This window comes from Aequoribacter fuscus (assembly GCF_009910365.1).
Taxonomy (GTDB): Bacteria; Pseudomonadota; Gammaproteobacteria; order Pseudomonadales; family Halieaceae; genus Aequoribacter; species Aequoribacter fuscus.
Genome location: NZ_CP036423.1, coordinates 3,050,349 through 3,095,392 on the forward strand (window position 1 = coordinate 3,050,349; position 45,044 = coordinate 3,095,392).

At 50.2% G+C, this 45,044-nt stretch carries 43 protein-coding genes (1 of these 43 only partly in view); 11 read left to right on the forward strand and 32 right to left on the reverse strand.

What is annotated here, in order from left to right; translation table 11 throughout:
- Window positions 1–981, forward strand: the end of a protein-coding gene (locus tag EYZ66_RS13975) for a RelA/SpoT family protein (protein WP_009577093.1). 1,128 nt of this gene lie to the left of the window's left edge; only the last 981 of its 2,109 coding nucleotides appear in the window; its start codon lies beyond the left edge, outside the window; its stop codon occupies window positions 979–981.
- A gap of 11 nt (window positions 982–992) precedes the next feature.
- Window positions 993–1,376, forward strand: coding sequence for a RidA family protein (locus EYZ66_RS13980; RefSeq protein WP_009577092.1), 384 nt, complete (start codon window positions 993–995; stop codon window positions 1,374–1,376).
- 52 nt (window positions 1,377–1,428) lie between these two features.
- Here EYZ66_RS13980 and EYZ66_RS13985 read toward each other — a convergent pair whose 3' ends face one another.
- Window positions 1,429–2,268: an NAD(P)H-binding protein gene (locus tag EYZ66_RS13985; protein ID WP_040817751.1), complete on the reverse strand. Its 840-nt coding sequence runs from the start codon at window positions 2,266–2,268 to the stop codon at window positions 1,429–1,431.
- Window positions 2,269–2,312: 44 nt separating this feature from the next.
- Between EYZ66_RS13985 and recG the strand changes: the two genes are divergently transcribed.
- The gene (recG, locus tag EYZ66_RS13990) at window positions 2,313–4,397 is read left to right on the forward strand and encodes an ATP-dependent DNA helicase RecG (RefSeq protein WP_009577090.1); all 2,085 of its coding nucleotides are present in this window, start codon (window positions 2,313–2,315) and stop codon (window positions 4,395–4,397) included.
- On the opposite strand, the gene EYZ66_RS13995 is transcribed toward recG, so the two are convergent.
- Window positions 4,394–6,016, reverse strand: coding sequence for an FAD-dependent oxidoreductase (locus tag EYZ66_RS13995; protein WP_160195710.1), 1,623 nt, complete (start codon window positions 6,014–6,016; stop codon window positions 4,394–4,396). The genes recG and EYZ66_RS13995 overlap by 4 nt on opposite strands.
- Before the next feature lie 131 nt (window positions 6,017–6,147).
- Here EYZ66_RS13995 and EYZ66_RS14000 point away from each other — a divergent pair, with 131 nt between their 5' ends.
- The 3 genes from EYZ66_RS14000 to EYZ66_RS14010 are packed head-to-tail and all read left to right on the forward strand — an operon-like array spanning window position 6,148 to window position 8,771.
- Window positions 6,148–6,699 carry a chorismate--pyruvate lyase family protein gene (locus EYZ66_RS14000; protein WP_009577088.1) on the forward strand — a complete coding sequence of 184 codons (552 nt, stop codon included), beginning with the start codon at window positions 6,148–6,150 and terminating at the stop codon, window positions 6,697–6,699.
- A gap of 58 nt (window positions 6,700–6,757) precedes the next feature.
- Window positions 6,758–7,627: a 4-hydroxybenzoate octaprenyltransferase gene (gene ubiA / locus EYZ66_RS14005; protein WP_009577087.1), complete on the forward strand. Its 870-nt coding sequence runs from the start codon at window positions 6,758–6,760 to the stop codon at window positions 7,625–7,627.
- Window positions 7,628–7,631: 4 nt separating this feature from the next.
- Window positions 7,632–8,771: a GNAT family N-acetyltransferase gene (locus EYZ66_RS14010; RefSeq protein WP_009577086.1), complete on the forward strand. Its 1,140-nt coding sequence runs from the start codon at window positions 7,632–7,634 to the stop codon at window positions 8,769–8,771.
- On the opposite strand, the gene EYZ66_RS14015 is transcribed toward EYZ66_RS14010, so the two are convergent.
- Together EYZ66_RS14015 and yaaA are read right to left on the reverse strand one after the other, a co-directional pair.
- Window positions 8,768–10,225 (reverse strand): flavin-containing monooxygenase, encoded by a 1,458-nt coding sequence (locus EYZ66_RS14015; protein WP_009577085.1) that lies wholly within the window; start codon window positions 10,223–10,225, stop codon window positions 8,768–8,770. The genes EYZ66_RS14010 and EYZ66_RS14015 overlap by 4 nt on opposite strands.
- Window positions 10,226–10,248: 23 nt before the next feature.
- Entirely contained in the window at window positions 10,249–11,028 is a 780-nt protein-coding gene (gene yaaA, locus EYZ66_RS14020) for a peroxide stress protein YaaA (protein WP_160195711.1), read from the reverse strand.
- 104 nt (window positions 11,029–11,132) lie between these two features.
- Between yaaA and EYZ66_RS14025 the strand changes: the two genes are divergently transcribed.
- Genes EYZ66_RS14025 through EYZ66_RS14035 form a run of 3 tightly spaced genes read left to right on the forward strand, consistent with a single transcriptional unit; the run spans window position 11,133 to window position 13,419 of the window.
- Window positions 11,133–11,645: a TRAP transporter small permease subunit gene (locus tag EYZ66_RS14025; RefSeq protein WP_009575291.1), complete on the forward strand. Its 513-nt coding sequence runs from the start codon at window positions 11,133–11,135 to the stop codon at window positions 11,643–11,645.
- The gene (locus EYZ66_RS14030; RefSeq protein WP_009575292.1) at window positions 11,635–12,999 is read left to right on the forward strand and encodes a TRAP transporter large permease; all 1,365 of its coding nucleotides are present in this window, start codon (window positions 11,635–11,637) and stop codon (window positions 12,997–12,999) included. The genes EYZ66_RS14025 and EYZ66_RS14030 overlap by 11 nt, the downstream gene beginning before the upstream one ends.
- Window positions 13,000–13,020: 21 nt before the next feature.
- Window positions 13,021–13,419, forward strand: a complete 399-nt coding sequence (locus EYZ66_RS14035) for an acyl-CoA thioesterase (protein ID WP_040816350.1) — start codon at window positions 13,021–13,023, stop codon at window positions 13,417–13,419.
- Here EYZ66_RS14035 and EYZ66_RS14040 read toward each other — a convergent pair.
- Entirely contained in the window at window positions 13,407–14,585 is a 1,179-nt protein-coding gene (locus EYZ66_RS14040; RefSeq protein ID WP_009575294.1) for a TRAP transporter substrate-binding protein, read from the reverse strand. The genes EYZ66_RS14035 and EYZ66_RS14040 overlap by 13 nt on opposite strands.
- Before the next feature lie 18 nt (window positions 14,586–14,603).
- Window positions 14,604–16,751, reverse strand: a complete 2,148-nt coding sequence (gene uvrD / locus EYZ66_RS14045) for a DNA helicase II (protein WP_009575295.1) — start codon at window positions 16,749–16,751, stop codon at window positions 14,604–14,606.
- Between the two features lie 117 nt (window positions 16,752–16,868).
- Here uvrD and EYZ66_RS14050 point away from each other — a divergent pair, with 117 nt between their 5' ends.
- Complete coding sequence (locus EYZ66_RS14050) at window positions 16,869–17,237, forward strand: hypothetical protein (protein ID WP_009575296.1); 369 nt, start codon at window positions 16,869–16,871, stop codon at window positions 17,235–17,237.
- A 1-nt stretch (window position 17,238) separates the two neighbouring features.
- Here EYZ66_RS14050 and EYZ66_RS14055 read toward each other — a convergent pair whose 3' ends face one another.
- The 5 genes from EYZ66_RS14055 to EYZ66_RS14075 form a co-directional block, all read right to left on the reverse strand.
- Complete coding sequence (locus EYZ66_RS14055) at window positions 17,239–18,294, reverse strand: CNNM domain-containing protein (protein ID WP_009575297.1); 1,056 nt, start codon at window positions 18,292–18,294, stop codon at window positions 17,239–17,241.
- 21 nt (window positions 18,295–18,315) lie between these two features.
- Complete coding sequence (locus tag EYZ66_RS14060; RefSeq protein WP_009575298.1) at window positions 18,316–19,770, reverse strand: carboxylesterase/lipase family protein; 1,455 nt, start codon at window positions 19,768–19,770, stop codon at window positions 18,316–18,318.
- A 61-nt stretch (window positions 19,771–19,831) separates the two neighbouring features.
- Window positions 19,832–20,776, reverse strand: coding sequence for a D-2-hydroxyacid dehydrogenase (locus EYZ66_RS14065; protein ID WP_009575299.1), 945 nt, complete (start codon window positions 20,774–20,776; stop codon window positions 19,832–19,834).
- 197 nt (window positions 20,777–20,973) lie between these two features.
- The gene (locus tag EYZ66_RS14070) at window positions 20,974–21,330 is read right to left on the reverse strand and encodes a GFA family protein (protein WP_009575304.1); all 357 of its coding nucleotides are present in this window, start codon (window positions 21,328–21,330) and stop codon (window positions 20,974–20,976) included.
- 64 nt (window positions 21,331–21,394) lie between these two features.
- Window positions 21,395–21,592: a hypothetical protein gene (locus EYZ66_RS14075; protein ID WP_009575307.1), complete on the reverse strand. Its 198-nt coding sequence runs from the start codon at window positions 21,590–21,592 to the stop codon at window positions 21,395–21,397.
- A gap of 156 nt (window positions 21,593–21,748) precedes the next feature.
- On the opposite strand from EYZ66_RS14075, the gene EYZ66_RS14080 reads away from it, so the two are divergent.
- Window positions 21,749–23,347 (forward strand): tetratricopeptide repeat-containing sulfotransferase family protein, encoded by a 1,599-nt coding sequence (locus EYZ66_RS14080; protein ID WP_009575309.1) that lies wholly within the window; start codon window positions 21,749–21,751, stop codon window positions 23,345–23,347.
- 46 nt (window positions 23,348–23,393) lie between these two features.
- Here EYZ66_RS14080 and EYZ66_RS14085 read toward each other — a convergent pair whose 3' ends face one another.
- From EYZ66_RS14085 to rpmH, 21 genes are all read right to left on the reverse strand, one after another.
- Window positions 23,394–25,835 (reverse strand): TonB-dependent receptor, encoded by a 2,442-nt coding sequence (locus EYZ66_RS14085; RefSeq protein ID WP_009575310.1) that lies wholly within the window; start codon window positions 25,833–25,835, stop codon window positions 23,394–23,396.
- A 311-nt stretch (window positions 25,836–26,146) separates the two neighbouring features.
- Window positions 26,147–27,973: a glutamine--fructose-6-phosphate transaminase (isomerizing) gene (gene glmS, locus EYZ66_RS14090; RefSeq protein ID WP_009575311.1), complete on the reverse strand. Its 1,827-nt coding sequence runs from the start codon at window positions 27,971–27,973 to the stop codon at window positions 26,147–26,149.
- 8 nt (window positions 27,974–27,981) lie between these two features.
- Window positions 27,982–29,343, reverse strand: a complete 1,362-nt coding sequence (glmU, locus tag EYZ66_RS14095; protein WP_009575312.1) for a bifunctional UDP-N-acetylglucosamine diphosphorylase/glucosamine-1-phosphate N-acetyltransferase GlmU — start codon at window positions 29,341–29,343, stop codon at window positions 27,982–27,984.
- A gap of 117 nt (window positions 29,344–29,460) precedes the next feature.
- Window positions 29,461–29,883, reverse strand: coding sequence for a F0F1 ATP synthase subunit epsilon (locus EYZ66_RS14100; RefSeq protein ID WP_009575313.1), 423 nt, complete (start codon window positions 29,881–29,883; stop codon window positions 29,461–29,463).
- A 27-nt stretch (window positions 29,884–29,910) separates the two neighbouring features.
- Window positions 29,911–31,308, reverse strand: coding sequence for a F0F1 ATP synthase subunit beta (atpD, locus tag EYZ66_RS14105; protein ID WP_009575314.1), 1,398 nt, complete (start codon window positions 31,306–31,308; stop codon window positions 29,911–29,913).
- Between the two features lie 60 nt (window positions 31,309–31,368).
- Window positions 31,369–32,232 carry a F0F1 ATP synthase subunit gamma gene (atpG, locus tag EYZ66_RS14110; protein WP_040816332.1) on the reverse strand — a complete coding sequence of 288 codons (864 nt, stop codon included), beginning with the start codon at window positions 32,230–32,232 and terminating at the stop codon, window positions 31,369–31,371.
- A gap of 17 nt (window positions 32,233–32,249) precedes the next feature.
- Window positions 32,250–33,794 carry a F0F1 ATP synthase subunit alpha gene (atpA, locus tag EYZ66_RS14115; RefSeq protein WP_009575316.1) on the reverse strand — a complete coding sequence of 515 codons (1,545 nt, stop codon included), beginning with the start codon at window positions 33,792–33,794 and terminating at the stop codon, window positions 32,250–32,252.
- A gap of 16 nt (window positions 33,795–33,810) precedes the next feature.
- On the reverse strand, window positions 33,811–34,347 hold the full coding sequence (locus tag EYZ66_RS14120) for a F0F1 ATP synthase subunit delta (RefSeq protein WP_160195712.1): 537 nt from the start codon (window positions 34,345–34,347) through the stop codon (window positions 33,811–33,813).
- Between the two features lie 2 nt (window positions 34,348–34,349).
- Window positions 34,350–34,823, reverse strand: coding sequence for a F0F1 ATP synthase subunit B (locus tag EYZ66_RS14125; protein WP_009575318.1), 474 nt, complete (start codon window positions 34,821–34,823; stop codon window positions 34,350–34,352).
- A 65-nt stretch (window positions 34,824–34,888) separates the two neighbouring features.
- Entirely contained in the window at window positions 34,889–35,116 is a 228-nt protein-coding gene (atpE, locus tag EYZ66_RS14130; RefSeq protein ID WP_009575319.1) for a F0F1 ATP synthase subunit C, read from the reverse strand.
- Window positions 35,117–35,150: 34 nt separating this feature from the next.
- Window positions 35,151–36,029: a F0F1 ATP synthase subunit A gene (atpB, locus tag EYZ66_RS14135; RefSeq protein WP_009575320.1), complete on the reverse strand. Its 879-nt coding sequence runs from the start codon at window positions 36,027–36,029 to the stop codon at window positions 35,151–35,153.
- Between the two features lie 17 nt (window positions 36,030–36,046).
- Window positions 36,047–36,415, reverse strand: coding sequence for an ATP synthase subunit I (locus EYZ66_RS14140; RefSeq protein WP_158026998.1), 369 nt, complete (start codon window positions 36,413–36,415; stop codon window positions 36,047–36,049).
- 130 nt (window positions 36,416–36,545) lie between these two features.
- A complete protein-coding gene (locus EYZ66_RS14145; RefSeq protein ID WP_009575322.1) occupies window positions 36,546–37,433 on the reverse strand; it encodes a ParB/RepB/Spo0J family partition protein in 888 nt (295 codons plus the stop codon).
- A gap of 5 nt (window positions 37,434–37,438) precedes the next feature.
- Entirely contained in the window at window positions 37,439–38,215 is a 777-nt protein-coding gene (locus EYZ66_RS14150; RefSeq protein ID WP_009575323.1) for a ParA family protein, read from the reverse strand.
- The gene (rsmG, locus tag EYZ66_RS14155) at window positions 38,216–38,872 is read right to left on the reverse strand and encodes a 16S rRNA (guanine(527)-N(7))-methyltransferase RsmG (RefSeq protein ID WP_009575324.1); all 657 of its coding nucleotides are present in this window, start codon (window positions 38,870–38,872) and stop codon (window positions 38,216–38,218) included.
- Complete coding sequence (gene mnmG / locus EYZ66_RS14160) at window positions 38,865–40,757, reverse strand: tRNA uridine-5-carboxymethylaminomethyl(34) synthesis enzyme MnmG (protein ID WP_009575325.1); 1,893 nt, start codon at window positions 40,755–40,757, stop codon at window positions 38,865–38,867. The genes rsmG and mnmG overlap by 8 nt, the downstream gene beginning before the upstream one ends.
- A gap of 405 nt (window positions 40,758–41,162) precedes the next feature.
- Window positions 41,163–42,545: a tRNA uridine-5-carboxymethylaminomethyl(34) synthesis GTPase MnmE gene (gene mnmE / locus EYZ66_RS14165; RefSeq protein ID WP_160195713.1), complete on the reverse strand. Its 1,383-nt coding sequence runs from the start codon at window positions 42,543–42,545 to the stop codon at window positions 41,163–41,165.
- The gene (gene yidC, locus EYZ66_RS14170) at window positions 42,545–44,209 is read right to left on the reverse strand and encodes a membrane protein insertase YidC (protein ID WP_009575327.1); all 1,665 of its coding nucleotides are present in this window, start codon (window positions 44,207–44,209) and stop codon (window positions 42,545–42,547) included. Before yidC ends, mnmE begins: the two co-directional genes overlap by 1 nt.
- 5 nt (window positions 44,210–44,214) lie before the next feature.
- Window positions 44,215–44,448, reverse strand: coding sequence for a membrane protein insertion efficiency factor YidD (gene yidD, locus EYZ66_RS14175; RefSeq protein ID WP_083814354.1), 234 nt, complete (start codon window positions 44,446–44,448; stop codon window positions 44,215–44,217).
- Window positions 44,429–44,842 carry a ribonuclease P protein component gene (gene rnpA / locus EYZ66_RS14425; RefSeq protein WP_009575329.1) on the reverse strand — a complete coding sequence of 138 codons (414 nt, stop codon included), beginning with the start codon at window positions 44,840–44,842 and terminating at the stop codon, window positions 44,429–44,431. Before rnpA ends, yidD begins: the two co-directional genes overlap by 20 nt.
- Before the next feature lie 24 nt (window positions 44,843–44,866).
- Complete coding sequence (gene rpmH / locus EYZ66_RS14185) at window positions 44,867–45,001, reverse strand: 50S ribosomal protein L34 (RefSeq protein WP_009575330.1); 135 nt, start codon at window positions 44,999–45,001, stop codon at window positions 44,867–44,869.
- Window positions 45,002–45,044: the final 43 nt, after the last annotated feature.

The following is a 45,044-nucleotide window of genomic DNA, read 5'->3' on the forward strand; positions in this document are numbered from 1 at the left end:
GAGAGCGTTAAAATCGACCTGTTCCCAGACGAAATCTACATCTTTACCCCCAAGGGTAAAATCTTAGAGCTGCCTCGTGGCGCCACGCCGGTCGATTTCGCCTATGCGGTGCACACAGGGGTCGGCAATCGCTGTGTGGCTTGCCGAATTAACAACCGGTTAGCGCCGCTATCGGAACCCTTACAAAGCGGGCAAACCGTCGAGATCATTACCGCTGCTGGTGCGCGTCCGAATCCGGCATGGTTCAACTATGCCATTACCGCCAAAGCACGAACCAATATTCGGCACTTTTTAAAGCAGCAGAAGCGCGAAGATTCCGTCGCTCTGGGCGAACGTCTCCTCGACCGAGTACTCACCACGCACGACAGCTCGATCGCCAAACTCAAAGGGCCGACGCTCGATGCGTTTTTGACAGAGCATCACTACCAAACCCTTGAGGATTTGCTGGTAGATGTCGCGCAAGGCGAGCGCCTGCCGAGCATTACCGCCCAACAATTACTGGGCAAAACCCAAGACGAAAACAGCACCGAATCGAAAGAGGCCATCGCTATTCGCGGCACCGAAGGCTTCATGGTGACCTACGCAAAATGCTGTCACCCCTTACCCGGAGACCCAATCGCAGGGTACTTAAGCTCTGAAAAGGGCATGGTAGTGCACCGCGAAAACTGCAAGAATCTTGGCGAGTTTCGCGAGACACCCGAGCGCTTGGTCGCGCTGCGGTGGCACAACGAGATCGAGGGCGATTACATCGCCGCGCTGAAAATCGAGGTTGAAAACCGACGCGGTGTCATTGCTGTCATTGCCACCCGCATTAACAGCATGGACATCAACATCGAAAAAATCGCAACCGGGGACAAAGATCATTTATTCGCCCTCGTAGACCTAGAGCTACAAGTGCAATCGAGAGTGCACTTAGCCCGAGTCATGAAACGATTACGCAATATTGACGGCGTGCGCAAAGTCACGCGCGTCAAAAACTAATAGAGGCCACAATGAACAACAAAGCCATTATCGCCACCGAAGCTGCACCCGCCGCCATCGGACCCTATTCACAAGCCGTTAAAGTCGGTAATACGGTTTGGATTTCGGGACAAATACCGCTCGATCCCGAAACAATGACGGTTGTCGAAGGCGATATCAGCGCCCAAGCCGAACAAGTATTCAAGAACTTAAGCGCGATTGCTGAAGCAGCCGGCGGCAGCTTAAATCACTCAGTTAAAATTAATATTTCTCTCACCGATCTGGGTGACTTTGATGCGGTGAACACCGTCATGAAATCGTTCTTTGCCGAACCTTATCCTGCTCGAGCATGCGTGCAGGTCGCAGCGCTCCCCAAAGGGGTGGCGATTGAAGTCGAAGCGATTTTAGCGGTTTAGACAAGTAGCATCCTCCGACTCGTTTATAAGAGCATTCTACGACGCAGCCGGTTTACTGATACCCATCTCGATAACTTGCGAATTTGAGCTGGTAACCACTGGCGATAAGTCGGCTGTTATCGATGCGTTTGTGCTCTTGAAACTCACCGTCCACCGATACCTTTTCTGGCGGGTACAAGCCGGCACGAGCCGCTAAATAGCGTTCGATTTCATAGCGCGTGGCAGGAGCTCCATCGCTGCCATTATACATCGAGGCTAGAGGCTCACCTGCTTGAGAGAGGCTAATCAGGTGTGCCAAGAAGCCGCTGCAATCATCACGATGTATTCGATTAGTGTAGACCTCAGGCTTGGGCGCAGACCACAGCCCCTGCCGCATGCGATTTAAATAGAACTGCGCGCGACCATCGTAGATACCGGCAAAGCGCACAATAGTTAAGGGAAACCCTGCCTGCATCATCGTGTGCTCGGCGGCAACTAAGCTCAGTGCCGCGTAGCCCTGCGGCGCGAGAGGCGACTCTTCTGTGACCCACTCGCCACCGCTTTCTGCATAAACCCGAGTACTACTGACATAAAAAATGCGCTGCGGCGAAAGACCATCAAGCGCAGCGGCAATATTACGCGCGCCTTGTTCATATCCCTCCTGATAACCAGACTCTGTGTACGCCGTGGGCTTTAAGGTAATGACAACATAGTCAGGTCTATACTCTCTGAGTACGCCCAGCGTCTCGGGTTTTAGATAATCAGCTTGAACCCAGTCAATCGCCGCATCATCGACTTGAGGAAGGCTTCTCCGTAAGCCTAAAAAACTGTAACGTCCACCTGGCAGCTCATGGGTCAATCGCAAGCCAATATCGCCGCAACCAATAAGTGCTACCCGAAGCTTGTTATCCATTGATGCCACGCTACACTGTCCCTATTCCAATATCGTAATACTGCATGTCAAAGCCAAACGCCAACAGAAGGGTAGCATTAAATGCCACGAGTCCGATATCACAGCTATCGGGGGTAGGACCCAAGCTTGCGGAAAAGCTGGCTACTCTCGGCTTACATCAAGTCAAAGATCTGTGGTTTTATTTACCGCTGCGCTATCAAGATCGCACCCGACTTACGCCAATTGGAGCCTTACAAGATGGCAGCGATGTTGTTATCGAAGGTGAAGTTCGTCTTGCAACTGTGACACTTGGCCGCCGACGTAGCCTCGTAGTCAAACTGCAAGACGGGACGGGCACGCTGGTATTACGATTTTTTCATTTCTCGCGGGCCCAGCAGCAACAGCTCAAACAAGGGCTAACTTTGCGTTGCTTTGGGCAGGTCCGACGCGGCGCAAATGGTTTTGAAATGGTGCATCCAGAGTACCGCCGAGTAGAGGAAGGCGCAGCGATGGAAGAGGCACTGACAGCGATATACCCGACAATTACTGGAATAGGACAAACCACTTGGCGCAAGATTTGTGTGGCATCGCTCCAAGTGTTAACCGTGAACCCGCCCGATGAGCTCTTGCCGCATGAACAGACCCTTGGCATCGGGCTGGTTCAAGCCATAAAGATATTGCACCAGCCACCGCCAGATGTGTCGCTATCTGCTTTGGCGAACAAACAACATCCAGCCCAATTGCGACTTGCGCTCGAAGAACTGGTCGCCCACCGTATCAGTCTAGGCGAACTTCGCACGCTTCAGACTCAACACCAAGCACCTCAGATCCCTTATCGAGAAGAACTCACGGCGGCTTTTTTAAAGGCACAGCCTTTTCAGGCCACCGGAGCACAACAACGCGTCATTGCCGAGATTGGCCACGATCTCACTCGGCCCACCCCCATGTTGCGACTGTTACAGGGTGATGTGGGTGCAGGCAAAACCCTCGTGGCAGCCGCAGCCGCTTTGCAAGCAGCCCAGGCTGGCTACCAGGTTGCCGTAATGGCCCCAACAGAATTGCTGGCAGAACAACACTGGCGCAATTTCGAGCGCTGGTTTGGAGACAGCAAGTTCAAACTGGCGTGGCTCAGCGGCAAAACTAAAGGCAAGAAACGTGAAGCGACTCTAGCGATGATAGCGACACAAGAAGTCAATATGGTGATTGGCACTCATGCCTTGTTTCAAGCGGATGTCGAATTTAAACACTTGGGCCTCGTCATTATCGACGAGCAACATCGCTTCGGAGTCGAGCAGAGATTGACCCTGGCGCGCAAGGGCAAAGCACTTCGACCTCACCAGCTGGTCATGACCGCTACGCCCATTCCCAGAAGTTTGTCGATGGTGGCCTATGCCGACTTAGATTGCTCGATTATCGATGAGTTACCACCAGGTCGTCAGGCTATTTCAACGGTGCTAATCGATTCCAGCCGAAGAGCTTCGGTCATTGAGCGTGTAGCCCACGCTTGTCGGGAGGGGCGCCAAGCTTACTGGGTGTGCACGCTCATCGAAGAGAACGAACAACTGGCGGCTCAGGCAGCTGAAGCAGTCAGCGAGTCTTTACAAACCCAACTTGCCGATTTGCGTATCGGATTAATACACGGCCGTCTGAAGAGCACGGAAAAAGAAAGCATCATGGCAAGCTTTGCCGCGGGCCACTTAGACCTGCTGGTCGCTACAACCGTCATTGAAGTCGGTGTCGATGTACCTAATGCCAGTTTAATGATCATCGAAAACCCCGAGCGCTTGGGCCTTGCACAATTACATCAGTTAAGAGGTCGGGTCGGGCGCGGCACAATTGCCAGCCACTGTGTCTTGATGTATCAATCGCCGTTATCGCAAACAGGCAAAGCACGCTTAAGGGTCTTAAAAGATAGCCAAGACGGCTTCTACATCGCCGAACAGGATTTGCTGTTACGTGGACCCGGCGAACTCCTCGGCACTCGGCAAACGGGTTTGATGGCCTTTCGAGTTGCCGAACTACCCTTGCACGAAGACCTGCTAGACAGCGCTGCCGCCATCGCGGATGACCTTATGCAGCAGCGCCCCGCTGTAGCGAGGCGTTTAGCGCGACGCTGGACCGGTGAGCGCGCCGCGTATGCTGGCGCCTAGTCCAGAATCGGTGGCAGTAATTTCTGCAGCGCCATTTTCTCCTTGATCGCGGCGCCCGTTAAGGCAAAGCCCAACAAATCACCATTGGGCGCACGGAATTCCGCTTGGATATTGGGCGCCTCGCCCAACTCTAGCCACTGGCCCTCAACCCCGCGAGCAGGCGGCGCGACAATACACGGGCACGCAGGTGTTTTAATGGCCACAGGCATGGCGGGGTAGACAACTTCGGTAGGCTCGCCCGTCAGGGTTTTTGCCAAGGCTTTGCCAGCGGCCACGAGTGGCGCCACGTAAACCAAGACATGCCCAGCCACCTCGGCGCAATCGCCCAAGGCGTACACATCTTTGGCACTCGTTGCCAAGTAACGATCGGTGATAATACCTCGACCGGTCGCCAAACCACTGTCAGCCGCCAACTGAATGCGTGGCCGCACACCTACAGCAGAGACGACAATATCGGCTTCGATCATGGTGCCGTCATCAAGTTCAGCAACGACGCCAGAATCACGCTTGTGCACGGCTTTGACCAAGCGGCCAAAATGGAAGGTCGCGCCCAGTGACTCTAAGGCATTTTGCACAGAGTGACCGGCTCTTTCTGGAAGCAAGGTTGGCAGGCAGTAACCGAGTGGATCGACTGCTTCGACCTCGAATCCGCCATTTAATAAGTCGTTGGTAAACTCACAGCCAATGAGACCACCACCGATAATGCAAAACTTTTTCGCTTGATGCTGCTCTACCGCCTCGCGAAACGCCGCATAATCCTGTAAGTCGTTAACAGAGTACACCCTATCTAAACCATCACCCTGTAATGGCGGGCGAATCACTTCTGAGCCTGCGGCCATGACCAATTGATCGTAGGCAAGCGTTGAGCCATCTTGGAAGCTTAAGACTTTGGCGTCAGTATCAACGGCCGTCACCATAGCGTGTGTTAATACACGTGCATTCAGGGTTCTCGCCATGTCCTCGGCAGACTGCATAGCCAACTTATCGGCACTTAAATTCTTGGTAAACCCGGTCGACAACAATGGCTTGGAGTAGTTGCTACCATCATCAAAGGTAACGAAGGTCACTTTGCGCTCGGCGTCATATTTACGAAATTCGCGCACTAGCCCATAAGCGGCCATGCCGGTGCCGATAATCACCAAACCTGCTTCATCACTCGCGGGAGCCGCTGCGCTTACAGGCGCTGAACCCTCAAGCAGCTCAAAGTCATCCTTACCTACGCCACAATCCGGACACAACCAGTCTTCTGGTACATCTGTCCAACGAGTCCCGGGAGGAATACCGTCATCGGGCCAACCCAGTTCTTCATCATAAATCAGGCCGCAAACAATGCATTCCCATTTGGCCCAAGGCTCATCACCCCCGGCGGGCGCTATAGACGCTTCTTGAGGTTCAACCGTCGGGGCTTTAACGTCGGCAACGTCGGGCGTGACGTCGCCGGCGACCGGTATGGGGCTGGCATCGACACACTCAAAATCCGCTTTGCCGACACCACAGTCAGGGCATAGCCAATCCTCGGGAACATCCGCCCATAAAGTGCCTGCTGGAATGCCATCATCCGGCCAGCCTTCAGCCTCGTCGTAGACCAAACCACAAACAATACATTCCCAACGTGCCACGGGGTGCTCTCCACAAGTTGATTCGTTGGGCCACTATATAAGCCTCAAGTTTTTGTGCAACCCACATATTGCTTAAATGGCAAAGCATACGATTCAGTGCTAGGCTTCGGCCCAAATTGTCGGGGGTTAAAATGGTCGTGTCACCGCGCATGGTTTGGCGCTCAGAGCATCAACGCATAGGCTTTGGTGACCGTCCACCTCGCGCGTTATTTGACCCCGGGTCACTCACGCAAATACTTCGAAGTTTGGGTGATTTACAGGTCAACAAACGCCTGCAAGATTGGTGCGTGCCCTATTTAGATGAACAGCGTCTGCTGGGTAAGCAGGCGAGCCGCAATTTGGCACTCACCCGGGAAGTATCCCTGCATGTAAACAATGAGCCCTTTGTGTTTGCGCGTAGCGTTCTTCCCAACACAACGCTGCAAGGACCCAATCGGTTTTTGCGTCACTGGGGCTCAAGACCTCTGGGGGAATTCCTTTTTAGCCACCCGCTGTGCCACCGAGGCATGTTTCAGTACACGCGTGTGCCTGCGGATAATCTCTTCTTGCCTAAAGACCTACGGTCTTCAACAACTCTGTGGGGGCGCCGCTCGCTGTTTTATTTAAACCAACAACCCCTGATCGTGGCGGAGTTTTACTTGCCCGCCTTCCTCGATCGCCTGGTACAGGGTTGTCATCGCTAGGGCTTTTTTTGACTGAACAAAACACTTAAGCTTGTACAGCACCCAAAAAGGAAACCTCGTGCAGAGCAAACTGTTAGGCTTCGCGCAGCTCATGCGCATCGACAAACCCGTGGGCACATTACTGCTCCTTTGGCCCACCTACTGGGCACTTTGGTTAGCCAGCGGCGGCTTTCCCGAATGGGAATTGTTACTTATTTTCACTGCAGGTGTGTTTTTAATGCGTGCGGCGGGCTGTGTCATTAACGACTTCGCCGACCGTGGCTGGGATGGCGGTGTAAAACGCACGGCTTCACGACCCCTAGTCACCGGCGCGGTGACACCAAAAGAAGCCATCACGTTATTTTTTGCCCTAATTACTCTCTCGTTTTTCTTAGTGCTACTCACCAACCCTTTCACAATACTGCTATCACTGGCCGCTGCAGGCATTGCGGCCATCTACCCATTTGTGAAGCGTGTGAGTCATCTACCACAGATCGTCTTGGGTGCGGCATTCTCATTTGGCATACCCATGGCCTTTAGCGCCACGCAAAATGCTCTGCCGCCCGCTTTGTGGCTAATATTTTTGGCCAATCTACTCTGGACCATGGCTTACGACACCCTTTACGCCATGGTAGATCGCGACGATGACCTAATCGTTGGGATCAAATCGACAGCCATACTGTTTGGCCAAGCCGATCGTTTAATCGTGGGTATCCTACAAGCCATGACCTTCGCTTTGTGGCTATTAATGGCATGGCAATTTCAACGCCACGAACCCGCCTACATCGGTATTATTGTGGCAAGCTTGGGCTTCATTTGGCAGCAGTGGCGGATCAAAGACCGTGCTCGCATGGCGTGCTTCCGGGCCTTTAAAGACAATATTGTTGTGGGACTCATCGTTTTTGCGGGTTTAGCCGTAGATTTGTATTTATACCCCGCTGCGGTGTAGCACTATGGAATTACGGTTCATCCGCTCGATACGGCATATCGACGCAAACGCCTGGAATGCGTGCGCCAATACCGATTACCCGTTTTTACGCCATGACTTCCTGCTGGGCTTAGAAGACACTGGGTGCACCACGGCTAACGCTGGCTGGCAGCCATACCATTGCCTTCTGCTGGACGACGATCACTTGGTGGGAGCAATACCCGCCTATCTAAAAACCCACAGTTACGGCGAGTATGTATTTGACTGGGCATTGGCAGATGCTTGGCAGCGTTCGGGCCTGGATTATTACCCAAAGTTAGTCTCTGCTATTCCCTTTACGCCATGTACAGGGCCACGCATTTTAATACACCCGCAAGCAGCAGAACCACGAGCCGTCACCGGTGCACTCATCCAAGGATTGCAGAAAGAAGCGGAAGAGATCGCAAGTTCATGGCACGTGTTGTTCCATTCCGATGCAGACCAATGTCACTTTCAAAACACCGGGATGCACGAAAGGCAGACTTGCCAGTTTCATTGGTTTAACCATGATTTTGCTAATTTTGACGATTTTTTAGCGACTTTTAGCAGCAGAAAACGTAAGAACTTAAAAAAAGAGCGCGCCAAAGTCGACCAGCAAAACATCCAGATGACAACCATCGAGGGGGAGGCCATTACCCCCGCGATATGCGAGCAGTTTCACCGCTTTTACCAAATTACATACGCCAAGCGCAGTGGTCACGGCGGTTACTTAACACAGCATTTCTTTACCGAGCTGCTGCCCAACTTACGCGATCAGGTGCTCCTCGTTTTTGCGTATGCCGACAACACCCCTGTAGCTGGCGCCCTGTATTTTAAAGATTCCAATAACCTGTACGGCCGCTATTGGGGCGCACTGGCAGAATTCGACGGCCTACATTTTGAAGCGTGCTATTACCAAGGTATTGAGTATTGCATTCGTAATGGCCTTCAACATTTTGATCCTGGCGCGCAAGGCGAACACAAAATCCAACGCGGTTTTGAACCCATAAGAACGCGCTCGCACCATTACATCTGCGACAAACGCTTTGACGCGGCTGTCGGGCGTTTCTGTCAAGAAGAGGTCGATCACGTGCGCGACTATCAGGCTGCTGCACGCGACTTATTGCCCTTTAAACGAGAGGGTTAACCGTCAACGAGATCAAAATCACTCATTTCAGGCTCGCGCATGTGAAAGTAGTAATTTGTCGCGCTATTCGGCCAGTTGTTGACCACTTTGCCCGCGGCGTTTTTGTACCAGCTTTGGCAAGACGCCACCCAAACGGTTTTGGTCATATCGCCCTGCATTTTCTCGTTGTAGGCACGCAAGACCTGCTTGTTCACTTCCATACTCTTCAGCTGATGCGTCAACAACTTGGTAATACACTTCACTATGTAATTCACCTGTTGCTCAACCATGAAAATGATCGAGTTGCTGCCCAAGTTAGTGTTCGGACCATACAACATAAAGAGGTTAGGAAATTCAGAGGTACACACGCCGCGATACGCCTCTGCACCTTCGGCCCACGCGTCTTTTAAGGACAGGCCGTCGCGTCCATAAAAGTCGACCGGAGCCATCAAATCTGTGGTTTGAAAGCCCGTACCATAAATTAAGACGTCCGCTTCCAGAACTTCGCCATCTTCGGTTTGCACACCCGCAGGCGTAATGCTTTGGATAGGCTTAGTCACCAAGTTCAGATTGGGGCGCGCCATGGCTTGATAGTAATTATCCGACACCAGAATCCGCTTACATCCTATGGCATAGTCGGGCGTGAGTTTTCGGCGTAGCTCTGGATCGGTAATGTGCTCTTCTAAATACTTTTTGGCGTCTTTGGCCAGCAACCACTGAAAAAATTTCTTGTTCGCGATGGCGCCATACATGATCTCACCACGCAGAAATACGCCCAAACGATGCAGGCGCTGCAGCCAAGGAAACCGTGCAAAGCGCTGTTTTTCAGAGTCCGTATAAGCGCGATCGTTACGCGGAACAACATAGTTAGCGCTGCGTTGGTATACGTGCACTTGCTCGGCCGCTTCCGCTACATGCGGAATAAACTGCAACGCACTCGCGGCATTGCCAATAATCGCCACTTTTTTACCCGCAAGGTCGACACCGTGGTTCCAACGCGCCGAATGGAATGAGTCACCAGCAAAGGTATCGGCACCCTCAAAGTCAGGCGTGAACGGCACATTCAATTGACCCAAACCCGAAACAAGAACCCGAGACTCGATGGTCTCGCCACCTTTCGTTGTTACCGTCCATGAGCCGCGCTCTTCGTCGTAATCGGCACGCTCAACCTCGGTATTGAATTGAATATGATCATTCAGGCCAAAGTGCGCGGCACAATCCCGAAAGTACTGCTTAATCTCATCGTGCAGTGAATACACGCGGCTCCAATTCGGATTCAAATAAAACGAGTAGCTATAAAACACCGAGGGCACATCGCAACCGCATCCGGGGTAGGTGTTGTAATTCCAAGTGCCGGCGACATCATCGGAACGCTCAAGGATCACAAAGTCATTGATACCTTGCTGCTTGAGTTGTACCCCCATACATAGCCCCGACATGCCGGCACCAATAATCACCACTTGTTTTGTTGTCACGCAGTTTTCCTTTCATATTGTTATTAGGCAGGATCGTGGTCCCGATAAAACGTCAGTGTTCTCGCGTCTGACTGTTCAGGCACAAAGTAGTAGCCCTCCAAGTCAAAGTGTTGGCAGGCTTCTGCAGAGTCGATTTGATTCTCGAGTACATAACGCGCCATCAACCCACGCGCTTTCTTCGCGTAAAAGCTAATCATTTTATACTGACCATTTTTCAAGTCTTTGAATACGGGCGTCACCACCGTGGCATTCAAAAGCTTGGGTTTAACCGACTTAAAATACTCGTTGGACGCTAAATTTAACAGCGTCTCTGCGCCGGCGGCTCGAAGTTGGGCGTTCAATGCCTGAGTGATACGATCGCCCCAAAACTGATACAAGGTCGCGGCCTCGCCAACACCAAACTTTGTGCCCATCTCCAACCGGTAAGGCTGCATTAAATCCAAGGGTTTGAGCACACCATACAAACCCGACAGCATCACTAAATGCGTTTGTGCGTATTCTAAGGCTGCTGGCGATAACGACTCAGCATCGAGCCCGGTATAGACATCACCTTTGAACGCAAATAGGGCTTGCTTAGCGTTATCCGGTGAAAAAGGCAGTGTGAAGTCCATGAACCGTTTGTGGTTTAACTCGGCAATCGCGGTGCTTACACCCATCAAATTTTGAATATCATCAGGCGCAAGCGCTCGCAGCCCATCGACGAGTGCCTCGCTGTATTCGGTAAAGATTGGCTGAGTATACGTATCGGTAGCCGCGGGTGTTTCAAAATCTAGGGTCTTGGCGGGCGAAATAACCATCAACATGTCTGTGCGTCCTCCTACTAAAACAAGTACGATGGTACTGGGCTTCGGCTTTTTACGCTATGCTTAAGCTCCAGTTTGACGAAGGGATAACGGAGAATAAACCCTTGCAACCTTTTTTGACATTTAATGACCGCCTGCAGTACGCGCTTGGGCTCATTCTTTCTTGGCTGCTTCTGGCCATGGCTATCGTTACCGTCACTGTCGTGCTCCTGCGCTACGGGTTTAATATGGGCACGATAGCGTTGCAAGAGGGTTTGATGTACTTGCACGCCTGTGTGTTTTTAATGGGCGCAGGTGTCGCCTTAGGTCGAGACAGTCACGTCCGTGTGGACATCTTCTACCAGAGAATGTCGGCGCGAAATCGCGATTGGGTCAATGCACTCGGTATTGTGGTGTTTTTACTGCCTGTGAGCGTGATTATCGGATTAAGCAGCTGGAGTTACGTACACGAATCGTGGATCATCCGTGAGGTGTCCCCGGAGCCCGGTGGCATTCCTGCTGTCTTTATCTTAAAAACGCTTATTCCGTTATCGATGCTGACCCTATGCCTACAAGGCCTTAGCTTACTCGTTACCTGTACCCAGCGCTTAGTCGCAGGAGAGCCGCATGGACGGTAGTATCGCGCTACTTTTATTTGGCGCTATCTGCGCACTGCTATTATTCGGATTTCCGGTGGCCCTGACGCTTGGCGGCACCGCCTTGCTGTTTGCCGCCGTGGGTATTATCACACACACCTTCGATGCCAACTTATTGGCGGCCATACCGGCGCGCGTGTTCGGCATTATGACCAACGAAACTCTCATCGCAGTACCCTTGTTTGTGATGATGGGCGTGATACTCGAGAAGTCTAAAATCGCCGAAGACCTATTGGTCACAATGTCTAAAGCCTTCGGGCGCCACCCCGGTGGCCTGGGATTATCGGTGGTATTTGTCGGCATGTTGCTCGCTGCAAGCACTGGGATTGTTGGCGCTACCGTCGTTACCATGGGTCTACTGTCGCTGCCGAGCATGCTCAAAGCAAAATACTCACCCTCGTTGGCGGCGGGCACTATTTGCGCCACCGGCACGCTGGGGCAAATTATTCCGCCTTCCATTGCCCTAGTTCTTTTGGGCGATGTTATGTCTAATGCGTATCAACGAGCGCAACTTAACATGGGCATTTTTAATACCAAGACCGTATCGGTGGGCGATTTGTTTATTGCCGCCATTGGCCCCGGCGTACTCTTGGTTTTCGCTTATGCGGCGTATATTTTTCTTCGAGCGCGCATCAACCCTGAGGTGGCACCCGCAGCAGACATCGAGCCCGCGTCCGTGGCAGAGGTCTTACAAAGTCTACTGCCGCCCCTAGTATTGATCGGTATTGTACTCGGCTCCATCTTAGTTGGCGCGGCCACACCGACAGAAGCCGCTGGCGTCGGTGCAATTGGTGCCTTGATCCTAGCGTTACTCAAGCAGCGCATCGACAAAGCCCTGCTACAAGATACCCTGCACCAAACCTTAAACGTAACGGCCATGGTGTTTCTGATCTTGGTGGGCGCAACGCTATTTTCACTGGTGTTCCGTGGATTTGGTGGTGAAGAGCTGATTCAATCCGCCTTCGAAAGTTTACCGGGCGGCGCCTTCGGGGCGGTATTCGTCGTCATGCTGGTGATATTCCTACTTGGGTTTATCCTTGATTTTATCGAAATCACCTTTGTCGTCGTACCCATCGTGGGTCCAATACTGTTGATGATGGGCATCGACCCTATTTGGCTGGGCATCATGATTGCTATCAATCTTCAGACCTCTTTTCTGACGCCGCCCTTTGGGTTTGCATTGTTTTATCTGCGCGGCGTGGCGCCCAGTTCGCTGGCGACCGGCGCTATCTATCGCGGGGTAATTCCCTTTATAATGATCCAATTAGCTGTACTGGCACTGCTTTGGGCTTGGCCGCCACTGGCAACCTATTTGCCCTCTGTTGTAAGCCCCTAAAACGAGTTTCTCATCATGAGCATGAACGACCTAGATTCTATCCCGTTGCCACAAGGCGATCTCGCCCTTCAGGTTGTGGCTATGCCAAAAGACACCAACGCAGACGGCGACATCTATGGCGGCTGGTTATTGCAACAAATGGATATGGCGGGTGGCGCCATTGCCCGTGAAGTCGCGGGTGGCCGCGTTGCTACCGTAGCGGTGTCGGGTATGTCATTTTTAACCCCCGTACATCTTGGTGCGATTGTATCGTGCTACGCCGACGTGTTAGAGGTAGGCCGCAGCTCAATCCGTATGGTCGTCGAGGTTTGGATTTCGTCCAAGCACGACGGCGAACCCATCAAGGTCACAGAGGGTGTCTTTGTATTTGTCGCGATTGACCAGAACGGCCGAACGCGACAAATCGATCAGGGCGACTGAATCAAAAGTTCGTCGGCGACCACCTCGCGGGCATTAATGTAGGCCCGCTCTGAAATTTGATGATAGTCTCGGACGTTGCCGTAGAAATGCGCGAACGACTCGTAGATCTTAGCCGCCATAGGATCCGACGCTATCAGTTCACCCAAAACCTCATTAGACGCCTTTGCGAGTGCCTGCAATACCGAATCGGGTAAACGGCGCAGTTCCACTCCGTGCACATCGACCAATTCTTTTAAGGCCGTGTTATTGCGTGCAGTGAATTCGTCCAACATGTCTTGGTTAGCTGCCCGAGCCGCTGCGGTGACAATAGCTTGTAGATCGGGCGGTAAGGTTTCTAACGACGTCTTATTGATAATGATTTCGAGCATCGCGCCAGGCTCGTGCCAGCCTGGATAGTAATAGTACTTGGCAACCTGATGTAGGCCCAAGGTCAAATCGTTGAAAGGCCCAACCCACTCTGCGGCGTCAATCACACCCGTTTCCAGCGATGTGTAAAGCTCACCCCCAGCAATCCTGACCGAAGAGCCTCCCGCTCGGGCAAACACTTCGCCTGCCAAACCCGGAATGCGCATTTTTAAACCGACCAAGTCTTCGGGAGAATTCAGCTCTTTATTGAACCATCCCGCCATTTGCACCCCAGTGCTACCGCCGCTAAAGGGTACCAAATTGAAGGGCTCATAAAGCTCTCGCCACAATTCAATGCCGCCTCCGTAATGAAACCAGCCGTTCATTTCTTGAGCCGTCATACCAAAGGGGACTGCGGTAAAAAATACCGAGGCAGGCACCTTACCCTTCCAGTAGTAAGCCGCACCGTGACCAGCGTCGGCGACGCCTTGCGATACCGCATCAAACACCTCGAAGGGCGGGACAAGCTCGCCCGCACCGTACACGTGCACGGTCATGCGCCCATTGCTCATTTCGTCAACTAGACGTGCAAAGGTCTCAGCCGCCGAGCCTAAGCCTGGGAAGTTTTTGGGCCACGTCGTGACCATTTTCCATTTAACTCGCTGAGTTGAGCTTGCCACGGTCGTTTGATCAGCGTTCGGTTGAGCGCTATGGCCCGACATTCTCTCGTAGGTCCACAAGCCCAGCACGAGCAATAAAGCCGCAACCAAGGCCAATATAATTGCAGGGCTCCAGCGTTTTTCTGTATCTGTCACCGACATTTTTTATCCTTATGGTCGTTAAATCGACTGTAGGTTAGCGTAGTGAAGCACCAACCACTTGGTCCCCTCGGTATCGAAGTTTACTTCGACTCGAGCATGGCTGCCACGCCCCTCGAAATTCACCACCATACCCTCACCAAAAATCTGGTGGTATACGCGCTGTCCCAAACTCACGTTGGCGTCGGGTACGGCAACATTTTGCGTCACACGACTCACGGGCTGCGTTACAGTAGACTGCAATCGGACTTCCTGTAGGCATGTGTCAGGTATTTCGCGCACAAACCGAGATATCGCGTTGTAGTTTTCAGAACCATGCATGCGCCTCGTTTCTGCGTAAGTGAGCACCAACTTTTGCATGGCGCGAGTAATACCTACATAGCAAAGACGGCGCTCTTCTTCTAGGCGCGTCGGATCTTGGCTCGACATTTGATGGGGGAACAAACCCTCTTCCATGCCAGCTAAAAACACCAATGGAAATTCTAAACCTTTGGCTGAGTGCAGTGTCATTAGCTGAACGCTGTCCTCAAAATCTTCAGCTTGTCCCTCTCCCGCATCTAAGGCCGCATTATCTAAAAACTGTTGAAGTGGCGTGATACTTTCGTCGTCAGCACGAAACTGACCGGCGGCGACCACCAATTCCTGTAGGTTCTCGACCCGCGCCTGACCACGCTCGCCCTTTTCTTTTTGGTGAAAGGCAATCAAACCCGAACGCTCGACCACATGATCGGTCAACTCACCCAAAGCTAAACCATCCGTTTGCTCATCTAGGGTCTCAATAAGCGACAAAAAACCTTGTAGGGCAGAGCTGGCTCGGGCGGGTAAACCAGAACCACACAACTGAATCGCTGACTGCCATAATGATTGTGAATGATCGCGAGCTACAGCTCTGAGTGTTTCTATGGTTTTCGCACCAATACCGCGAGTGGGCGTGTTAATCACCCGCTCGAACGCAGCGTCATCGTTGCGATTGTGAACCAAACGCATGTAGGACAGTGCATTGCGAATTTCCAGACGCTCGTAAAACCTCTGACCACCGTAAATTCGGTAGGGAATGTCGGCGCGCAAAAACGCTTCTTCCAATACACGCGATTGCGCGTTGGATCGGTACAGCACTGCGACACTAGCACGAGGGTTTCCGTCGCGATGCCAAGCGTCAATTCTGTCGACAATAAAGCGGGCTTCATCGTGCTCGTTAAAGCCCGCGTACAAATCGATTTTTTCGCCTTCGTCGCCCTCGGTCCAAAGGTCTTTACCTAAGCGGCCGAAATTATTGTCGATAACACCATTCGCGGCTTTGAGTATGGTTTGGGTCGAGCGGTAATTCTGCTCTAAGCGAATCGTTTGCGTATCGCTAAAATCTTGGCTGAAACGCTGAATGTTTTCGATTTTGGCGCCGCGCCAACCATAGATCGACTGATCGTCGTCACCCACAGCCATAACGGGAATTTGGGTGCCCGCCAGAACGCGAAGCCAAGCGTACTGAACCGTATTGGTATCTTGAAATTCGTCGACCAGAATATGGCGAAATCGATTTTGATAGTGCTTGAGCAAGGTGGGTTGGTTTAGCCAAAGCTCATGCGCACGCAATAATAATTCGGCAAAATCAACGAGGCTGCTACGCTCACACGCCTCTTCGTAAGCCGTGTAAGCTTTGACCATGGTTTGTAAATAAAAATCACCACCGGCATCGATGTGCTTAGCTCGAAGACCTTCGTCTTTTTGCGCATTAACAAAACCCTGGATTTGTTTGGGTGGCCAGCGTCCATCGTCTAAACCCAGCTCTTTGACAATGCGTTTCACCAAACGCAACTGATCATCGCTATCTAAGATCTGAAAATTTTGCTGTAGACCGGCTTCGCGCCAATGGGCTTTAAGCAAGCGGTGGGCAAGTCCGTGAAAGGTCCCCACCCAAAATCCATGAGTGCTTAAACCCAGCATGGACTCAGTGCGGCCCCGCATTTCTTTCGCGGCTTTATTGGTAAACGTAACCGCCAGAAGCGATTGGGGTGAAAACCCCTCTGCACGAATAAGCCAAGCAATTCGATGCACAAGCACTCGAGTTTTACCGCTACCAGCGCCCGCCAGTACCAAAGCATTGCCAGGCTCCGCGGCAACGGCTTCGCGTTGCGCGGGATTGAGTCCATCTAATAATTCAGTCACGTCCATGCGCTAAGTGTATCGAAAACACGAGCCAGTCTCACCGAGAATACGCATCAAGGATGATAATTTCTTAAACAGGTGTTATTTTAAGATCTTCAACCGGACGATAATAGGAATAGACCCATGAAACTACTTTCTGCCGCATTGCTAGGCTCAGCCTTACTTACCGCCCAGGCGCTGGCCTGTGATATGCCAACCAAGCCCACGTTACCTGATGGCAGCAAGGCGGAAATGGCAGAGATGGTCGCCGGTCAGCAGGCGGTTAAAAGCTACCAGCAAGCACTGGGCACGTACCGTGATTGCATTAATGCGGATATCGACAAGGCTGAGAAGGCAATGAAAGACGCCAAATCAGAAGAGGATAAGGCCGCACGGAAAGCCGAGCATGCCACCGCAGTGGCCAACTTCAATAAAGCCGTAGAAATGGAAGAAAAAGTTGCCGGTGAGTTTAATCTTGCCATCCGCGCGTTTAACGCGAAAAAGAAGAAATAAGCTACGCTTCCGGCTCAAGTTTTAAGCCGGCTGCAACAGCCCGCGCGCGCCAGAGTTCTCGGGCGCGCTCTTGCATATCGATGTGGCCATCGGATTCATCCACAATTTCCATGCCCAGCATCGTCTCGACCAGATCTTCCATGGTGGCAATACCCAAAGGATCACCGTACTCATTAACCACCAAAGCCATGGCAATGCGGGCATCGACCAATTCTTGAATGAGTGTGGGTAGGGCTTTGTTCTCTAACACCGCAAGCAAGTCGCGTTTTAGACTCGCTAAAGTGTCGGTGCCTTTACCCTGAGCAGCGGCAAAATAAAGTTCGTCCTTGCGCACAAAACCTACAATATCGTCTTTGTTCTGGTCATAGATCGGCACTCGAGAAAACCGCAAGGCAGGCTCTAGCGCCAATACCTCAGACACCAGCATGGATGCGGGCAGGGTGTACATCACGGTTCTGGGGGTCATGACGTCTTTAACGACCAGGCCACGGAAGGCCAAGGTGGCGTTAATAGCTCGCATTTCAGCTGTATCAATCACGCCTTCGCTATGACCTAGCTTTGCCAGCACGTGAAAATCGTCGCGCGATAAATTGGGTCCTTCTGGATGAGACGCCAACCAACCGGTCAAACCTTTAGCCGCCAATACCAAGGGGTACATGGACCACTGCACCCACGCAAGAATAGGGCCACAAATAGGCGCTAGCTGCTGCCAATAACGCGCACCCAATGTCTTAGGGATAATTTCGGAGAACACCAAGATCAGTAGCGTCAGTACCGCAGAAATCACACCAAAGTAGATTTCGCCAAACAATGCGGTCGCCTGTGCGCCGGCGCCAGCAGCACCCACTGTGTGAGCAATGGTATTGAGCGATAAAATTGCCGCTAAGGGTTTGTCGACATCGGCTTTAAAGCGCTGCCACAACTTAGCGGTTTTAGGTCTGTTGGCCTCAAGCCCCGCAATATAGGTCGGCGTCATGGAAAGCAGAGTAGCTTCGAGTAGCGAGCACAAAAACGAAACACCCAAAGCTAAACTTACATAAATCAGTAGTAACAGCATAAAACCCTACAAACTCCTGAATTAAGGGGTCGACCACCGCGTGGCGTAAATCGATTCAATAAGATCAACGCGAGATTGAATCTGGGATGCAAAATTACGATTCGGCACCAACAAGTCAGCCCAATAACGTTGACTGGGAACCCAGGTCGGCCAAACACCAGATGCTGGACGCCCCGTTTTAGCAAAGTTCGCCCACATTCGCCGCATGTTCTCACCAGATTCGCCTGTGGTTTTAAAATACATACCCAACATCACGCCAGTTTCACTGCCGTGCGGTGCACCCAGAATGTACTCCTCGTCTTTTGCCAACGGCTGATCATGAATATAGGCGTACGTTGGAATACCCCTATCAGTCATCGCCTTCATGGTGAGCGATGCCGAAGTGAGATAGCGTAAGTCACCAAATAAACGCTGATACGCGATGTCTGGCTTGTAGTTATAGTCACCAGCATACACCGTTTTGGCCTGGTCCAAGTGATTGCTCATCCAGGAGGTAAAGTCGCTTAAGGATATCCCCGTACCGGGCAATACCGAGCCCTCATACGAATTCGCACCCACAATATACGCATCAAGTTTGGGTTGGTAAGTCTCACTCATAAACAAGCGCGCGGGCTCGGCTTTGATGGATGTGCCGTCGACGATGGGGATCTGGAACCCTTGCTGGGCCTTTACCAGCGCTTGTGCATCTAAGCCTTCTAAGCGCTGGCGCGAGGGCTCAGATAAGCCCACAGCTGCAAGCAATTTAGACGCTTCATCCTCTGCTCGCTTGACAGGTGAGCCGTCCCAGTAACGCTGATTTTGGTAGGTATCTTCGGTGTACCACAAGGGCCAAGTAGTGTAACTACTTTGTGCAATAGCCTTGTGAAACAAGCCTTGCGCATCGTCGTTCACCATCAGCAAGTTGACCGCCATTGCGCCGGCAGAGACACCAAAAATGGTGACGTTTTCTGGATCCCCACCCAATGACTCGATGTGCCGATTCACCCAGCGCAGAGCCGAGACCATATCCAAGACACCGTAGTTCGCGACCTTTGAATCAAGAGCCGGGTGCGATATGAAGCCTAAAGCCCCCAACCGGTAGTTAAACGACACCACGACAACGCCCTCTTGGGCAATCAGCTCACCAGGAATGTTGCCACTCCCTGCTCGAAAGCCGCCGCCATGGATCCACACCATAACCGGTAATTTGCCCGCTGTGTCGGGTGTCCACACATTTAAAAACAGACAGTCTTCGCTTTGTTCATCAGAAGCACCCAAGCCGTAGCGGGGCTGAGGGCAACTCGCAGAGAACTCATTACCGTAACTAACACCGTCCCATACAATATCCTCTACAACAGCCCAGCGTTTTTCACCTACCGGGGCTTGCGCGTAAGGGATGGCCTTGTAGACCGCAGACTCAGCGCTGACGAATCCAACATAGCCGGCGACAGCGACTATTAGTCCACGGAATACTATTTTTATTGTGTTTGTTCGCATGGGTTATCTCGTATGATTCAAAGAGGTTGTGGGTTGATCGCAGGTTTGCACGCAACAGATACTAATAGCCCTTGGCAAAATCTACCACATGCAACAGCGGCTGATTTTTTAAAAAGCGCTCGAGGTTCTGAGCAAATACCCTCACGGCTGCCTCAATATTCGTTGGCGCTGACGTATGGCTCGTGACGTACACCTTTGGATGTGACCAAAAGCGGTGGCTTGAAGGCAGTGGCTCTTCGTTAAACACATCTAAAACCGCGGCTCGCAAATGCCCAGAATCAAGAGCCCACAACACGGCATCTTCATCCACACAGTTACCCCGGCCGGTATTCAATAAGATGGCGTTAGGCGCCAAGGCCTGCAAGAGCTCTACCGATACCAATCCGTCCGTCTCTGGTGTGTTCGGCATAATACAAAGTAAGTAATCCAAATCTTGAGCAAAATCTATGCGGTGCTCGTAGGTGTAACAAGACTCAAAAGCCGGTGGACAATGACCGGACCGATTAAATCCGGTAACGCGCAAGCCTAAGGCTTTAGCGGCGAGTGCAACGTCGCAAGCAATATCGCCAGTACCCATAATACCAAGACGCTTTCCCAACACTGTCACGGGTGCTCTTTGGTTCCAGCTTGTGTCCTGAGCATAGGCCAGAATTTCACGCTCAAGAGCGAGTATCCAACCTAATACGTACTCGCTCATGACTTGGCCAAAAACACCCTTCAAGCCCGTCAGTTGATAATCACGCCGTGGGTGATTTATTAAGGGGGTAACACCCGCCCAAGTAGACTGCACCCATTTCAGGGCCGGCGCATCTGATAAATAGCCAACAATCTTGTCAGGAGCACCAATCATGATTGTCGCGGCCGCTAATAAGGATGCATCGGGATCTGACGATGCAGAATAATGAAGGTTCGCTGGCACAATTTGAGCAGAAAACTCCGCAAGCGTCGAATGTTGGTCGTCAAGGATCAACAAAAGATCCTGACTGTCCCATGAAGCAGAGCTCATTAACTCCTTCCTATCAGCTACTTATCGTTGCGAAAGCGGTACGACACAACGCGCCAGAGCAACACACTCAAAACGCCCACGATCATACCCACCACAATTTCTAAACCGTACTGACTTAAGATCTCTTGCATACAATGCGTTCTCTCGTTGAAGATGCTTTGCAATACCGTTCGATATTGCAGTCAATCAGCCAAAATCTAAGCCTCAAAGAAAGAGCCTTTGCCATCAATTTCGACAACTTGCCCAACACGTGGAGGATGAGTCACACACTTTAAATTTACGCTGTAAGCCTCGGGATGCGAGCGCGGCTGGTAAAAACTTTTGATACCGCAGGTCTTACAAAAATAATGCTTCGCAGAGTGCGTGCCGAACGAATAGGTGCTCATATTATCGGCATCGGTGAGGAGCGTGAAATTTTCATGCGGTATAAACAAGTGCTCGTAATCTGTAATTGCGCACACAGAGCAATTACATTTCCAGATCTCAACCGTATCGTCACCTGTAAACGAAAACTGTACTTCGCCGCAGTGGCAGCCGCCCGTGTAACGTGTCATTAGCGTGTCATCGGTCCTTTTATGGCTCAGCGTCGAGTGTAACGTGATTTGGATACGGTCTCTATCACGAAACAAAGTTGGCCACATAATAGGCTTCACGATCGGCTTTATTCATGCCTGCGGTATCCTCGATAAACCGGTTGCGATCTTGCCGGCTATTAAACAGCCAAATGCAGACCGTATCACTCGAGTGATAAATGGCCTTTAGCTCGTCGTCGATGTCGCAGAGCTCTGCTGGAATCTCGGTTTTAATGCAAATCATGATAATAGACCACCCACAACTAATAAATGCCAGAGTAACGCAACTGGAGACTTTGAACCAAACCAAAAGCAACCCTCGGTCCAGAGTCTTCGCTCAACATTAATCCTGTGGTTGAGGCATAATAGCTATTCACTGGGGTCAATCGTTCGGTTACGCATGGTCAGTACTGACAATACCTTTATCCGGCAGGGCTTGCTGGCGATACAAAATAAACAGTATCGTGAACTCTACGACCAAGCCATTGCTCGCATCCGACAAGACGTGGCGGACGCACCCGCCTATTTTGTTCTGGCTAAAATATCGGCCGACCACAATAATCACGCCAAGGCCCTCGAACTGTTTGAAAAAGCGAGCGCACTAGCGCCAGAGAACGCGTACTGCCAAGCGTACTTTGCACAAACACTAACCCTGTCAGGCGACCAGATCAAAGCTAAGCATCAAGCGGACCGTTGTGCAGGGCTGAAAATCGAGGACCACCACATTGCCGACATGCTCGGTGTGATCTATACCCGCACAGGTTTTCACGAACTTGCTGTGCCTTGGTTCAAAAAATCGGTAGCGCTTAATCCCAATATTGCAAACTACCATTACAACCTAGGCGCCTCGCTTCAGTTTATTGGCGACTTTGACGGCGCCAACGCCGCCTATACGGCGTGCTTAGACTTAGATACAACGCACTATCGTGCTCTAGCTTCGTTAGCACAATTAACAAAGCAGGCGCCCAGCTCGCCTTTGTTGACTCGGTTAAAAGCGGCCTTTTCCCGTACAACTGGCGACGCCGATGCCCAACTGCACTTGGGGCATGCCGTCGCTAAGTGCCTGGAAGATGCGGGCGATTATCCGGACAGTTTAAATTGGTTACACAAAGCCAAAGCGAGCAAACACGGTGCAATATCCGCTGTAAATTTCGAGGACATTATCGCGGGCCTCAAGGCCCCCTCCACTGACCCGATAAAGTCAGGCATTCAAGAATCACCGATCTTTGTCGTAGGCCTTCCTCGAACCGGTACGACCTTAGTGGATCGTATTTTGGGGTCTCATTCACAGGTCCACTCCGCGGGCGAACTCAACCTGTTTGGGAATCTAATCAAGCAGGCGGCAAAAACACCATCAAATTTAACTTTAGACTCCGACACCGTAGCGGCCGCGGCAAATTTTAACAGCGAAACCTTTGAACAAATTGGTCGCGAGTACCTCGCACTGACCCAAGAGCTCAGCCGAGGCGCCGCTCGAATTATCGATAAGATGCCGCTGAATTTTTTGTACTGCGGACTGATTCATCAAGCACTGCCCAACGCAAGAATTATTGCCCTACGGCGTAACCCCATGGACAGCTGTTTAAGCAACTACCGACAGTTACTCACAACCCAGCAGGCCTATTACGCGTACACCTATGATTTGTCAGAGACCGCCAAGTTCTACTGTTTATTCGATGAGCTGATGGCACATTGGACTGAGAGCTTACCTGAAGATCGGTTTATACAAGTCCACTACGAAGACATCGTGTTTAAGCAATTAGAACAGACCGAGAGGCTACTCGAATTTTGTAACCTAGGCTGGGAAGACGCCTGCTTAAACTTTCACGAGAACGATGCCCCAGTATCGACCGCCAGCTCAGTTCAAGTGCGACAACCTTTATACTCAGGGTCGATAGGGCGGTGGCGACGCTACGGCGACAAACTTAATGAACTAGAACGTTACCTGAAAGAGCAAGGTATCGAGACCCATCAAGGCTTGCCATCAAAGACTCATTAACAAAAAAGGGGCCGCAGCCCCTTTCAAAGTTACGATCTTTGAATGATTAGAAATCCATGCTAAAACGCAGACCCATAGAGCGGGGCGGTAACACGTTCGATTTAAAATAACGGTTGGTCGCACCGGATACGGTTTGGTTAAACAGTGCGGTTTGCTCAACACCGCTCTCTGCAAACTCGTTAAATACGTTGTCGACAAAGAAGGTAACGTTCCAGTTATCGACTCGGTAGACCGCAGCGGCGTTCGCAATACCGTAGCTATCTAGGGTTAAGCTATCGCCACGTCCACCCGTTCGAGACAGAACATCACCTTGCCATGCATAACCTGCATTTAAGGTTAGGTCATTGCCGTTACTTAGCGTCATATCGTACGACGCAAATAGCGACACCTGGTTCTCAGGGGACCCCGGCAGACGATCACCTTTAATGCCATCTTCAAACGCGGTGGCAAATCCTGGAGTGATAATAGTGCGAATTAACGAGGGTACATCAGACGTTAACTCGGTGCTGGTGTGACTAAATGAACCGCGCACACGCAGTGCATCGGTTGCCAGCCAGTCAATGTTCATTTCAACACCTGTCGACTCGGCGCCACCCGCGTTGATGGTAATTGGAATCGAGGCATTAACCGTAGCTGACGACAACTGAGGATCATCCCACTCAACCAAGTACACCGCGGCATTCAGTGTCATCCGGCCGTCTAACAGTGTGGACTTAACACCCAGCTCGTAGTTTCGCGTGGTGTCAGAGACATACGCGCGCTCGTCGAATTTCGCGAAATCGTCAGGACCAGGACCGAACTGCTGTCCGGGCGCTAGGTTACAGTTACCCTGACCTGCGTTGGGGTCATAAGCGTCACAGGGTGCACCACCGTTGCTGCCTCCGATACGATAACCTTCGCTGATCGTACCGTATACGTTAATCTCATCGCTTAAGGCGTAGGAGGTATTCAACTTGAACAAGGTACCGCTGTCGTCTTGAGCTAAGCTTGGGTCAAAAGCGCGCATCTCAATCTGGTTTAAGCCTTCAGCAACAAAATCGGAGGGGCCAGAAAAGCCATCATATAGAGGGAAATCCACGGTCGACTGCGCTTCCAATTCGTATTCGTAATAACGTGCACCAAAAGTGACTTGCCATGCATCGGTCAGTTCGTAGGTCACTTCACCAAATACCGCTTTTTCGACCAACTTCGACGAACCCGCTTCAAAGTACTCTAAATCGTCTGTGCGACTGGAGCCAAAAAAGTCAGCAAGCTCCGGCGTGTACTCTGCCGACGAACCCACGTACTCTTCTTTGTTGTAGAAAGCGCCGACAATCCAGCTCAGTTCACTGTCACCCTGTGAAACCAGACGCAACTCCTGGCTGAAGGTTTCTAGACGATCATCTTCTCGCGTTAACGCCGTGAAGGTGGGGAAGGTTTCGTATGAGTATTCCAAACTGATTAACAAATCGGTTTGGTCACGCTGACCTTGCTCTTCATATTTCGAGGAGCCCGTTGCTGACGTTAGTTCGGCAAAACCGAGGTCTGCAATGACCTCAAGTGCCAGCAAGCTGGTTTCTTCTTCGTTAGGCTCAGCAACACGCTGCGCGTTTTCCCACTTGCCGGTGGCCAACTCGCCACGCTGAGCCGAGATTGTGCGGCCGCCGTTGTCTTCGGTTTGACTGTAATACGTTAAAGTAGCGTCAAAATTATCTGTGGGCTGCCAACGGATAGCCACTTTAGCCGTCACCGACTCCTGTGAGTTGGTGTCTTTACGAGGTGCTAATTCGTCGCTGCCACGAGGCGAATCTGGCTCGGATACGCCGGGCATCTTCACAATAAAGGGCTGGTCAATAAAGCCTGCGTCATCGTAACGATCCAGCGATGCGCGAACCGCCAAGGTGTCAGAAATAGGCAGGTTTAGGGTAAAGCCTAAATCCGTGCTGAAGTCTTCGCTTTCGCTATTTTTGTACAGCTCACCGCGAACGTTTACATCCGTGCTTTCGAAATTGGGACGATTAGGGATGTAGCGAATGGCGCCGCCCATGGTGCCCGCACCGTACAGGGTGCCCTGGGGCCCAAGCAGTACTTCAACGCGGTCCATATCGACCAGGCGCATATCAACGCCCAAAGGAATCTCGCCAACGTAAGTCGCTACTGTACCGCCAGTACCAATGTTAGAGCCCTGACCAAGAGGGTCAGCGTTTAAACCGCGAACCACCAACTGCTGACCGTTTCGGCCGCCGCGGTCTACCGCGTTAATACCGGGCACATACGCAAGCGCTTCGGCGATATCGCCGAAACCTTGTTCTTTAATGCTGTCGCCGGTAATCGCGGCAATATTGATTGGCAAATCCTGCAACGAGCCAGCGCGGCGTGTTGCAGTCACAATAACTTCCTCGAGAACAGCGGCGCGCTCTTGAGAGATCGCTGGGGTAACGAAGCCTACGCTAAATGACGGCAAAGCGATCGCAGCCGCCAAAGCGGTCTTCTTAAAGTTCTGGTTCATAAACATCCCTTATGCTTGGGGCGCCGAGCAGTGGCGCGAGGGTAAATTCAAAGATTCAAGTAACGCAAATGCTAGCAGGTAGTCAGATTGTGCGCATGGGAAATATTACGCTTTTGTAACATCATGTTTGCCGTAGAGACTAACTTCAAAGTAGGTAGATATTAGTTGCGGCAGAACAGCAACTCGACTGTTTGGCAAAGACTGCGAATATTTGCCAAGCAGAAGAGGGTTTTACTTACAGCAACAACGAACCTCTCGTCACCAGATGCAATAAGAAACCGGGTGAACCATTAATAAAGCACCAAACGAACCTACTCCACAGTCACGGATTTTGCCAAATTCCTGGGCTTATCCACGTCCGTGCCTTTCTGGATAGCCACGTAGTAAGACAGCAACTGCAAGGCAACGGTATACGTAATTGGGCTGGTAATCGCATCACAATGCGGCATGTTAATCACATGCACACGATCACTGCTTTCAAAGCCGGCTTCCTCGGGCGCAAACACGTAAAGCTCGCCGCCACGCGAACGCACTTCTTCGAGGTTGGAACGCAGCTTTTCTAAGAGCTCGTCATTCGGTGCGACCGCAATGACCGGCATGTCTTCATCAACCAACGCGAGCGGGCCATGCTTGAGCTCGCCGGCGGGGTAGGCCTCGGCGTGAATGTACGAAATTTCTTTAAGTTTGAGCGAACCCTCGAGCGCAATAGGGTAATACACGCCTCGACCCAAAAACAGGGCGTGGTGTTTTTGAATAAACCGCTCTGACACCGCCTCAATGCGAGCGCGCTGCGCGAGCACGGCCTCGACATTATCGGGGAGCGAACGCAGCGCCAGCAACAGTTGCTTTTGAACCTCGGCGTCCAACCCTTTGCGACGCCCAAATGCCAACAACAGTACGAGCAAACCCACCAACTGCGTCGTAAACGCTTTAGTCGAAGCGACACCAATTTCAGGACCTGCCTGCGTTAAAAAAACGAGATCACTTTCACGAACCAAAGCACTGTTATCGACATTGGCAATAACAAGAGAGGCTAAAAACTCGCCGGGCGCTGCGTCGCGGAGTGCGGCCAAACTGTCAGCGGTTTCGCCCGACTGTGAAATCGTCAACAAGAGGGTATTGGGGCGTTTAGCGCGGGCGCGATAACGAAACTCCGACGCAACCTCGACGTAACAGGGCATTCCCAAATGCTGTTCAAACCAGTACTTCGCTACCATGCCAGCGTGATACGAGGTACCGCAGGCTACAATTTGGATGGCCTCGACCTGATCAAAAACAGCACTAGCGTTGTCACCAAAAATCGTTTCGTCAACTGTGGGTAGACCCGCGTAGCTAACTGTTTCGGCCAAAACTCGGGGCTGCTCGTAGATCTCTTTTAGCATGAAGTGATCAAACTCACCCTTGCTGGCTTGATCGAGTTTATCTTTAAGTTCGACAATCGGCCGCTCAACGGTTAGTCCATCGCGCGCCCACACGTGATAATGCTTGGGCGTTAAGGAAACTCGATCGCCTTCCTCTAGGTAAATAAACCGATTCGTCACTTGGCGCAAGGCCAGTGGATCCGAGGCCACAAAATATTCGCCAAAACCAATGCCTAAAACCAAAGGGCTACCGTGCCGTGCTGCGGCGATACGTTCTGGGTGGGCAATGTCGATTGCGGCGATTGCATACGCACCCTCTAAACGTTCAACCACATGCTCCAGGGCCTGATCAAGGTCTTCGCCCTTATGAAGCTCTAGGTAGAGTAAGTGAGCAATAACTTCCGAGTCGGTTTGCGAGCTAAACTCGATGCCTTGAGCCTGCAGCTCTTTTCGCAGAGCGTCGTGGTTCTCGATAATCCCGTTGTGCACAATGGCGACGCGATTGTGACTAACATGCGGGTGTGCATTATCGGCTGAGGGGACTCCGTGCGTAGCCCAACGGGTGTGCGCAATACCCACATGGCTGTTAGATGGGTTGGCGTTGATCGCATCTTCTAGGTTGGCTACCTTGCCTTGATGCTTCGAAAGATACAGCTGGCCATCGTCGAGTAGGGCAATACCGGCGCTGTCGTAGCCGCGATATTCTAGACTGTGTAACCCTGAAAGAAGTATCTCAGATACTGGACGTTGCGCTGTCGCGCCCACAATGCCGCACATAGTAATTCCTACTTGTTTTTCTCGGGACGTTTCCAGCCCGAAATATTACGTTGCTTTCCTCGGCCAATGGCGAGTTCACCTTGGCCCACAGTTTTGGTCACGACTGAACCAGCACCCACAAACCCATCGGTTTCAATGGTGACGGGAGCGACAAGCGTGGAGTTGGAGCCAACAAACACATTGTCGCCCATCGTTGTTTGAAATTTATTGGCGCCATCGTAATTACACGTGATGGTGCCGGCCCCCACATTGACCCCTGAGCCCAAGACCGCGTCGCCGATATAAGACAAGTGGTTCACCTTTGAACCTTCACCTAAAATGGCTTTTTTGGTTTCGACAAAATTGCCAATTTTTGTGTTAGCCGCCAGCTCTGTGCCGGGTCGTAAGCGGGCGAAAGGCCCTATGGTGGCCGAAGCACCAACGCTTGCCTGCTCTAAGTGGCTCATGGCGCAGATTCGTGCGCCTGAGCCAATAGTGGAATTACGAATGACACAGTTAGGTTCAATCGTCACGTTGTCGCCGAGCACAACGTCGCCTTCAAAAACTGCGTTCACATCAACGAAGCAATCTTTACCAACGGTTAACGAACCTCGTATATCGACCCGGGCAGGGTCTGCAACACCCAGACCCTGTTCCAGCAGGACCTTGATCTGCCGCTGCTGATAGGCGCGTTCAAGTTGCGCCAGCTGAGCACGTGTATTCACACCTTCGGTTTCTACCGCATTATCAACGGTCACGACTTGAACGGCGAAGCCGTCGGCCACCGCCATTGGCAGTACGTCAGGGAGATAGTATTCACCCTGCGCATTATTGTTCGTCACTAAGGGTAGATATTGATTTAGCATGGAAACAGGCATCGCCATAACGCCCGTATTAATTTCCGTGATCCCAAGCTCGTGCTCATTGGCGTCTTTTTGCTCAACCACACGCGCAAATAACCCCTCCTCATTACGCACGACTCGCCCGTAGCCTTGAGGGTCAGCCAGTACAGCGCTTAACAGAGCCGGTCCTTGTTGTGCACAGGCAATGAGTGGCTGCAGTGTAGACGGTTGAAGTAGGGGAACGTCGCCGTAGAGGATCAATGCCGTCGCTAGGGTATCTAAGTTAGGGAGCGCCTGTAAGACCGCATGACCGGTACCCTGTTGCTTGACTTGCTCTACCCAAGTGAGACTGCGCTCAGTAAATGCTTGCCGAACTTGCTCTCCGCCATGGCCGTAAACGACGACTGTCTGGTCACTTTGAAGCGCCGCTGCGGTATCAAGCACATGTCCAAGCAGCGGCTTTGCAGCAATAGTATGCAGCACTTTTGGTGTGTCGCTTTTCATGCGAGACCCTTGCCCAGCGGCAAGTATTACAATATTCAGTGTCATAGTCTCTCCCCCGCACAATAGTACCGTTACCGCGATAATTTGCTATGACAATTTTGTCATATAGAAGCAAAAAACCCGACATAATGTCGGGTTTGTAAACTATTACCGCCGATCGATTTAGCGGGTTTTTTGTCGAATTTTTTGCAGAGTTCTTAGCTGTGCCGCCGCTTCCGCCAAACGCGCAGACGCTCGACCATAGTCAAAGTCAGAGCTTTGGTTCTCTAGTGCCGCCGCCGCCTCTTGACGCGCTTGCTCGGCTGCCGCTTCATCCATGTCGTCTGCACGCAAGGCTGTATCAGCAAGAATCGATACCACACCGGGCTGAACTTCTAAAAAGCCGCCAGATACATAAAAGATATCTTCTTCACCGCCTTGCTTCACAACACGAACAGGACCAGGAACTAAAGACGTCAGCAAGGGAGCGTGGCCATAACCCACGCCCAGCTCGCCCAAAGTACCTGTAGCAACCAACATTTCAACCAAACCCGAGAAAATCTCTTGTTCGGCGCTGACGATGTCACAATGTATTGTCATGGCCATGCGTGATGTCCCTATCGTCAGTGATTCTTACAGTTTAGCCGCTTTTTCAACAGCTTCTTCGATTGTGCCTACCATATAGAACGCCTGCTCTGGTAGGTGATCGTATTCACCCGCCAAGATTGCGTTAAAGCCGGCAATAGTATCTTTCAAAGACACATATTTACCAGGCGCACCGGTAAATACCTCAGCAACGTGGAAAGGCTGAGACAAGAAGCGCTCGATCTTACGAGCACGATCTACAATCAACTTATCTTCCTCTGACAGTTCGTCCATACCTAAGATGGCGATAATGTCTTTCAACTCTTTATAACGTTGAAGTACCGTCTGTACACCACGAGCTGCATTATAGTGCTCTTGACCAACCAACAAGGGGTCAAGCTGGCGCGACGTTGAATCTAAGGGATCTACCGCTGGGTAAATACCTTTTGCTGCGATATCACGGCTAAGTACAACAGTCGAATCCAAGTGAGCAAAGGTTGTTGCTGGCGATGGGTCAGTCAAGTCATCAGCTGGTACGTATACCGCCTGAATCGAGGTAATCGAACCAACGCGAGTTGAGGTAATACGCTCTTGAAGTACGCCCATTTCTTCAGCCAAGGTTGGCTGATAACCTACCGCAGAAGGCATACGGCCTAACAATGCAGACACCTCGGTTCCAGCCAGAGTGTAACGGTAAATGTTATCAACGAATAACAATACGTCACGACCTTCATCACGGAATTTCTCGGCCATAGTTAAGCCGGTCAAGGCAACACGCAAACGGTTTCCTGGTGGCTCATTCATCTGGCCGTAAACCATTGCTACTTTTGAGTTAGTAAAGTTTTCGACGTCTACAACTTTTGATTCCTGCATCTCGTAGTAGAAGTCGTTACCCTCACGAGTACGCTCACCTACACCGGCAAATACAGATAAACCAGAGTGCTCAGTCGCGATGTTGTTAATTAACTCCATCATGTTTACGGTTTTGCCTACACCCGCACCACCGAACAAACCTACTTTACCGCCCTTTGCAAAGGGACATACCAAGTCGATAACTTTAATTCCGGTCTCTAACAATTCTTCGCTAGCTGCCAACTCTTCGTAGGTCGGCGCTTTGCGGTGAATCGAAGCACGCTCTTCTTCGCCGATAGGGCCTTTTTCGTCGATGGGATTACCCAAAACGTCCATGATACGACCCAAAGTCGCAATGCCTACCGGGACCTGGATTGGTGCTTTCGTGTTAGTTACCGGTAACCCACGGCTAACACCTTCAGAAGAACCCATAGCAATTGCGCGAACCACGCCATCACCCAGCTGCTGCTGAACTTCAAGGGTTAAGCCTTTTTCTTCTACCAATAGCGCGTCGTAGACCTGTGGCACTTCATCCCGCGGAAATTCTACGTCGATAACCGCGCCGATGATTTGAACAATGCGTCCGCTGCTCATGTTCGGATCCTCTATTTACTCTTACTTAGCGCAAAAATGCGCACCAATTTCTTACAACGCTTAGCTAATAGCTGCCGCGCCGCCCACAATTTCTGAAAGCTCTTGCGTAATAGCCGCCTGACGAGCTTTGTTATAAACCAATTGCAACTCGTCGATAATCTCACCAGCATTATCAGACGCGTTTTTCATTGCCAACATACGAGCTGCTTGCTCACACGCCGCATTTTCAACGACCGCTTGATACACCTGTGATTCGATGTAGCGAGCCATCAACGACTCTAACAATTCTTCAGCATCGGGCTCGTACAAGTAATCCCAATGGTGAGCCAGGTCGCTTGATTCTTCAGCAACGATTGGCAAAACCTGCCGTACCGTTGGTGTTTGCGTCATGGTGTTCACAAAGTCGTTAGATACAAGATACAACTTATCAATCGTGCCAGCTTCGAACGCATCCAGCATTGTTTTCACGCTACCGATTAAGTCTGCAAGCGCTGGCGCTTCGCCAATATCTCGGGTCGCCGCAACGACGTTTCCACCGAAGCTATTAAAAAAAGTTGCCGCTTTTGCACCGATCAAGCATAAATCAACGTCGATGTCTTGTTCGGCCCATTTTTTCATAGAGGCAACGGTGGCTTTGAATAAATTGATATTCAAACCGCCACATAATCCGCGATCGGTCGATACAACAATGTAACCAACACGTTTTACTTCGCGCTCTTCCATGAAACGATGGCGATATTCTGGAGTTGCATTGCCCAAATGGCCAATAACAGCGCGGATGCGTGCAGCATAGGGCTTGCCCAGCTGCATGCGATCTTGTGCGCGACGCATTTTACTAGCAGCAACCATTTCCATCGCAGAAGTAATCTTCTGCGTGCTTTGGATGCTGCTAATCTGCGTCCTAATCTCTTTTCCGACAGCCATACGTCAGTCCCCGAACCTTACCAAGCTTGCGATGCTTTAAAGGTTTCAATTGCTGATTTGAAGGTTGCCTCAACGTCACCGTCGTACTTACCAGTAGCGACGATATCTGTCATCAGCGCGCCGTGCTCAGAGTGCATGTACGCTAACAAGGCATCTTCGAAAGGCAGAATCTTCGCAACTTCGATGTCTTTTAAGTAACCTTCGTTCGCTGCGTAAAGCATGATCCCCATCTCAGCGATAGAGCGAGGCGAGTACTGCTTCTGCTTCATGAGCTCAGTAACGCGTTCACCGTGATCAAGCTGTGCTTTTGTTGCTTCGTCAAGATCTGAAGCAAACTGAGAGAACGCCGCCAATTCACGATACTGCGCCAAGGCTGTACGAATACCACCAGACAACTTCTTCATGATTTTAGTCTGAGCCGCACCACCTACACGAGATACCGAAATACCCGCGTTCATCGCTGGACGAACACCCGAGTTAAACATGTCAGTTTCTAGGAAGATCTGACCGTCGGTAATCGAAATTACGTTGGTCGGTACGAAGGCTGATACGTCACCTGCCTGCGTCTCAATCACGGGCAGAGCGGTCAAAGAGCCTGTTTGTCCTTTGACTTCACCGTTAGTGAACTGCTCGACGTAGTCGGCGTTAACACGAGCTGCACGCTCTAACAAACGGGAGTGCAAGTAGAAAACATCACCAGGATAAGCTTCACGACCTGGAGGACGACGCAGCAGCAAAGAGATCTGACGGTAAGCAATTGCCTGCTTGGTCAAGTCATCATAAATGATCAACGCGTCTTGTCCACGATCACGGTAGTATTCGCCCATAGTGCAACCAGCAAAAGGTGCTAAAAACTGCATAGATGCGGGGTCAGACGCCGTAGCGGCAACGACAATGGTATGGTCCATTGCGCCGTGTTCTTCCAACTTACGTACGACGGCAGCAACCGATGACGCTTTTTGGCCAATCGCAACATAGATACATTTAATGCCGGTGTTTTTCTGGTTGATGATTGCGTCAACCGCAATAGCGGTTTTACCAATCTGACGGTCACCAATAATCAACTCACGCTGGCCACGACCAATCGGCACCATGGCATCGATCGCTTTCAAGCCAATTTGTACTGGCTGGTCTACCGACTGACGCGCAATTACGCCGGGCGCAACTTTTTCAATTGCGTCTGTGGCGGTCGCGGCGACAGGGCCTTTACCGTCAATTGGATTACCCAATGCGTCAACAACGCGGCCTTGAAGTTCTGGGCCTACGGGCACTTCCAAAATACGGCCTGTGCAACGACATGTTTGGCCTTCAGCCAACGACTTATAGTCGCCTAAAACCACGGCACCAACAGAATCGCGCTCTAGGTTAAGCGCCATACCGTATACGCCACCTTCAAACTCGATCATCTCACCGTACATCACGTCGGTTAGACCGTGAATACGAATAATACCGTCGGTTACCGATACAATAGTACCCTCATTACGGGCTTCACTTGAGACATCAAGTTGGTCAATACGCTGACGGATGATGTCGCTAATCTCTGATGGATTCAGCTGCTGCATGCTCGGTTCCTCAATCCTACGAATTCATTGCTTCGGCCAGTTTATTTAAACGGCCGCGCACCGACCCGTCGATCACTAGATCGCCGGCTCGAATCACCACACCGCCGATAAGAGAGCTATCGGTTCGAGTGTGAACATTTATGTCTTTCTCTAATTTGCCTTTCAGCACAGCGACCAAACTTTGAGTTTGGTCATCGCTTAAATCAAAAGCGGAAACCACTTCGACATCAACAGATGCTTCTAGATTCGCTTTTAATTGGTTGAACTGTGCTTGAATAGTAGGCAACAGCGCTAAACGACGGTTATCGGCAAGCACCTTAACAAAGTTAGCAAAACCACCATTGGTATCAACGGCTAGGACCTCGATAAGTACCGAGGACAATTGTGCTGGTGTTTTCGCGGGGTCACCAAGTAGTTGCGCTATTTTTGGCTGAGCGACAACCCCAGATGCGGTTTCAAGCTGGTTTGCCCAATCGGCTAATTGCGATTGACCTTGCGCGTAAGCAAAAGCGGCTTTCGCGTAAGGTCTTGCTAGGGTAGTCAACTCTGCCATGATTAGTGCAACTCCGCTGTGAGTTTACTAACCAAATCCGCGTGTGCTGACTGATCGATGGCTGCACCAAGAACTTTCTCTGCGCCCTGGAAGGTCAGGCTTGCCAGTTCTGCGCGAAGCTCAGCTTTTGCGCGGTTCTTTTCTTGCTCGATCTCAGCGAGTGCCGAAGCCTTTACTTTCTCGGCTTCTGCAGATGCTGCATTCTTGGCTTCTTCGATCAAAGCATTGGCGCGCTTATTGGCGGCATCGATGATACCTGCGGCTTCTGCTTTTGCTTCTTTCATTTGCTCAACAGCACGTTTTTGTGCCAACTCCAAATCGAGGCTCGCACGATCTGCAGCTGCCAGGCCATCAGCAATTTTTTCGGCACGCTCTTGCATCGCTGCAACAATTGGAGGCCAAACGTATTTCATGCAAAACGCAACAAACACGATAAAGGCGACCATTTGGCCGATCAGGGTTAGATTAATATTCACGCCTTGCTCCTCATAAATACGGAGCTCACGACGGTGAGCTCCAGCGTTTTAGCGGGGGCTAGAAATTAACCAGCAACAACGAAGATCAAGTACATCGCAATACCCACACCGATAATGGGGATCGCGTCAACAAGACCCGCGCCTAAGAAGAAGGTCACCTGTAATTTAGGTGCCAACTCTGGCTGACGTGCAGAACCTTCGAGCAACTTACCGCCCAAAATACCTACACCAATCGCGGCGCCTAAGCCACCGAGGCCCATCATAATCGCGGCTGCTACGTAAATAAGTTCCATGGTTTTCTCCTAGGGTTGTTTTAAAGTCAAACTCTTAGTGATCTTCGTGCGCCATACTTAGGTACACAATTGTGAGTACCATGAAGATGAACGCCTGAAGGGTAATTACTAGAATATGGAAAATTGCCCAACCTATTTGCAACAAACCTGCTGGTAACATCCAAGCAACGCCTGCGCTAAACAGTGCAGCAATCAAAATAAAGATCATTTCACCCGCATACATGTTACCGAAAAGCCGCAAGCCCAGCGAGAAGGGTTTTGCAAGCAAACCCACAACCTCCATGAACAAGTTTACAGGGATAAATGCGGGGTGATTGAACGGGTTTAAGGTTAATTCTTTGACAAAACCAAAGCCTTTCACTTTGATTGAGTAGTACAGCATAAGTATGAAAATACCTAAAGCCATACCCATGGTAATGTTAGGGTCGGTTGACGGTACGATCTTTTGATACTCAACGCCAGCAAGCATCATTGCGTGAGGAATTAAGTCAACAGGAATGATATCCATGAGGTTCATTAAGAACACCCAACAGAAAATGGTTAAAGCCAAAGGTGCTACCAAGGGGTTTCGACCATGGAAGGTGTCTTTAACAGTACCATCAACAAATTCTACGACCATTTCAGCGAAGTTTACAAAGCCCGAAGGAACACCAGACTGAGCTTGTTTTGCCACACGTCTGAACAACCAACAGAAAATAATTCCCAAACCAACGGACCAAGCTAATGAGTCAACGTGAATCGCATTAAAACCCATAGCAGCGATTTCTTCACCGCCGTGCGCCATCGTCCACTGGCCGCCTTCACCCACAACACTACCATCGTAACGCACTGTTCCTTCTGGCAATTTACCATAGGTTAGGTTCGTTAAATGGTGAACGATGTATTCAGAAATGGTTTGAGACTCACCTGACATATCTGATTCCCGCTGCATCAGCTTTTTTGTGTCGCCATCGCGACCCAACTATTTCCTGCTGTGATCAGTAACATTTGCATGATAAAACCAGAGAACACAGCTCCAGCTGTAACATCGGGCAAAGTAAACACCCACGCAAACCCTAACGCACACAACCCAAATTTTACCCATGCGGCCAACAATGCCGCTTGTGGTACAACCTTTCCGTGTTTTACCCGAAAAGTTTTAGCAACCGCCCACATTTGCGGTAAAGCAGCTATTAATATCCCATACACTAGCGATGCTGTCTGATTTGGCTCGAGCCAAAAAGAAGCGCCTGCTGCTGTCGCTCCAGCTACGAAAAACATGCAAAAAAAAGTTCGCCACATCAGCGAACGATACTGCATGACTTCCGAACTCTTGATGCCCATCAACAAACGGGTCCGCGTACTAGCGGGCGAATTATAGAGATTAAGCTCTTAAGGTTCAACTCAAAGGCTTGTATAAAATGGGGATTATTCACCAGACGAATTGCGTTTACTTAATATGAGCGAGTATTCCGTCTAATTCATCGAGCGAATTGTAGGCTAAAACCAACTTTCCTTTGCCTTTGCGCCCGTGTTGAATTTGGACTTTGGCACCGAGTTTAGACGCCAGCTCTAATTCTAGCGCTCTAATATTAGGGTCTTGTGAAGGCTTTTCGTTGTTTTGAGTCCCACCCTCTAAAAGCCGCGCTACGTAACCCTCTGTTTCGCGAACCGTTAAACCCTTAGCAACGACCCAACGAGCCGCCGCGGCTTGTTGATCTTGCGGCAAACCCAATAGGGTCTTGGCGTGCCCCATTTCTATATCGCCGCGCTCAAGCAAGGTTTGTGTTTCTTTAGGCAGAGACATCAACCGTAGAAAATTAGCAACTGTAGATCGTGATTTGCCCACCGCCGTGGCAACTTCTTGTTGAGTCAATTCAAATTCGGTCTGTAAACGATGTAACGCAATCGCCTCTTCCATCGCGTTGAGATCTTCTCGTTGGATGTTTTCAATAAGCGCCATCGCCAAAGCGGTTTCGTCGCTAAGTTCACGCACTAAAGCAGGAATGGTATCTAAGCCGGCCAGTTGCGTTGCGCGCCAGCGTCGTTCGCCAGCGATAATCTCGTATTTTTGTGGCGCAATTTCCCGAACAACGATTGGCTGCATCACACCCTGTGCTTTGATACTTTCGGCTAATTCTTCTAATGCCTCAGGTTCGATATCACGTCTGGGCTGATACTTTCCTCGCTGGATAAGTTCAACGGGTAATTTTTTTAAGGTGGCATAATCACCTAAGGCCTGGCCTGCTTCATGACTCTCGGAAGGTGAGACTTCGTTATTTGCCTCACGCAACAAAGCATTTAAACCTCTACCTAAACCTCTTTTTTTTGCTGACATACTGATTACCTGTTTGCTGTACTTTGGCGACGCACTAATTCCGCAGCGAGCGCTAAATAGGCTTTTGCTCCCGCGGATTGCTTATCGTAATGCATCGCGGGGAGGCCATGACTGGGTGCCTCAGCCAAACGAACATTTCTAGGCACAACGGTACGAAACACTTTAGGCCCAAAGAACTCATGTAACTGGTTCGATACATCATTGGTCAGACTGGTCCTAGGGTCGAACATCGTGCGCAAAATGCCAACAATATCCAATGTTGGATTCAAATGCTCTTTCACCCCGTCAATGGTTTCCAGTAGATCCGATAGTCCTTCTAACGCGAAATATTCACACTGCATTGCTATGATGATGCCGTTAGCGGCGACCAACCCATTGACCGTCAACATAGTCAGCGTCGGCGGACAATCGATTAAAATGTAATCGTATTGATCTTGTATTTTTTGCAGACTTTTACGCAAACGGGAGTCTCGGCCTATCTCTCCCATCAATTTTACGTCGGCCTCTGTTAAATCGCTGTTTGCAGGTAAGACATCGAACCGAGCGACCTCGGATCTTGCGATAGCTTTTGTAATCTCAACGCGATTTAACAACACATCGCAAACAGTCAGGTCAATTTCGTGTTTATTGACGCCAGATCCCATGGTGGCATTACCTTGTGGATCCAAATCGATCAATAAGACGCGGCGCTTCATAGCCGCTAAAGATGCCGCTAGATTCACGCAAGTCGTCGTTTTACCGACGCCACCTTTCTGGTTTGCAATAGCGATAATCTGTGGCACTTAGTTAACCTTTTGTGTCGACGGCGCAGTAGCAGTAATCAAGTGCCGTTCTTCAGATAGATAGGGCACCGATAATGGAATCACGCTATTAATATCGCACAGCGAGGAAGCTTCGGCTAGTTCTGACTCGGGATACCGCCCTTTCATGGCATAAATCTGACCGCCGGGTACTAATCGAGGTAGTGCCAAAGTAACAAAATCACTAAACGAGGAAAAAGCGCGCGAAATGACGATATCAAAGGTCGTACTCAGATCGGCTGTGTCAGCTCGGGCATGAAGCACATGAAAATTCGTCAAATTTAATTCGTAACCAACCTGCTGCATAAAACGTGTTTTTTTTATATTGCTATCCAAGCCGCTGACCCGCATACCAGGATACACTATGGCAAGAACCACGCTGGGTAAGCCGGCGCCAGCACCAATATCAAGCAAACTGGTCGCTGCCCCACAAAAGGGGGCTACACTTAAAGAATCTAGAATGTGCTTTACCAGCATTTCATCTATGTCGCGTATAGCGGTTAAATTGTACGCTTTATTCCATTTTTGAAGTAACGACAAATAAGTCAGTAGTTGTCCTTGCTGCTGCGCGCTCAAAGCCAGCTGCAATTGATCTAACCCTTGTTGCAGTCGCAGCGCGAGCTCCGATTCACTAGGCACTTTGTTTGACTTCTTTATCGGATCGATGCTTTTTTAGGTAAATGGCCAGCAGGGATAACGCAGCGGGTGTCATACCGGCAATACGACCCGCTTGATCCAGGGTTAATGGGTTAACATCTTCCAATTTAGATCGCAATTCGTTAGACAAACCAGAGACCGACTGATAATCAAAATCGCTTGGAATTTGAGTCTCTGCTTGACCCGCCATGCGCTGAATTTCTTGTTCTTGCCGCGCGATATAGCCGGCATATTTCGATTCTATCTCGACTTGTTGAGCCACGTCTAAACGTTCGCAGGCAGCGCCTTTCAAATCGGCAATATCGTGGTAGTGTAATTCTGGTCGCTTAAGCAAATCCAACAGCGAGTACTCGCGCGTCAAAGGTTTACCGCTAATTTGCTCAACTTTTTCAGCTTGTGGTGTTTTTGCTTGGATGTATGTGCTGGCTAATCGCTCATGTTCAGCGGCTAGCTGCTCCATTTTGGTCGAGTAATCTTGCCAACGTAAATCGTTAACAAGCCCCAATTGTCGACCTATTGCCGTTAATCGTTGATCCGCATTGTCTTCACGCAACATCAATCGATATTCCGCCCGTGAAGTAAACATTCGATAAGGCTCAGCAGTGCCGTGAGTCACTAAATCGTCAATCATCACCCCAATGTAGGCTTCTTTCCTGGTCGGATACCACGCAGGTTTACCTTTAACACGTAAGCCCGCGTTCAAACCGGCAATCAACCCTTGTGCGCCGGCTTCCTCATACCCCGTTGTGCCATTGATTTGTCCTGCAAAAAATAGACCGTCAATAGCTTTCGTTTCTAAGGTGTGCTTCAAGCCTCGAGGGTCAAAAAAATCATACTCAATGGCATAGCCTGGGCGCACAATATGGGCGTTTTCGAAGCCTTTTATGCTTCGAACTACGGCATACTGCACATCAAAAGGTAAGCTTGTTGAAATCCCATTGGGATATAACTCATTGGTGGTTAACCCCTCTGGCTCTACAAAAACTTGATGAGAATCTTTGTCGGCAAAACGGTGAATTTTGTCTTCAATGCTAGGGCAATATCGCGGTCCCGTGCCTTCAATGACACCTGAAAATAAAGGCGACCGATCAAGATTTTGCGAGATAATTTCGTGGGTTTGCGCATTGGTATGCGTTATCCAACAGCACATTTGCTTGGGATGTGTTGCAGCTGAGCCCATCAAAGACATTACCGGCTCGGGGGTATCACCCCACTGTTCTTGCATAACAGAAAAATCAACGGTTCTGGCGTCTATTCTTGGGGGAGTTCCAGTCTTTAAGCGATCAACACGTAAATTGAGATCTCGTAAGCGGGCAGCTAAAGTCATCGCTGCAGGATCACCAGCGCGTCCACCTTGGCTTTGCTCTAAACCAATGTGGATTTTACCGGCTAAAAAAGTACCGGCGGTAAGTACAACGGCGGGCGCTTTAAAGCGCAGCCCCATTTGAGTGATGACACCTTCTACGCGATCGCCCTTGATAATGAGATCGTCGACCGCTTGCTGAAAAATCCAAAGGTTCGATTGCTGCTCTAAACGTTTACGAATTGCTGCTTTGTACAATACCCGGTCGGCTTGTGCACGAGTCGCTCTCACCGCTGGCCCTTTGCGAGAATTGAGTACTCGAAATTGTATTCCCGCCTCGTCAGTCGCTTCAGCCATAGCGCCACCCAAGGCGTCGATTTCCCGCACCAGGTGGCTTTTTCCGATGCCACCTATCGCAGGGTTACACGACATTTGACCCAAAGTATCTACGCTGTGAGTAATCAATAAGGTAGCGCAGCCCATCCTGGCTGAAGCTAAAGCGGCTTCTGTGCCGGCGTGACCGCCACCAATAACGATAACGTCAAAGGTCTGTGGATAGTCCACTGCATAACCCTCTTACTTTGAAAAAGGGGGGCATTATACGAGTAAATTTTCGTTCAAGCCAAAGCTTGTTCTTGGTGTTTTTGAATAAGACACTTTATATAAAACGATGTAAATAAATAGATATATATTAGGTATGTAGTTCTTATTCTAGTAATTATTAGAGCGCCTACTTTCTGTGTAAAACGATAAAATTTTGTTAAAAATTAACTAGTTAAGACGATAAAAAAGGTTGTAAAAAGTGGCCTAAGCTAGGTGGAAATACGACGTAAAATCTGTGTATAACTCGTGGTCAATTAGGCGTTGTTTTTAGTACAGTTTTCCCTAAGGTGTTTTACATCGTTTGTTCACAGGTATTGGCGCGCAGCAACATGGTTGTGGATTCGCTGTGAGTTATTGTGGATAACTCTATTTGCCGATACAAAAACTGCTGAAAATTTCGCCTAATAAGTCGTCGTTTGTAAACTCACCCGTTATGGAATTAATAGCTTGCTGAGCAAGTCGAAGATCCTCTGCTAGTAATTCTGAAGCGGCGTGCTCTTGAAGCTGAACAAAGCCATTTTTAAGAGCCGAGAGAGTTGATTGAAGCGCAGATATGTGACGTTGCCGTGCGGAAAAAAGATGCTCTGATTCAGGGTGGAGGCCAACAGCATCGATAATGGCTTGCTTTAATCCCTCGATATTAAGCCCCATTTTTGCGGCGATACTGACATTCGTGGTGGCTTCTTGTATCTGAGGTATTGGACCGTCGAGTAAATCAATCTTATTACTGACACCAATGAATGGGTGCGCTAAGCAAGCCTCAGCTAGGTTTGACGGGAGTAATGTAAATAAACTTACAGATTGTTCGGATGTTGCGCTCGCGTCCATTAAAAATAGAACCAACTGGGCGCGTTCTAAGGTATTAACGGCGCGTTGAATGCCTGCTTGTTCGATAACATCGTCTGTTAGTCTAAGACCTGCAGTATCGATAAAGGTAACAGGGACGCCTTTAATATTCACAACCGTTTCCAGGGTATCTCGGGTTGTGCCTGGAATGTCGGTCACGATTGCTTTATCGAGTCCGCAGAGTTGATTAAGTAAAGACGACTTTCCTGCATTTGGAGCACCCACCAATGCAACAGTAAGGCCTTCTTGAATGATTTGTCCTTGATTCGCTTGGTTAAGCGTCAACTCGGTCTCGGTTATTATTGTGTTGAGTTGGGTTTGAACATCGAGCTCCGAAATAAAATCGACCTCTTCCTCTGGAAAGTCGATGGCTGCTTCAACTAAAACGCGTAAGCCAATAATTTTTGCGAGTAAGCCGTTAACGTGGCTAGAGAAAGCGCCTTGTAAGGAGTTTTGGGCGTTTTTTGCGGCAGTCTCTGTATTAGCATTGATTAAGTCAGAAATGGCTTCTGCTTGCACGAGATCGAGTTTGTTATTCAAGAAGGCGCGTTTAGAAAATTCGCCAGGCTCTGCAAGACGACCACCCAGGCCGCAAATTTCAGCGAGCAGACGATTCAATACGATAGGGCTACCGTGTGTTTGTAATTCGACGACATCTTCTCCGGTAAATGACCGGGGAGTTGCGAAGAAAAGCAGCAAACCTGTGTCGACTAACTCGCCGTCAGGTGTTTTAAAAGAACTAAAATGAGCAGTTCGCGGCGCAATGTTAGTAATAGAAGAAAGTTGTTTCGCAATGGCTAATGCCCTGGGCCCACTGATTCGAATGACGCCAACACCACCTCGTCCGGGCGGTGTGGCGATAGCACAGATGGTATCTGTGTCGGAAGCGGGGCCTACGTGCATTAGCGTTGAGGTGCTGAGTTCTCTATTTGCTTGGTAATAATGTATTGCTGTGTCATCGACAGCAAGTTATTGACTACCCAATACAGTACGAGGCCTGCAGGGAACCACAAGAAGAAAAACGTAAATACAATGGGTAGCCATTGCATCAATTTTGCTTGCATTGGATCTGGTGGTGGTGGATTCAGTTTCTGCATAAACCACATGCTGGCGCCCATAAGAATTGGAAGCACGAAGTAAGGGTCCATAACAGAAAGGTCGTTAATCCATAAGGCAAATGGTGCATGGCGCAGTTCGACACTTTCCATCAGCGTCCAATAAAGAGCGATAAACACAGGCATTTGCACGAGAATGGGAAGGCATCCGCCCATGGGGTTGATTTTTTCCTTCTTATACAACTCCATCATCGCTTGGCTTTGTTTTTGTTTGTCGTCCGCGTATTGTTCACGTATGTCAGCCATTTTGGGCTGTACGCGGCGCATATTAGCCATTGAGCGGTAGCTCGCTGCTGAAAGTTTGAAAAAAGCACCTTTAATGAGAACCGTTAGCAGAATGATAGCAACGCCCCAATTACCAACTAATCCGTGAATTTTTGTCAGCAGCCAGAAAAGAGGTTGTGCAATCCACCAAAGCCAGCCGTAATCGACGCTTAGCTCTAAGAATGGCGATATTTTCTCGAGGGTGTATTGATCTTTTGGCCCCACGTACAGTTGTGCACTTGTGGTTGCCGTGGCTCCCGGAGCAACGACAGTAGCCGGGCTCAAAAACCCAGCGATATTGAAGCCGTCTTTGGTAACCCGGGTCGTATAGGTGTGTATTTTGTCTGGGTTGGGTATCCAAGCGCTTAAAAAGTAGTGCTGAATCAAGGCGATCCAACTGCCTTGTGTTTGTGCTTTGTAAGGCTCTTCCAGCATATCTTTGAAGTTGAATTTTTTGAATCGGTCATCGGCGTTGCTGGTCGCCGCACCTAAAAATGGCGCTAAGCCCATTCCAGAATTTTCGCTGGAGGGATCAGCTGAGCTATCCCGTTTCAACTGTCCAAATAAGTAGACGGTCTTCGATTTTACATCGCTATTAGAAAGCTGATAGTTGACATCAATTAAGTGGGTACCACGATTGAAGACAAACTCTTTGACTACGGAGAGGCCAGCGTTATCGGTATGATAAAGCTTTACTGAAAGGGTGGCTTGATCGTCCGCCAGTGCATAGTTTGCTTCTTCGCTTCGGTATTGAGCTCGGGCCTTACTGTCGACCCCATCTGGACCGATCAAGCCACTTTGTGCAACGTAAACACGTCGGGCATTTTGTTCCAGTAAAACGAAAGGATTAGAAGGGTCGTCGATCTTAGCCAGGTAGTCGCGCAGGCCCGCGTAGACGATGTCTCCGCCTTGAAGGTCAATGGTAGCTACTAAGGTGTCGGTAGTGACGTTTATGACCCCTTGGTTTGTCGCGTTGGAAAGCCCTAGGGATGACTCATCAGAGGCGTCAATGATACTGGGAATGTCAGAGCTGCTGTCATCTAAACTGACGGATTCGGACGGCGCAAAAGCTGGTGTCATGACAGCTTGCTGTTCAGTCGCCTTATCTTTAAAGATGACCCATTCCGTCAGTAGCATCCATGAAAGAACGGCTATGGCGCCAATGAGTGCGTAGCGTTGAATGTCCATAGTGATCACTTATTTACGGTTTGTTGAGTTTTTGGAACAGGGTCATACCCACCATCATGCCACGGATGGCATTTACCCAATCGTTGGGCAGTCAGTATTGATCCACGTAAAGCGCCGTGCTCGTGCAAGGCTTCGATTGCATATTCAGAGCAGGTTGGATAGAAGCGGCAGTTTCGCCCTAAAAAGGGGCTTAAAAGCAAACGATACAGCTTTATAAAACTAATCAGCAACTGACGCATTGGCTTTACGATGTTCACTAACGTTTCGTGAGGCTTGAGTTTGCACTTTTTCAATCATTTTCGTAATTGCAATTCGTATAAACTTTGTGTCCAAGCTTCCAGCACCTGAGCGCGCCAACAATATCATGTCTAGAGGCAAAGCGCCCTCTTTTTGACACCGAAAAAGTTCGCGAGCTTGTCGTTTCACGCGATTGCGTCCAACAGCAGTTTTGATGTGTTTTTTTGCAATAACAAGGCCCAAACGCGACGTGTCGCCGAGGCTTGGTTTTGCGAGTAGCAGAAAGGATTGAGAGCTGGCTTTGAAGGGCGCGTTATCGAAAACGTGTTGATAATCGCTTTTGGTCAGCAATCGTTTGTGCCGACCAAAAGAGGAATCTTGCTTTGAATCGGTCACAGAACCAAAGAAGGTCCGATACGATTAAGCAGACAGACGCTTACGACCTTTAGCGCGACGACGGTTAATAAGCTGACGGCCTGACTTTGTAGCCATGCGAGCGCGAAAACCGTGAGTACGTTTGCGTTTTAAGACGCTTGGCTGAAAAGTTCTTTTCATGATTTACACCTAAAAAGTATATTGTTTAAGGCCAAAGACCCGT

Coding starts and splice junctions, on each gene's coding strand:
- EYZ66_RS13980 (WP_009577092.1), top strand. CDS start 993: ATGAACAACAAAGCCATTATCGCCACCGAAGCTGCACCCGCCGCCATC.
- EYZ66_RS13985 (WP_040817751.1), bottom strand. CDS start 2,268: ATGGATAACAAGCTTCGGGTAGCACTTATTGGTTGCGGCGATATTGGC.
- recG (WP_009577090.1), top strand. CDS start 2,313: ATGTCAAAGCCAAACGCCAACAGAAGGGTAGCATTAAATGCCACGAGT.
- EYZ66_RS14000 (WP_009577088.1), top strand. CDS start 6,148: ATGGTCGTGTCACCGCGCATGGTTTGGCGCTCAGAGCATCAACGCATA.
- EYZ66_RS14010 (WP_009577086.1), top strand. CDS start 7,632: ATGGAATTACGGTTCATCCGCTCGATACGGCATATCGACGCAAACGCC.
- yaaA (WP_160195711.1), bottom strand. CDS start 11,028: ATGTTGATGGTTATTTCGCCCGCCAAGACCCTAGATTTTGAAACACCC.
- EYZ66_RS14030 (WP_009575292.1), top strand. CDS start 11,635: ATGGACGGTAGTATCGCGCTACTTTTATTTGGCGCTATCTGCGCACTG.
- EYZ66_RS14035 (WP_040816350.1), top strand. CDS start 13,021: ATGAACGACCTAGATTCTATCCCGTTGCCACAAGGCGATCTCGCCCTT.
- EYZ66_RS14040 (WP_009575294.1), bottom strand. CDS start 14,585: ATGTCGGTGACAGATACAGAAAAACGCTGGAGCCCTGCAATTATATTG.
- uvrD (WP_009575295.1), bottom strand. CDS start 16,751: ATGGACGTGACTGAATTATTAGATGGACTCAATCCCGCGCAACGCGAA.
- EYZ66_RS14050 (WP_009575296.1), top strand. CDS start 16,869: ATGAAACTACTTTCTGCCGCATTGCTAGGCTCAGCCTTACTTACCGCC.
- EYZ66_RS14055 (WP_009575297.1), bottom strand. CDS start 18,294: ATGCTGTTACTACTGATTTATGTAAGTTTAGCTTTGGGTGTTTCGTTT.
- EYZ66_RS14060 (WP_009575298.1), bottom strand. CDS start 19,770: ATGCGAACAAACACAATAAAAATAGTATTCCGTGGACTAATAGTCGCT.
- EYZ66_RS14065 (WP_009575299.1), bottom strand. CDS start 20,776: ATGAGCTCTGCTTCATGGGACAGTCAGGATCTTTTGTTGATCCTTGAC.
- EYZ66_RS14070 (WP_009575304.1), bottom strand. CDS start 21,330: ATGACACGTTACACGGGCGGCTGCCACTGCGGCGAAGTACAGTTTTCG.
- EYZ66_RS14075 (WP_009575307.1), bottom strand. CDS start 21,592: ATGATTTGCATTAAAACCGAGATTCCAGCAGAGCTCTGCGACATCGAC.
- EYZ66_RS14080 (WP_009575309.1), top strand. CDS start 21,749: ATGGTCAGTACTGACAATACCTTTATCCGGCAGGGCTTGCTGGCGATA.
- EYZ66_RS14085 (WP_009575310.1), bottom strand. CDS start 25,835: ATGAACCAGAACTTTAAGAAGACCGCTTTGGCGGCTGCGATCGCTTTG.
- glmS (WP_009575311.1), bottom strand. CDS start 27,973: ATGTGCGGCATTGTGGGCGCGACAGCGCAACGTCCAGTATCTGAGATA.
- glmU (WP_009575312.1), bottom strand. CDS start 29,343: ATGACACTGAATATTGTAATACTTGCCGCTGGGCAAGGGTCTCGCATG.
- EYZ66_RS14100 (WP_009575313.1), bottom strand. CDS start 29,883: ATGGCCATGACAATACATTGTGACATCGTCAGCGCCGAACAAGAGATT.
- atpD (WP_009575314.1), bottom strand. CDS start 31,308: ATGAGCAGCGGACGCATTGTTCAAATCATCGGCGCGGTTATCGACGTA.
- atpG (WP_040816332.1), bottom strand. CDS start 32,232: ATGGCTGTCGGAAAAGAGATTAGGACGCAGATTAGCAGCATCCAAAGC.
- atpA (WP_009575316.1), bottom strand. CDS start 33,794: ATGCAGCAGCTGAATCCATCAGAGATTAGCGACATCATCCGTCAGCGT.
- EYZ66_RS14120 (WP_160195712.1), bottom strand. CDS start 34,347: ATGGCAGAGTTGACTACCCTAGCAAGACCTTACGCGAAAGCCGCTTTT.
- atpE (WP_009575319.1), bottom strand. CDS start 35,116: ATGGAACTTATTTACGTAGCAGCCGCGATTATGATGGGCCTCGGTGGC.
- atpB (WP_009575320.1), bottom strand. CDS start 36,029: ATGTCAGGTGAGTCTCAAACCATTTCTGAATACATCGTTCACCATTTA.
- EYZ66_RS14140 (WP_158026998.1), bottom strand. CDS start 36,415: ATGCAGTATCGTTCGCTGATGTGGCGAACTTTTTTTTGCATGTTTTTC.
- EYZ66_RS14145 (WP_009575322.1), bottom strand. CDS start 37,433: ATGTCAGCAAAAAAAAGAGGTTTAGGTAGAGGTTTAAATGCTTTGTTG.
- mnmE (WP_160195713.1), bottom strand. CDS start 42,545: ATGCACGTAGGCCCCGCTTCCGACACAGATACCATCTGTGCTATCGCC.
- yidC (WP_009575327.1), bottom strand. CDS start 44,209: ATGGACATTCAACGCTACGCACTCATTGGCGCCATAGCCGTTCTTTCA.
- yidD (WP_083814354.1), bottom strand. CDS start 44,448: ATGCGTCAGTTGCTGATTAGTTTTATAAAGCTGTATCGTTTGCTTTTA.
- rpmH (WP_009575330.1), bottom strand. CDS start 45,001: ATGAAAAGAACTTTTCAGCCAAGCGTCTTAAAACGCAAACGTACTCAC.